This window comes from Salipiger sp. PrR007 (assembly GCF_010499845.1).
GTDB classification, from domain to species: domain Bacteria; phylum Pseudomonadota; class Alphaproteobacteria; order Rhodobacterales; family Rhodobacteraceae; genus Salipiger; species Salipiger pacificus_A.
This window is the reverse complement of record NZ_JAAGOZ010000104.1, coordinates 1-55478: the sequence shown is the minus strand read 5'-3', so window position 1 is coordinate 55478 and position 55478 is coordinate 1. Positions and strand designations below refer to the sequence as shown.

The 55478-nt window shown below is 66.6% G+C and carries 52 protein-coding genes and 1 tRNA gene (1 of these 53 running past the window's edge); 17 read left to right on the top strand and 36 right to left on the bottom strand.

The genetic code is table 11. The annotated features are described in order from the left end of the window. A protein-coding gene (gene mfd / locus G0Q01_RS25925; protein WP_164198333.1) for a transcription-repair coupling factor crosses the window boundary here: on the top strand, positions 1-1066 show its end. The gene continues 2429 nt to the left of window position 1, outside the view; the window shows 1066 of its 3495 coding nt (coding positions 2430-3495); the start codon falls outside the window, past its left edge; the stop codon is at positions 1064-1066. A gap of 36 nt (positions 1067-1102) precedes the next feature. On the opposite strand, the gene G0Q01_RS25920 is transcribed toward mfd, so the two are convergent. Both G0Q01_RS25920 and brnQ read right to left on the bottom strand, forming a co-directional pair. Continuing rightward, the gene (locus G0Q01_RS25920) at positions 1103-3064 is read right to left on the bottom strand and encodes an HWE histidine kinase domain-containing protein (RefSeq protein ID WP_164198335.1); all 1962 of its coding nucleotides are present in this window, start codon (positions 3062-3064) and stop codon (positions 1103-1105) included. Positions 3065-3279: 215 nt separating this feature from the next. After that, positions 3280-4647, bottom strand: a complete 1368-nt coding sequence (gene brnQ, locus G0Q01_RS25915) for a branched-chain amino acid transport system II carrier protein (protein WP_164198337.1) — start codon at positions 4645-4647, stop codon at positions 3280-3282. A gap of 353 nt (positions 4648-5000) precedes the next feature. Between brnQ and hutF the strand changes: the two genes are divergently transcribed. Both hutF and G0Q01_RS25905 read left to right on the top strand, forming a co-directional pair. Next, on the top strand, positions 5001-6365 hold the full coding sequence (hutF, locus tag G0Q01_RS25910; protein WP_164198339.1) for a formimidoylglutamate deiminase: 1365 nt from the start codon (positions 5001-5003) through the stop codon (positions 6363-6365). Next, positions 6362-6916 (top strand): HutD family protein, encoded by a 555-nt coding sequence (locus tag G0Q01_RS25905; protein WP_164198341.1) that lies wholly within the window; start codon positions 6362-6364, stop codon positions 6914-6916. Before hutF ends, G0Q01_RS25905 begins: the two co-directional genes overlap by 4 nt. A gap of 3 nt (positions 6917-6919) precedes the next feature. Here the strand turns inward: G0Q01_RS25905 and G0Q01_RS25900 are convergent, their stop codons facing one another. Next, positions 6920-7861, bottom strand: a complete 942-nt coding sequence (locus tag G0Q01_RS25900; protein ID WP_164198343.1) for a LysR family transcriptional regulator — start codon at positions 7859-7861, stop codon at positions 6920-6922. A 93-nt stretch (positions 7862-7954) separates the two neighbouring features. Continuing rightward, positions 7955-8179 carry a hypothetical protein gene (locus G0Q01_RS25895; protein WP_164198345.1) on the bottom strand — a complete coding sequence of 75 codons (225 nt, stop codon included), beginning with the start codon at positions 8177-8179 and terminating at the stop codon, positions 7955-7957. 317 nt (positions 8180-8496) lie between these two features. On the opposite strand from G0Q01_RS25895, the gene speB reads away from it, so the two are divergent. Continuing rightward, on the top strand, positions 8497-9444 hold the full coding sequence (speB, locus tag G0Q01_RS25890) for an agmatinase (RefSeq protein WP_164198347.1): 948 nt from the start codon (positions 8497-8499) through the stop codon (positions 9442-9444). Positions 9445-9683: 239 nt separating this feature from the next. Here the strand turns inward: speB and G0Q01_RS25885 are convergent, their stop codons facing one another. Continuing rightward, on the bottom strand, positions 9684-10055 hold the full coding sequence (locus G0Q01_RS25885; protein ID WP_164198349.1) for a DUF2237 family protein: 372 nt from the start codon (positions 10053-10055) through the stop codon (positions 9684-9686). 92 nt (positions 10056-10147) lie between these two features. Beyond that, positions 10148-10834 carry an aminoacyl-tRNA hydrolase gene (gene pth, locus G0Q01_RS25880; protein WP_164198351.1) on the bottom strand — a complete coding sequence of 229 codons (687 nt, stop codon included), beginning with the start codon at positions 10832-10834 and terminating at the stop codon, positions 10148-10150. Between the two features lie 76 nt (positions 10835-10910). On the opposite strand from pth, the gene G0Q01_RS25875 reads away from it, so the two are divergent. Next, complete coding sequence (locus G0Q01_RS25875) at positions 10911-11222, top strand: antibiotic biosynthesis monooxygenase (protein WP_164198353.1); 312 nt, start codon at positions 10911-10913, stop codon at positions 11220-11222. Positions 11223-11298: 76 nt separating this feature from the next. Here the strand turns inward: G0Q01_RS25875 and G0Q01_RS25870 are convergent, their stop codons facing one another. Then, positions 11299-11919: a 50S ribosomal protein L25/general stress protein Ctc gene (locus G0Q01_RS25870; RefSeq protein WP_108969397.1), complete on the bottom strand. Its 621-nt coding sequence runs from the start codon at positions 11917-11919 to the stop codon at positions 11299-11301. Positions 11920-12105: 186 nt separating this feature from the next. On the opposite strand from G0Q01_RS25870, the gene G0Q01_RS25865 reads away from it, so the two are divergent. Continuing rightward, a complete protein-coding gene (locus G0Q01_RS25865; RefSeq protein ID WP_164198355.1) occupies positions 12106-13248 on the top strand; it encodes an MFS transporter in 1143 nt (380 codons plus the stop codon). A 3-nt stretch (positions 13249-13251) separates the two neighbouring features. On the opposite strand, the gene G0Q01_RS25860 is transcribed toward G0Q01_RS25865, so the two are convergent. From G0Q01_RS25860 to cyoA, 5 genes are read right to left on the bottom strand one after another with little or no spacing between them, the layout of a single operon-like run. Next, positions 13252-14004 (bottom strand): SURF1 family protein, encoded by a 753-nt coding sequence (locus G0Q01_RS25860; RefSeq protein ID WP_164198357.1) that lies wholly within the window; start codon positions 14002-14004, stop codon positions 13252-13254. Next, positions 14001-14456 (bottom strand): cytochrome o ubiquinol oxidase subunit IV, encoded by a 456-nt coding sequence (gene cyoD, locus G0Q01_RS25855; RefSeq protein WP_164198359.1) that lies wholly within the window; start codon positions 14454-14456, stop codon positions 14001-14003. The genes G0Q01_RS25860 and cyoD overlap by 4 nt, the downstream gene beginning before the upstream one ends. Next, the gene (gene cyoC, locus G0Q01_RS25850) at positions 14456-15085 is read right to left on the bottom strand and encodes a cytochrome o ubiquinol oxidase subunit III (protein WP_370457356.1); all 630 of its coding nucleotides are present in this window, start codon (positions 15083-15085) and stop codon (positions 14456-14458) included. Before cyoC ends, cyoD begins: the two co-directional genes overlap by 1 nt. Beyond that, positions 15082-17079, bottom strand: a complete 1998-nt coding sequence (gene cyoB / locus G0Q01_RS25845; RefSeq protein WP_164198509.1) for a cytochrome o ubiquinol oxidase subunit I — start codon at positions 17077-17079, stop codon at positions 15082-15084. The genes cyoC and cyoB overlap by 4 nt, the downstream gene beginning before the upstream one ends. Then, positions 17069-18151, bottom strand: coding sequence for a ubiquinol oxidase subunit II (gene cyoA / locus G0Q01_RS25840; protein ID WP_235940425.1), 1083 nt, complete (start codon positions 18149-18151; stop codon positions 17069-17071). The genes cyoB and cyoA overlap by 11 nt, the downstream gene beginning before the upstream one ends. Positions 18152-18704: 553 nt before the next feature. Between cyoA and G0Q01_RS25835 the strand changes: the two genes are divergently transcribed. Continuing rightward, positions 18705-19451, top strand: coding sequence for a hydratase (locus G0Q01_RS25835; RefSeq protein WP_164198361.1), 747 nt, complete (start codon positions 18705-18707; stop codon positions 19449-19451). Between the two features lie 76 nt (positions 19452-19527). Here the strand turns inward: G0Q01_RS25835 and G0Q01_RS25830 are convergent, their stop codons facing one another. The 3 genes from G0Q01_RS25830 to surE all read right to left on the bottom strand — a co-directional run bounded on the left by G0Q01_RS25830 (position 19528) and on the right by surE (position 22226). Then, positions 19528-20736: a peptidoglycan DD-metalloendopeptidase family protein gene (locus G0Q01_RS25830; RefSeq protein ID WP_164198362.1), complete on the bottom strand. Its 1209-nt coding sequence runs from the start codon at positions 20734-20736 to the stop codon at positions 19528-19530. Between the two features lie 63 nt (positions 20737-20799). Further along, on the bottom strand, positions 20800-21444 hold the full coding sequence (locus G0Q01_RS25825; protein WP_108969382.1) for a protein-L-isoaspartate(D-aspartate) O-methyltransferase: 645 nt from the start codon (positions 21442-21444) through the stop codon (positions 20800-20802). Continuing rightward, positions 21441-22226, bottom strand: a complete 786-nt coding sequence (gene surE, locus G0Q01_RS25820) for a 5'/3'-nucleotidase SurE (protein ID WP_164198363.1) — start codon at positions 22224-22226, stop codon at positions 21441-21443. Before surE ends, G0Q01_RS25825 begins: the two co-directional genes overlap by 4 nt. 230 nt (positions 22227-22456) lie before the next feature. Between surE and G0Q01_RS25815 the strand changes: the two genes are divergently transcribed. After that, complete coding sequence (locus G0Q01_RS25815; RefSeq protein ID WP_164198364.1) at positions 22457-23152, top strand: substrate-binding domain-containing protein; 696 nt, start codon at positions 22457-22459, stop codon at positions 23150-23152. 21 nt (positions 23153-23173) lie between these two features. Here G0Q01_RS25815 and G0Q01_RS25810 read toward each other — a convergent pair whose 3' ends face one another. From G0Q01_RS25810 to alr, 11 genes are all read right to left on the bottom strand, one after another. Further along, positions 23174-23821, bottom strand: a complete 648-nt coding sequence (locus G0Q01_RS25810) for an SDR family oxidoreductase (RefSeq protein WP_164198365.1) — start codon at positions 23819-23821, stop codon at positions 23174-23176. A gap of 88 nt (positions 23822-23909) precedes the next feature. Continuing rightward, the gene (locus tag G0Q01_RS25805) at positions 23910-24158 is read right to left on the bottom strand and encodes a pilus assembly protein PilP (protein WP_164198366.1); all 249 of its coding nucleotides are present in this window, start codon (positions 24156-24158) and stop codon (positions 23910-23912) included. Positions 24159-24323: 165 nt separating this feature from the next. After that, positions 24324-25799, bottom strand: a complete 1476-nt coding sequence (purF, locus tag G0Q01_RS25800; protein WP_164198510.1) for an amidophosphoribosyltransferase — start codon at positions 25797-25799, stop codon at positions 24324-24326. A 238-nt stretch (positions 25800-26037) separates the two neighbouring features. Further along, positions 26038-26610, bottom strand: coding sequence for a CvpA family protein (locus tag G0Q01_RS25795; protein ID WP_164198367.1), 573 nt, complete (start codon positions 26608-26610; stop codon positions 26038-26040). 44 nt (positions 26611-26654) lie between these two features. Next, positions 26655-28022, bottom strand: a complete 1368-nt coding sequence (radA, locus tag G0Q01_RS25790) for a DNA repair protein RadA (RefSeq protein ID WP_164198369.1) — start codon at positions 28020-28022, stop codon at positions 26655-26657. 131 nt (positions 28023-28153) lie between these two features. Further along, a complete protein-coding gene (locus G0Q01_RS25785) occupies positions 28154-28951 on the bottom strand; it encodes a DNA repair protein (RefSeq protein ID WP_108969371.1) in 798 nt (265 codons plus the stop codon). Positions 28952-29107: 156 nt separating this feature from the next. Continuing rightward, positions 29108-29545 carry a paraquat-inducible protein A gene (locus G0Q01_RS25780; protein WP_164198371.1) on the bottom strand — a complete coding sequence of 146 codons (438 nt, stop codon included), beginning with the start codon at positions 29543-29545 and terminating at the stop codon, positions 29108-29110. A gap of 91 nt (positions 29546-29636) precedes the next feature. Continuing rightward, positions 29637-30038, bottom strand: coding sequence for a hypothetical protein (locus tag G0Q01_RS25775; RefSeq protein ID WP_164198373.1), 402 nt, complete (start codon positions 30036-30038; stop codon positions 29637-29639). Further along, positions 30035-30781 (bottom strand): ABC transporter ATP-binding protein, encoded by a 747-nt coding sequence (locus G0Q01_RS25770; RefSeq protein ID WP_164198375.1) that lies wholly within the window; start codon positions 30779-30781, stop codon positions 30035-30037. Before G0Q01_RS25770 ends, G0Q01_RS25775 begins: the two co-directional genes overlap by 4 nt. Further along, positions 30778-31584, bottom strand: coding sequence for an ABC transporter permease (locus tag G0Q01_RS25765; RefSeq protein ID WP_164198377.1), 807 nt, complete (start codon positions 31582-31584; stop codon positions 30778-30780). Before G0Q01_RS25765 ends, G0Q01_RS25770 begins: the two co-directional genes overlap by 4 nt. Further along, positions 31581-32618 (bottom strand): alanine racemase, encoded by a 1038-nt coding sequence (gene alr / locus G0Q01_RS25760; RefSeq protein WP_164198379.1) that lies wholly within the window; start codon positions 32616-32618, stop codon positions 31581-31583. The genes G0Q01_RS25765 and alr overlap by 4 nt, the downstream gene beginning before the upstream one ends. 116 nt (positions 32619-32734) lie before the next feature. On the opposite strand from alr, the gene G0Q01_RS25755 reads away from it, so the two are divergent. Further along, the gene (locus tag G0Q01_RS25755; RefSeq protein ID WP_164198382.1) at positions 32735-33373 is read left to right on the top strand and encodes a hypothetical protein; all 639 of its coding nucleotides are present in this window, start codon (positions 32735-32737) and stop codon (positions 33371-33373) included. Between the two features lie 200 nt (positions 33374-33573). Here the strand turns inward: G0Q01_RS25755 and G0Q01_RS25750 are convergent, their stop codons facing one another. From G0Q01_RS25750 to pyrC, 3 genes are all read right to left on the bottom strand, one after another. Further along, positions 33574-35061, bottom strand: a complete 1488-nt coding sequence (locus tag G0Q01_RS25750) for a replicative DNA helicase (protein WP_092428583.1) — start codon at positions 35059-35061, stop codon at positions 33574-33576. 303 nt (positions 35062-35364) lie between these two features. Then, the gene (locus tag G0Q01_RS25745; protein ID WP_095883243.1) at positions 35365-36042 is read right to left on the bottom strand and encodes an orotate phosphoribosyltransferase; all 678 of its coding nucleotides are present in this window, start codon (positions 36040-36042) and stop codon (positions 35365-35367) included. A gap of 139 nt (positions 36043-36181) precedes the next feature. Next, positions 36182-37219, bottom strand: a complete 1038-nt coding sequence (gene pyrC / locus G0Q01_RS25740) for a dihydroorotase (RefSeq protein ID WP_108969359.1) — start codon at positions 37217-37219, stop codon at positions 36182-36184. Positions 37220-37432: 213 nt separating this feature from the next. On the opposite strand from pyrC, the gene G0Q01_RS25735 reads away from it, so the two are divergent. Next, on the top strand, positions 37433-38512 hold the full coding sequence (locus tag G0Q01_RS25735; RefSeq protein WP_164198387.1) for a PLP-dependent cysteine synthase family protein: 1080 nt from the start codon (positions 37433-37435) through the stop codon (positions 38510-38512). A 99-nt stretch (positions 38513-38611) separates the two neighbouring features. Here the strand turns inward: G0Q01_RS25735 and G0Q01_RS25730 are convergent, their stop codons facing one another. The 4 genes from G0Q01_RS25730 to G0Q01_RS25715 all read right to left on the bottom strand — a co-directional run bounded on the left by G0Q01_RS25730 (position 38612) and on the right by G0Q01_RS25715 (position 42948). After that, the gene (locus tag G0Q01_RS25730; RefSeq protein WP_164198390.1) at positions 38612-39802 is read right to left on the bottom strand and encodes a cytochrome b/b6 domain-containing protein; all 1191 of its coding nucleotides are present in this window, start codon (positions 39800-39802) and stop codon (positions 38612-38614) included. 109 nt (positions 39803-39911) lie between these two features. Beyond that, positions 39912-40196 carry a hypothetical protein gene (locus G0Q01_RS26990; protein WP_235940424.1) on the bottom strand — a complete coding sequence of 95 codons (285 nt, stop codon included), beginning with the start codon at positions 40194-40196 and terminating at the stop codon, positions 39912-39914. 499 nt (positions 40197-40695) lie between these two features. Then, a complete protein-coding gene (locus tag G0Q01_RS25720) occupies positions 40696-41235 on the bottom strand; it encodes a hypothetical protein (RefSeq protein WP_164198393.1) in 540 nt (179 codons plus the stop codon). 315 nt (positions 41236-41550) lie between these two features. Further along, positions 41551-42948: a M20/M25/M40 family metallo-hydrolase gene (locus G0Q01_RS25715; protein WP_164198395.1), complete on the bottom strand. Its 1398-nt coding sequence runs from the start codon at positions 42946-42948 to the stop codon at positions 41551-41553. Between the two features lie 403 nt (positions 42949-43351). Between G0Q01_RS25715 and hemA the strand changes: the two genes are divergently transcribed. From hemA to G0Q01_RS27465, 4 genes are all read left to right on the top strand, one after another. Then, a complete protein-coding gene (hemA, locus tag G0Q01_RS25710; protein WP_164213976.1) occupies positions 43352-44575 on the top strand; it encodes a 5-aminolevulinate synthase in 1224 nt (407 codons plus the stop codon). Positions 44576-44886: 311 nt separating this feature from the next. Continuing rightward, a complete protein-coding gene (locus G0Q01_RS25705) occupies positions 44887-46500 on the top strand; it encodes a helix-turn-helix domain-containing protein (protein ID WP_235940422.1) in 1614 nt (537 codons plus the stop codon). Between the two features lie 125 nt (positions 46501-46625). Continuing rightward, positions 46626-47759, top strand: a complete 1134-nt coding sequence (ispG, locus tag G0Q01_RS25700; RefSeq protein WP_164198404.1) for a flavodoxin-dependent (E)-4-hydroxy-3-methylbut-2-enyl-diphosphate synthase — start codon at positions 46626-46628, stop codon at positions 47757-47759. 5 nt (positions 47760-47764) lie between these two features. After that, positions 47765-49138, top strand: coding sequence for an ATP-binding protein (locus G0Q01_RS27465; RefSeq protein ID WP_164198406.1), 1374 nt, complete (start codon positions 47765-47767; stop codon positions 49136-49138). Between the two features lie 2 nt (positions 49139-49140). On the opposite strand, the gene G0Q01_RS25690 is transcribed toward G0Q01_RS27465, so the two are convergent. Further along, positions 49141-49929, bottom strand: a complete 789-nt coding sequence (locus tag G0Q01_RS25690) for a DsbA family protein (protein WP_164198409.1) — start codon at positions 49927-49929, stop codon at positions 49141-49143. A gap of 39 nt (positions 49930-49968) precedes the next feature. Then, positions 49969-51309, bottom strand: a complete 1341-nt coding sequence (locus G0Q01_RS25685) for a M48 family metalloprotease (RefSeq protein ID WP_235940420.1) — start codon at positions 51307-51309, stop codon at positions 49969-49971. Positions 51310-51376: 67 nt separating this feature from the next. Between G0Q01_RS25685 and G0Q01_RS25680 the strand changes: the two genes are divergently transcribed. The 3 genes from G0Q01_RS25680 (at position 51377) to G0Q01_RS25670 (ending at position 54276) form a co-directional block, all read left to right on the top strand. Then, a complete protein-coding gene (locus G0Q01_RS25680) occupies positions 51377-52522 on the top strand; it encodes a pyridoxal phosphate-dependent aminotransferase (protein ID WP_164198414.1) in 1146 nt (381 codons plus the stop codon). A gap of 149 nt (positions 52523-52671) precedes the next feature. Next, the gene (locus G0Q01_RS25675) at positions 52672-53898 is read left to right on the top strand and encodes an N-acetylmuramoyl-L-alanine amidase (protein ID WP_164198416.1); all 1227 of its coding nucleotides are present in this window, start codon (positions 52672-52674) and stop codon (positions 53896-53898) included. 301 nt (positions 53899-54199) lie between these two features. Next, positions 54200-54276 (top strand) — tRNA-Arg (locus tag G0Q01_RS25670). A 17-nt stretch (positions 54277-54293) separates the two neighbouring features. On the opposite strand, the gene G0Q01_RS25665 is transcribed toward G0Q01_RS25670, so the two are convergent. Next, a partial coding sequence (locus tag G0Q01_RS25665) for a tyrosine-type recombinase/integrase (RefSeq protein WP_203595185.1) occupies positions 54294-55478 on the bottom strand: 1185 nt, incomplete at its 5' end.

Sequence of the window (55478 nt, the reverse complement as noted above, 5' to 3'; positions counted from 1 at the left end):
GCTGCGCGAGCACTATCGCGGCGGGCAGAGTTTCTACGTCGTGCCACGCCTTTCGGACCTTCCCGAAATAGAGCAGTTCCTGCGCGAACAGGTGCCCGAGGTCTCGTTCGTGGTGGCGCATGGCCAGATGGCAGCGGGGGAACTCGACGACCGGATGAATGCGTTCTACGACGGCAAGTACGATGTGTTGCTGGCAACGACCATCGTCGAGTCCGGCCTCGACATCCCCACCGCCAACACCATGATCGTGCACCGCGCCGACATGTTCGGCCTTGCCCAACTCTACCAGATCCGCGGCCGGGTCGGGCGCTCGAAGACCCGCGCCTATGCCTACCTGACGACCAAGCCGCGCACCAAGCTCACCGACACTGCAGAGAAGCGGCTGCGGGTGCTCGGCTCACTCGACACTTTGGGGGCGGGCTTCACGCTGGCCTCTCAGGATCTCGACATTCGCGGCGCCGGAAACCTGCTCGGCGAGGAGCAGTCCGGCCAGATGCGCGACGTGGGCTACGAGCTTTACCAATCGATGCTCGAGGAGGCGATCGCCAAGATCAAGTCGGGCGAGCTCGAAGGGCTCACTGACGACGATGGCCAATGGGCGCCGCAGATCAACCTCGGCGTTCCGGTGCTGATCCCCGAAGACTACGTGCCCGATCTCGACGTCCGTCTCGGGCTCTACCGGCGTCTGTCGGAGCTGACCACCAAGGTCGAGCTCGAGGGCTTTGCGGCGGAGCTCATCGACCGTTTCGGCAAGTTGCCGAAGGAGGTCAACACGCTGATGCTCGTGGTGCGGATCAAGGCGATGTGCAAGCACGCCGGGATTTCCAAGCTCGACGGCGGGCCCAAGGGCGCGACGGTGCAATTCCACAATGACAAATTCGCCAAGCCCGAGGGGCTGGTGGAGTTCATCCAGGCGCAGAACGGGCTGGCAAAGATCAAGGACAACAAGATTGTCGTGCGCCGCGACTGGAAGAGCGACGCCGACAAGATCAAGGGCGCCTTCGCCATCGCCCGCGACCTCGCCGAGAAGGCCGGGGCGATCAAGGTCCGCAAGGACAAGGGCTGACACCGGTCGGACAGAGGGGCGCCCCTCTGTCCCGGCTCAGAGATTCTCGATGGTCGACAGAAGCTCGGATTCCGAGATGGGCTTCGAGAGCCGCGGCACACCTGTGCGTACTTCGCCGTCGTAGCCCGAGATGATCACCACCGGCACGCCCCTGGCGAGCAGGTGGTCAAGAAGCGGCGTGGATTTCTGGCCACCGAGGTTCTCGTCGAGCAGCACGAGATCGGGCAGGCTCTCGGCGGTTCCGGCGAGCCCGGCGGCTACCGACGCGAACTGGCCAAAGATCGCGTAGCCCGCATGTTCCATCATGCCCACCAGGTCCATCGCGATGATCGGCTCGTCCTCGACGATCATCACCGCGCGGCGTGGAGAGCTGGCGGGGCCGGCATCGCCTACCTCCGTCTGCGGTGCGTCGGCCTGCGCGGACCAGGCGCCTCTGGGCAGGGTGATCTCGTAGCGCAGGTGGCCGGAGCCGATCGTCCTCGCGATGCGCCCGCCGAAATGGTCCTGCGCGATGCGGGTTAGCAACTGCGTGCCGAAACCGCCGCCCTGAGAGGCCACCTCGGGGGCGCCATCCCCCGGGAAGTTCTCGTCCCAATGCAGCGACAGGACCCCGTCGGTCGCGAGGGTCCAGCGCAGGCGCAATGTCCCTTCGGTCGTGCGAAGCGCCCCGTGTTTCACCGCGTTGGTGGTCAGCTCGTGAATGAGCATGGCGACCATCTGTGCGTCGTTGGGATCGAGCGGCACGCAGGGGCCCTCGAGGGTGACCCGCTGGTGGATCTCGGAGCCATAGGGAGAGAACTCTTCCTCGACCACCTCGCGCAGCCGCACATCCTCCCATTTCTTGCGCGACAACAGCCCGTGGGTGCGGGACAGAGAGGTGATCCGCTCGTCCAGCTTCTCGCGGAACTCGGCGACCGTCCCGGCCTTGATCAGCCGGGCGGTGGACCGCAGGATTGCCAGCATATTCCTGGCGCGGTGGTCGATCTCCTGCGCCATGACCGCTTCGCGCGCGAGGGTCTTCTCGCGGGCGACCCAGCCCATGACAAGATCCATCACCCGCTCGACCAGCGATACGTCGAGCACGCTGTAGGCCCGGAGCCGGGTCCAGTGCAGGACCATCGCCTGCTCCAGCCGGCCGCCGACGATCCAGGGCACGAAGATCGCGTTGGAGATCCGCCGGGCATCCAGGTAGGCGCGGCCTTGCGGGTCGAGGTCCGGGTCTCGTCGGGTCAGGAACAGCGTCCTGCCGCCGCGCAGCTCCGCTTCTGCGGCAGAGCTGATCCATGGCAGGTTCGTGTCGGCGTGCAGGCCAGCCTGCGGGGCGGTCCAGGATTGGGCAATCTCGAAGCTCTCGCCCGCGCCGCCGGGAACGGTAAGCCGGACTCCCACAGCCGAGAGATGCAGGCCAAGTCGCTCGATCGCTATCCGCAGACCTTCCTGCGCCGAGTTTGCGCCGCGCAGCGCCTCGTTGAGCTTGACCAGAAATTCGGCGTTGCGCCGCTGGATGACATTGTCGGTCGTCTCGCTGCCGGTGTTCCACACCCCGACGATATTGCCCTGTTCACCGCGCAGCGGGGTGAAGCTGTAGCTCCAGTAGGTCTCCTCCTCGAAGCCGTAGCGCTGCATCGGAAGCATGTTGTCCTGGAGAAAGACCCCCTTGCCGGAGCGGATCACCTCGGAGAACTGCGGCTCGATGATCGGCCAGATGTCGCTCCAGACCTCCTTGGCCGGAGCGCCGAGCGCCGCCGGGTGGCGCGGGCCGGGGATGGGCGCCCAGGCATCGTTGTAGAGCAGGCGCAGGTCGGAGCCCCAGTAGATTGCCGTCGGGAAAGCGGAGTTCAGGCAGATCGCCAAGGCCGAGCGCAGCGATTGGGGCCACTCCTCTGAGGGGCCGAAAGGATGCTCGCTCCAATCCGTCTCGCGGATCAGGCTGGCCATCTCGCCGTCCCCGGCAAGAAAATCCATGGGCCCGAAAGCCGGGCTCTGTTGACGAAGCATGCGCGCCTTCCAGATAAGGATGAAGCACAAGGATAGCATCTAATGTCGCCGTGGCGACTAGGCGAAAGTGTAGTTTTAAAAATATCTTAGGTTGTTTGCACTTTTGCCTTCGGGCGGCTGCGCCCATGGCGAGGCCGGGTTCCGTAGGGGTGCCTTGACGCGAAGAGATCCCGCAGCACCGCCGGGGGGAAAATTCGGCGGTCGAAGGAGCGGACTTACTCGGCAGGCAGCCGCTCCGCGTCGGCAGCACCCGCATCGGACCGCCCCGAGAGCTTCCAAAGCCCCCCACCGACAAGCCCGCCCACCAGGGCCGGCAGCAGCCAGGCGAAGCCCGAGGTGGAGAGCGGGATCACCTCGTGCATGTGTTGAAGCGCGGCCGGCATCGCGCCGCCCATCTTCTGGGCGAGGCTGGCGACAAGGTCATAGACCCCCATCAGGATCGCCAGGATCGTCGCGCCCTTCCAGACGCCGTCGTTGAGCCAGGCACGCGGCAGCAGCCCGAGGATCACGATCGCGATGCCCACCGGGTAGAGCAGAAGGAAGATCGGCTCGGCCAGCGCGACGATGTAGTCGACACCGCCAAAGGCCTGCACCAGCGAGGTGAGCGAGACCGCGAGCACCCCGGCCTTGTAGCCGACCCGGCCGCGCGTCCACTTCTGGATGTACTCTCCCAGCACCGCCGTCGCCCCGACTGCCGTGGTCAGACAGGCAAGCAGCACGGCGACGGCCAGCATGTTGGCGCCGATCTTGCCGGCCAGCTGCCCGACCAGCGCGGTCAGCAGCCCCGCCTGCGGCACGTCCGGGGCAAGCACGCCACTGCCGGTGGCGCCGAGGTATTCCAGCCCACCGTAAACGAAGAAAAGCCCGAGGAAGGTCACCAGCGCCATACCCCAGAGCGCCGCGGTGTAGCGCGGGCCGGGGGTATAGCCACGATCCCGGAAGGCCTCGATGAAGATGATGCCGAACATGATGCCGCCGAAGACGTCGCCGGTCTGGTAGCCGGTCAGCAAGCCGAGCCGGAAGGGCGCGGCCTCGCCGGTCTCGGCGGGCAGGCCGAGCGGCGAGAGCACCGACCAGACCACGATGAGCCCCAGAAGCCCCAGCAGCAGCGGAGTCAGCACCCGGCCGATACGGTCGATCACCCGCGAGCGGTCGAGGGCGAAATAGGTCGAGACCAGGAAGAAGAGCGGCACGAAAGCCCAGATGCCGATCTTGGGGTCGAGCGCCGGGGCGAGCGTGCGGAAGCCGGTCTCGAAGGCGACGCTTGCGGTGCGTGGTACGGCGATCAGCCAGGCGAGCCCGAGCATGGTGACAAAGAGCAGCGCGGCGCCGAACCAGGGCGCGATCGGGGCGCAGAGCCGCTCCACAGTGCCGCCCCGCAATCCGAGCGCCACCACCGAAAGCACCGGCAGCACCATGCCGGTGATCAACAGGCCGACCAGCGCCGCGCTCCAGCCGTCGCCTGCGAGAAAGCCGATCTGAGGTGGGAAGATCAGGTTCCCCGCACCGAAGAAGACGGCGAACATCGCCAGCCCCACGATCACGGAATCCCGTATCACCCGCTGTTGTCCGGTCTGCGCCATTCGACTTCTTCCATTGAGCTTGCGTTCTGAAGGGGCACCCGGCGCGGCCCGAACGGCGGCACCTGAACTGGAAAAGACTGCGCCCCGCGATCTGGCTGTCCTAGACGCTCGGCCGGTCGGCGGGTCCTCGGCACTGCCGGGAACGCGCTGCGTGGGCGCCGCTATAGAGATGGGGGCGGCGGAAGGGAACCCCGGCGGCGCGCCCACATGTGCGACCTAACGTCCCCTGTGCCAGAGGGCAGGCTGCGGTTCGCCAGCGGTCGAGGCCGTTGCAACGCGGGCGCGCCAAGCAGGCTTGCCAGAGGGGGCCGGATGACGGTATTATTAAGTCTATACAAATAGCGCGAGGGATCATGGCTACACAGGTTTTCGCCGGGCAGGCGCTGCTGCCGGAGGGTTGGGTGCAGGATGTTGTGATCGGCTACGATGCGGCGGGCACGATCACGCGGGTTGAGGCCGGTGCCGAGCATGCGCCCGGCATGGAGCGCGCCGAGATCCTGGTTCCGGCGCTGAGCAATCTGCACTCGCATGCGTTCCAGCGCGCCATGGCGGGTCTTGCCGAGGTTGCCGGCCCCAGCGCCGACAGCTTCTGGACCTGGCGCGACCGCATGTACCGCTGCGTGGCCAGCATGACCCCGGACGATATCGAGACGGTTGCGCTCTACCTGCAGATCGAGCTTCTGAAGGGCGGCTTCGGGCATCTCGTCGAGTTTCACTATCAGCACCACGATGGCACCGGCGCGCCCTATGCCACCCCTGCCGAGACCTCGCTGCGCCAGTTCGAGGCGGCGCGGCAGAGCGGCATCGGCCTCACCCTGCTGCCGGTGTTCTATGCGCAATCCGACTTCGGCGGCGTGCCGCCGGTCGAAGGGCAGCGCCCCTTCTTGCACGACGTCGACGGCTACCTGCGGCTGATGGAAACCGTCCGCGCCCGCGCTGCCGAGGATGGCCAACTTGCCGGCTGCGCCATCCACTCGCTGCGCGCAGCGACGCCCGAGCAGATGCGCACGATCCTCGCCGCGCTGCCCCAAGAGGCGCCCATCCACATCCATGTCGCCGAGCAACTGCGCGAGGTCGAGGCCTCCATTGGCTGGTCCGGTCGTCGCCCGGTCGAATGGCTGCTGGACGAGATGCCGGTCGATGCGCGCTGGTGCCTGATCCACGCGACCCATCTGACCGAGACCGAGGTCACCCGGATGGCCCAAAGCGGCGCCGTGGCGGGCCTTTGCCCCGCGACCGAAGCCAACCTCGGCGACGGCATCTTCGAGGCGCGTGATTTCCTCGCGCAGGGTGGGCGCTTCGGCGTCGGCACCGACAGCCACGTGGCGACCTCAGTCGCCGAGGAACTGCGGCTGCTGGAATACAGCCAGCGCCTGCGCGACCGTGCCCGCAACTGCCTCGCGGCGGGGGAGGGCAGCTCGACCGGGCGCCGCCTGTTCGATGGCGCGCTGGCCGGGGGCCACCAGGCGGCGGGGATCGCCAAGTCGGGTCTGCAGGTCGGGGCCCCGGCAAGCTGGCTGGCGCTGGATCACGCGCATCCGTTCCTTGCCACCGCGGGCGGCGATGCGCTGATCGATCGCTGGATCTTCGCCCTGGGCGATCAGGCGATCCGCGATGTCACCGTGCGCGGCAAGAAGGTCATCGACAACCGGCGCCATGCGCTCGACGACGAGATCGCGCCGCGCTTCGCCGAGGTGCTTCGGAAGATTCAGGCATGAGCCTCTTTGCTCGGATTTACCGCGGCGCCGGGCGCGCCTTCGCCCCCTGGAAGAACGGCGGCGGCGAAACGGCAGAGATCCTTTGCGTGCCGCAGGGCGCCGGTTTTGATGCATTTCACTGGCGCATCAGCACGGCCAAGGTCGCGCAGTCCGGGCCATTCTCGAGCTTTCCCGGCGTGCATCGGAACCTGACAGTGATCGACGGCGGGCCGATGCGCCTGAGCTTCCCGGATGGCACTGTTCAGGAGCTGGGGGCGCAAGCCGAGCCCTTTGCCTTCAGCGGTGAGATCGGCTGCGGCTGCGATCTGCTGGGGCCGGAGCTTCTGGACCTCAACGTCATGGTGCGCGTGCCCTATCGGGCTGAAGTCTTCCGGGGGGCGCCGCGCAGGCCGAGCACTGGCGCGCTGACCTGCCTCGTTTTCGCCCTCTCGGAGCTGCCCGGCATCGGCCTCGATCGCCATGACCTCGCGGTGCTGTCCGAGGCGGAGGAGGTTGCCGCGCTGGCTCCCCATGCCGCGCAGCTCATCACCGTCGAGATCAGCGCGGCTTGAAGGTCAGGAGAGCCTGCGTCGCAGGCTCTCCACCATCAGCTTGGTCGCCGGGTGGCGCTCCCAGTTTGGGCGCAGGGCAATCTGGAACCGGGCGTTGTAGGAAAAGAGGTCGGGCCGGATCGCGCGCAAGCGCACCATGTGCGACAGGGTCTGCGCCATGTGGTCGGGCAAATAGCCGAGGTAGCGCGCCGAGAGGATCAGATGCCCCTCGGCCTCCATGTCGACCACTGTGGCATGCGGCGCGCTGATCGCGAAGATGCGGGTGTCGCGCGAGCCCCAGTAGCCGCGTGCGATGATGCGGTGATCGCGGATGGTCTCGATGCCGATCTCGGCGTCGGGCACGTCGAAAAGCGGATGCCCTTCGGCGCAGTAGAAGTTGTGCTGCTCGTCGAAGAGGTCGATGTAATCGAGCCCCAGCGCCACCTTCGGGAAGCTGCCCACCACCATGTCGACGCGGCGCGCGAGCACCTCGCTCAGCAGCTCCGAGGGGTTGAGCGTGACCAGCTTGAGGTGCACCCCGGGCGCGCAGTCGGCGAAATCGGCGATGGCGCCCGAGACGCCGTTGTTCGGGTAAGAGATCATGTTGTCCACCAGCCCGAGCGTGAAATTGCGCGGCATGCGCGAGCCGAGCGCCATGGTGCGTTGCCCGAACTGGTCGAGCGCCGCGACCAGTTTCTCGCATTCCTGGTAGAACTGCTCGCCCGCCTCCGTGAGCGCAAAGCCGCTACGGCCCCGGCGGCAGAGACGCACCCCGAAACGCTTTTCCAGCGAGGAGATTTTCTCGGAGACGGTTGAGAGCGCCAGGTTCAGCTCGCCCTGCGCCGCGGTCACGCCGCCGGCCTCGACCACGGTCATGAAGATCCGGATCAGCCGGATGTCGATGCTCTCGACGGAGAAGTTGACGCGCCGCCCGAGCGCGGCATTCGGGGTCTCGCGTTTCACCATGGCTCCGGCCTTGGACTGTGTGGGGAGATTGTGACGCTTTCACCGGGAAAGGCCAAGCGGTCAAGGGCTGGCGGCGGCGGTCCACGACCTTGATCAGAGCGCCCTGTCCAGCGTCTGGCTCTTGTCGGGCTGCAGGGTTTTCGGGGCAGCGCCGCATGGATCCACGACCATGGAATGACAGACGAGACCGGCCAGTCGTGCGAGTGGATCAGCGCAATTCCATTGATGCGCATTCGCCGTCCCGCATAGGCGCGCCGGCACCCGGCCGCGTCCTTCGTGCTCGGACCCGGCCAGCATCTCGATGTCCTTGAAGAACACCTGCGCGGCGTTCTTCGCAACAGAGCGCTAAAAAAACGCAAGTCACTTCAGGCCATGCCGAATGGTGCAGCGAGCGAGGATCGGACCTCGCTTGGAAGGGCGAAAACAACGTTAGAATAAGTGCTTATCTTGACCTCTTGAAGATATGCTAGAAGGGATGTGGCATTGTCGGCGCAAACGGTCGCTACTGCACGGAATGTCTTGCGAGGCCGAGGTGCAAAACTTCGGGAGAATCCGAAGTGATTTTCGGAATTTGCTTATTTCTTCGAAGCGCGCGAGCGCGGAAGACTGGCGGGGATAGGAACTTCGAGGCTCTGATGTCAGAATTCAATCAACCACTTGGTGGAAACGTCATGCCGCGCACCGGCGGCCCGGGGACGATGATGCGGCTGCCGACACAGCCAACGGCAGAAGGGCTTGATGCCTGCTTCGTCGGAATCCCGATGGATATCGGCACCTCGAACCGTCCGGGGACCCGTCTCGGTCCGCGGCAGATTCGCGACGAAAGCCGGATGATCCGCCCCTACAACATGGCGACCCGCGCGGCGCCCTTCGACAGCCTGCAGGTGGCGGACATCGGCGATGTGCCGATCAATCTCTATGACCTGAAGAAATCGGTCGACATCATCACCGAGCACTACACTGGGATCTTGTCGCATGACGTTGTGCCGCTGACCTTGGGCGGCGATCACACGCTGACCTGGCCGGTGCTGCGCGCCATCGCCGCAAAGCATGGGCCGGTGGCGCTGATCCACGTGGACGCGCATTCCGACACCAACGAAGAGATGTTCGGCGAGACCATCGCCCACGGCTGCCCTTTTCGGCGCGCCCATGAGGACGGGCTGCTGCTCAATGACAAGGTGTTCCAGATTGGCCTGCGCGGCTCGGGCTACGCGCCCGAGGATTTCGACTGGGGCCGCGAAAAGGGGTGGACGGTCATTCCCGCCGAAGAGTGCTGGCACAAGTCGCTGGCGCCCTTGATGGACGAAATCCGCGCCCAGATCGGCGATGCGCCGGTCTACCTCAGCTATGACATCGACAGCCTCGACCCGGCCTTTGCGCCGGGCACTGGAACCGTCGAGGTGGGCGGTCTGACGACCATCCAGGGCCTCGAGATCATCCGCGGCTGCGCCGGGCTGAACCTCGTCGGCTGCGATCTCGTGGAAGTCTCGCCGCCCTATGATCCCGCCGGCAACACGGCTGTCATCGCGGCGAACTACCTCTTCGAGATGCTCTGCGCTTTGCCGGGCGTGGCGCGCGGCTGAGGTCGGGCGGGGGCCAGAAGTGGTCCTTCTCAAAGTTTCCCGAAAAGAAGGCAGGGGGCCTCCTGGCCCCCTTTTGGGTTGCTCCCAACCCGGCTCAGCTCGGGCGGGACGCTGCGCGCGATCCTCGGGCCAGGGGATGCCGATTGCCTCGACAGCCGCGTGCCGCATCGTTTCCGGCAGGTGGGAGCGGAGCGCTGCGTACTCTTCTCCGTCCGTGCGCCGCCGACCTGCTGAAGTCTCTACTCGGCCCTGTGCTGCTCGAGGATGTCCCGCGCGACCACCTCGAGCGCCCGGGCGTGGGTCGACTCAAGCTGCACCTTCGGCGCGCAGCCCTCGTCATGCGCCTGAAGGAAGCGCAGCGCGCAAAGGCACCATTGATCGCCCGGCTTCAGTCCCGGAAAGCGCAGCCCGGGGCGCGGGGTCGAAAGGTCGTTGCCGACGTATTTGGAATAGGCAAGGAACTCGGCGGTCATCACCGCGCAGACCGTGTGTCTGCCCGCATCCTCGGCGCAGGTGTTGCAATGGCCGTCGCGGAAATAGCCCGTCACTGGGTCGACCGAACAGGGGTGAAGCTGACCGCCCAATACGTTGACCGCCCGATCCTTCTGCATCGCGTCCTCCGCTGTCTGTGGTTTCGCCCCAGGACCAGCCTAGAGAGACGCCGCGCCTCGGGCAAGGTGCCGAGCTGCGAGGGCGGGCTCCGTCAGCGGAACTTGTCGGCGAGCTTCTGCAGCGGGCTGCGGTTGTCCTCGGTCTCGGCTTCGTCGGCGGGTTTCGCATCGCCCTTCGCCTCGGCCTTGGGAGGTGATTTCGACGAGCGTGGCGGTGCCACGCGCAGGGCGACGGCGTTCTGGAAGCCGGGCTTGTCGCCCTCGGCCAGAGCCTTGGCGCCGTCGGAGATGCCGCGCATCAGATCGTCCAACCAGCCTTCCTCGGCCTTGGCGAAGTCATGCAGCACGTAGCCCGACACCGCCTCCTTGCGCCCGGGGTGGCCGATGCCGAGGCGGATGCGGTGGTAGGCCTCGCCGATGTGCTGGTGGATCGAACGCAGACCGTTGTGCCCGGCATGGCCGCCGCCGGTCTTCACCCGGCACTTGCCCGGCGCGAGATCGAGCTCATCGTGAAAGACCGTCACGTCGCCCGGCTCGAGCTTGAAGAAGCGCATCGCCTCGCCGACCGACTGGCCCGAGAGGTTCATGAAGGTCTGCGGTTTCAGCAGCAGCACTTTCTCGCTGCCCAGACGGCCCTCGGCGACCTCGCCCTGGAAGCGCGCGCGCCAGGGGGTGAAGCCGTGATCCTCGGCGATCCGGTCGACCGCCATGAAGCCGATATTGTGCCGCGTCTTCGCGTATTTGCCGCCGGGATTGCCCAGACCCACGAAAATCTGCACCGCGTCTCTCCGAATTGCTTCCTTTCGGCCCTAGATAGGGCGGGGACGGCGATAGCACAGACAGGAAGGAGAGACCATGTATCTCACGATGAACCGCTTCAAGGTGATGCCGGAAAAGGCGGCGGAGTTCGAGGAGGTCTGGGCGCAGCGCGACAGCCAGCTGAAGTCCGTACCGGGCTTCCGCAGCTTTGCCCTGCTGAAGGGTCCGGAGCGCGAGGATCACATCCTCTACGCCTCGCACACCATCTGGGAGGACGAGGAGAGCTTCATCGGCTGGACCAAGAGCGAGGCCTTCCGCATCGCCCACAAGGGCGCAAAAGGTCGGGCCGAGATGTACCGCGGCGGGCCGGAGCTGGAGATCTTCGAGTCGGTGATCGAGCTGGACTGAAGGGCGCGCGCGGCACTGAAACGCAAACGGCCCCGCCGATCTGGCGGGGCCGTCAATCCGTCGGAGGGCGCGAGGATCACTCCTCTGCGGCGGCCTCTTCAGCTTCTTCGGCATCGTCGGCAACCAGACCGCGCGGCGCCGAGATGTTGGCGATCACAAAGTTGCGGTCGATGGTCGGCTTCACGCCTTCCGGCAGGACAACGTCGCTGATGTGGATCACGTCGCCGATCTGCTTGCCGGCCAGGTCCACGGTGATGTGGTCCGGGATGTCGCCGGCCAGAACGTTCAGCTCGACTTCCTGACGCACGATGGTCAGAACGCCGCCGCGCTTGAGGCCCGGTGCCTGCTCGTCGTTGATGAAATCAACGTGGATGAACAGGTTGATCCGCGAGGTGCGGCGCAGGCGCATCAGGTCGAAGTGCGTCGGAAGGTCCTTCACGACGTCGCGCTGGACGTCACGGCAGATCACGCGCACATCCTCGTGGCCATCGACCTTGAGGTTGAAGAGGGTCGACTTGAAGCGACCGGCCTTCAGGGTCTTCAGCAGCGAGTTGAACGGGATCTGGATCGGAAGCGGCTCTGCTTCACCACCAAAGACGATCCCCGGAACCATGCCGTCGCGACGAGCTTGCCGAGCGGCGCCCTTGCCCGTCCCCGACCGTTCCAGGGCTACGAGATCAGGAATCTCACCAGCCATAATGTATCTCCAATGTATCTAGGGCAGGGTGCCTCCAAGGCTGTCACCCCGCGATGAACGCAGCCCCATAGACCGGATCGCGCTTTTCGGCAAGGGCTGAATCGCCACACGCCCGGGGCAGGCGCGCCGCGGGCGCGGTTTTTACCTATCTGGACGTTCCGCGCGGCCCGTGTCACGGCTTGCGGCATGAGCATCCTGTCCGATATCCGCCTGATCCGCCGCCCGCTCGCGGGCTTTGCTGCCATCGGCATTTGCTGGGGCGTTTTCGCAGGCTGCGTGCCGGCGATCAAGGCGCAGGTGGGGCTCTCGGACGGGGCCTTCGGTGCGGCCATGCTGGTCTCGACCTGCGGCGCGATCCTCGCCATGTGGCTGGCGCCCTGGGCCGAAGAGCGTTTGCGGGCGCTGGCCATGCCGCTCTTCACCGCGCTGCTCGGCTTGGGTTTCCTGTTGCCCGGTCTCGCGGGGGACTGGGGTCAATTCGCCGGGGCGATGCTGCTCTGCGCCGCGGCTGCGGGCACGGTGGATGTGGCGATGAATGCGCAGCTGTCGCAACTCGAGGCGCGCTCGGGGCGGCCGCTGATGAACCTCGCGCACGGCGGCTACTCGCTGGTCTACGCCTGTGCCGCGCTGGCGGCGGGCATCGCGCGGGGCGCCGACGTGCCGATCTGGGGCATTTTCCTCGGTGCCACCGGCGTGACGTTGGTCGCGGCACTTGTGGCGCGCGGCGGCGAGGTCGTGGTGCCCCAAGAGGAGGCAAGGAGCGGAAGCCGCGCGCCGCTGCCTTGGGGGATCATCGCTCTGGCGGGGGTGGTCATCTGCATCGGCTTCATGGCCGAGCAGGCGACAGAGGCGTGGTCGGCGCTGCATCTCGAGCGCAACCTCGGCGCGGGGGCCGTGGGCGGCGCGCTTGCGCCGACGCTGCTCGGCCTCACCATGGGCGCGGGGCGCCTTTCGGGGCAGGGGCTGATCCGGCGCATCAACGGCGCGGGCGTGCTCGGCGCGGGCGCCGGGCTCGCGGCGTTGGGATCGGTGATCGCGGCGCTGGCGCCAACGGCGCTGATCGGCTGGATCGGCTTCGCGGTGCTTGGGTTCGGCGTGTCGGTCCTGGCACCCATGGCCTATGCCTGGCTTGGCGCGCGGCTGACACCGCAGGCGCGGGCACGGGCGATCAGCCGGGCGACGGTGATTGGCTATACCGGCTTTTTCATGGGACCGCCGATGATGGGCGGGCTGTCGGAGCTGTTCGGGCTGCGCGCCTCTTTCGGGGCGGTGGCGCTGCTGCTGCTGCTCGTTCCGCTGGTGCTGCTGCCGCTCATGGCGCGGCGCTGAGGCTCAGCGGCCCCGGCGCAGTTCCGTCCAGAGGAACAGGCCCCAGGCGGCCACCACCATCAGCGCGAGGCCGGCCCAGGTGAGCGCGTAGCTTAGGTGGGCGTTGCGGAAACTGACCACGGTCTGACCGCCACGCGGCCAGGCCCTGGGATCAGTGCCCATCTCCTGATCAACGAAATACGGCGCGGCATTTTCGAGTCCCTTGGCGGCGGTGATCGAGCCGATGTCGCGGCGGTACCATTGCCCGTTCTCTGGATCGTTGTCGCGCGAGAAGAGCCAGCCGCGGTCCTCCGACAGGCGCAGCAGGCCGGTCACGGTCTGCGGTCCCTCGGGTGCCGAGCGGGTGGCGGGATCCCTGAGGTTTTCCGGAACCAGCCCGCGGTTGACGAACACCACCGTGCCGTCGTTGCGGCGCAACGGGGTCAGGACCCAGTAGGCAGGGCCGAAATCGGCGGGGGTGTAAATCTGCACTTCCTCGTCGTTGAGGAAGGTGCCGCGGAGAGTGACATGCCGGTACTCGGCGCTCTCGGCGGTGATCCCGGCCCAGTCATCCGGGCCGGGAGCGGGGACGGGCGCGGCATGGACACGCGCCTCGACCCTTTCGATCAGGGCCACTTTCCAGTGCAACCGGTTCACCTGCCAGATCGCCAGCGAGGTGAAGCCGATCAGACCGGCAAGGGCGATGAGCGTGACCACCACGATGAGTGGCCAGCGGCGGCGCTGCTCGCCGGTCTTACGCGCCGCCGCGCCGCTCATTTGCCGTGGTCCATCTGGCTATGGTCCATTTCGCCATGGCCGGCGTGGCTGCCTTCGGCACCACCGTGGGTCATGCCCTGCATGGAGGCTCCGGGCGTGGCCTCGGAATCCATGGTCATGTTGCCCTCGCTCATCGGCATCATGTTGGTGTTCATGTTGTACATGACCCAGAGCGAGCCTGCGAGGACGATCGCCACGATGACCACCGCGAGGATGGTCGCCGCGAGGGTCCAGCCCTCTTCGGTGCTGCTCTTGAGGTGCAGGAAGTACACGAGGTGCACCACGATCTGGACGGCGCCCAGACCCATGATGATCGCGACGATGGTTCCGGGCGCGAGCCCGGTGTCCATCATGACCAACGCGAAGGGGATGATGCTCAGGATCGCCGCGAGGGCGAAACCGATCATCAGCTGGCCCATGGTGCCGTGCGACGTGTCGGAATGTGCGCTCATCAGATCAGCCTCACGAGGTAGACGAAGGAGAACACCCCGATCCAGACCAGATCGAGGAAGTGCCAGAACATGCTCAGCGTCGCGAGACGCTGCATGTTCGCCGGGATCATGCCCTTCATGCGGATCTGCGCGATCATCACGCAGAGCCAGATCAGGCCAGCGGTCACGTGCAGACCGTGGGTGCCAACCAGCAGGAAGAAGGCCGACAGGAAGGCCGAACGGTCAGGACCCGCGCCGATGTGGATCAGGTGGTTGAACTCGTAGAGTTCCATCCCGATGAAGCCCGCGCCGAAGAGACCGGTGACGACCAGCCACAGCGTGGTGCCGTCCATGTCGTGCTTGTCGGCTTTCAGCATGGCGATGCCGAAGGTGACCGAGGAGATCAGCAGCAGGGCGGTCTCGATGAGCACGAAGCCCGGTTCGAAGAGGTCCTTCGGACCCGGCCCGCCGGCGAAGTTGTTGCCGAGCACGGCGTAGGCGGCGAAGAGCGATGCAAAGATGATGCAGTCGCTCATCAGGTAGATCCAGAACCCGATGGGGGTGGGGCTCTCGTGGTGATGATCGGGGTGGTGGTCGGGGCCGTCAGGCCCCGCCACGCGTCCGGTCAGCGGAGTGTCGAGCATGGTCATGCGACGTCTCCCTTCGCTTCCATTTCAGCGACCTTTGCCGCCGGGATCCAGTGATCCTGGTTGTAGTTGAAGGTATGCGCGATCACCGTCGCGATCATCGCGATGAACGAGACCGCGGCGAGCCACCAGATGTACCAGATCATCGCGAAGCCGAAGACCAGGGCCATGGCAGCGACGATGACGCCGGTGGCCGTGTTGTTGGGCATGTGGATGTCCTGGTAGTTGGTCGACCACTTGAAGCCGTCCTGCTTCATCTTCCAGAAGTAGTCACGGCCGGAGACCACGATGTCCTGCGGGAAGTTGTAGTGGGCGGGCGGCGACTGGGTTGCCCAGTCGAGGGTCCGCGCATCCCAGGGGTCGTTGCCGACGGCGAGTTCCTTGCGGCGCAGGATCGAGACGGCGAAGTTGATGAAGCCGCAGGCAATGCCACAGGCGATCAGCACCGCGCCGAAGGCGGCGATGATGAAGTAGATCTGCCACGCCTGGTCCATGTAGCTCTGCAGGCGGCGCGTCACGCCCATCAGGCCGAGCGCGTAGAGCGGCATGAAGGCGAAGTAGAAACCGACGAACCAGAACCAGAAGGTGCGGCGCCCCCATTTGTCGTCCAGCTTGAAGCCGAAGGCCTTGGGCCACCAGAAGGTGACGGCGGCATAGACCCCGAACACCACGCCGCCGATGATGACGTTGTGGAAGTGGGCGACCAGGAAGAGCGTGTTGTGCAGCTGGAAATCAACCGGCGGAACCGCCAGCAGAACGCCGGTCATGCCGCCGATGGCGAAGGTCACGATGAACCCGGTGGTCCAGAGCATCGGCACTTCGAAGCGCACGCGACCCCGGTACATGGTGAAGAGCCAGTTGAAGACCTTCACCCCGGTGGGGACTGCAATGATCATCGTGGTAATGCCGAAGAAGGCGTTCACGTCGGCGCCCGAGCCCATGGTGAAGAAGTGGTGCAGCCACACGATGAAGGACAGGACCATGATACAGGCGGTCGCCCAGACCATCGTCTTATAGCCAAAGAGCGGCTTGCCCGAGAAAGTCTGCACGATCTCCGAGAACACGCCGAAGATCGGCAGGATCAGGATGTAGACCTCGGGGTGACCCCAGATCCAGATCAGGTTCACGTACAGCATGGAATTGCCGCCGAGATCGTTGGTGAAGAAGTTGAAGCCGAGGTAACGATCAAGCGTCAGCATGGTCAGCGTTGCGGTCAGCACAGGGAAGGCCGCGACGATCAGCACGTTGGTGCAGAGCGTGGTCCAGGTGAAGACCGGCATGTCGAACATCTTCATGCCCTTGGCGCGCATCTTGAAGATCGTCGCGAGCAGGTTCACGCCGGACAGCGTTGTCCCCACACCGGCGATCTGCAGCGACCACAGGTAGTAGTCCACGCCGGGCCCATGCGAGAAGGACGATCCCGACAAGGGCGGGAAGGCCAACCAGCCGACACGGGCGAACTCGCCGACAAAGAGCGAGATGTTCACCAGCAGCGCGCCGGCCACCGTCATCCAGAACGAGAAGTTGTTCAGGAAGGGGAAGGCCACGTCGCGGGCACCGATCTGCGTCGGCATGACGAAGTTCATAATGCCGGTGACGAACGCCATCGCGACGAAGAAGATCATGATCACGCCGTGGGCGGTGAAGACCTGGTCGTAGTGGTGCGGGGGCAGGTAGCCCTCGGCGCCGCCTGCGGCCAGGGCTTGCTGGGCACGCATCATCAGCGCGTCGGCAAAGCCGCGGATGAACATGATGAAGCCGAGGATCATGTACATGATCCCGATCTTCTTGTGGTCGACGCTGGTGATCCAGTCACGCCAGAGCGGACCCCAGAGCTTGAAATAGGTCATCAGGACCAGCGCGGCGATGCCGCCCAGCACGATGGCCGAGAAGGTGCCCACGAGGATCGGCTCGTGGTAGGGAATCCAATCGAGGGTCAGTCGGCCGAAAAGCGGCGACCAGGTCTCGGGGGCTTGGACATGGGCTTCAGAGGCCATCGTGCGCTGCTCCCTCATGCGAGTTCATGGAAAGGGTGTCGCCCTCCGCGTGGCCGCCATGGGCTGGAGCGGACGGGGTTGCCGGCACGCCGATCGGATTGCCGAAGCCGTCGATCGCGCGCTGTTCGTCGTATTGGTACTTGTGCTTGTCGGCGATCCCTTCGAGGCCGCCGCCGCCCATTTCGTCCTGCATCATCATCTGATCCATGCAGACCTTGCCTTCGTCGACGCAGAGGCCGCGGATGCGGTCGAAGAGGGTGGCGTCGACGCCGCTGTAGTACTGCACATCGTTGGCCATCGTCGGCACCTCAAGCTCGAGGTAGGCTTCGCGCGACAGCTCGTCGTTCGACGCGCGGGCCTTTTCGACCCATTGGTCGAAATCGGCGTCGTTCATCGCCAGCGTTTGGAAGTGCATCTCCGAGAATCCGGGGCCCGAGTAGTGCGCCGCCTGGCCGAAGTAGGTGCCTTCCTCATCGGCGATGAGGTGCAGCTTCGTCTCCATGCCCGCCATGGTGTAGATCATGCCGCCGAGCGCCGGGACCGAGAAGGTGGTCATCACGGTCGAGGAGGTCAGGCGCAGGTTGATCGGACGGTTCGCCGGCACTGCCAGCTCGTTGACCGAGGCCACGCCCTGCTCGGGGTAGATGAACAGCCATTTCCAGTCCAGCGAGACCACGTCCACCTCGATCGGCTCGCCGATCTCCCTGCCGATCTCTGCGGCATCCAGCTGCCGGTACGGGTCGAGCCGATAGGTGTAGATGTAGGTGTAGACGCCGAGGATCGCGACGATGACAATCGGCACACCCCAGAGCACGTATTCGAGCCGGGTCGAGTGCGCCCAGGTCGGGGCGTAATCGGAAAGGTCGGAGCGATCGGCGCGGTAGCGCAGCGGGAACCAGACGGCCATGAAGATGACCGGGATGATCACGATCAGCATGAGCAGGGTCGAGATGACCAGCAGGTCACGCTGCTCGGCGGCCACCCAGCCCGACGGCGCTAGCACGTCGTACTGGCACGCCGATAGGCTCGCGACCGCTCCCAGCAGGATCGGAATTTTGAACGATAGTCTCAAGTCAGCCTCGCAGGTCTTTCCGGATCGGCGGGTGAGAGGAGGAGGCCGCTCCGGGAGAACATTATCGGGCACGCTCAGCACGGGCGCGTCCGTTACAGGTGGTCCGCGCGTAAAATGCTGCGGGCGCGAACCGAATAGGTCATTCCGTCGCACATCTTTGCTGATCAGCTTTGCGTGACGGAACGTGCGGCGCTGCGACTCGCTCGCCGCGCGGGCCGGAAATAGACCGGGGACCTCTGGAGATTCTAGGGAAATCATGCGGAAACCCGCATCATTTTGCGCGGCCGCGCGCTCGAGGTCCGGCGCGGTTCAAGCGGGGACGAGGCTGCTCGCTGCGGGAGCTTGAACACTTCACACAAAAAGTTGAACATTTTCCTCCGAGGCTTGCGGTGCTTTGTTCAGAAGTCGTGCAGGCTGCCGTTGCGGGAAGCCGCAATTGCCGCCGCGCTCTTGTGTGCAGATTCGCCGCCGCTTGGCGGGCACCCGGCGATGGTCTAAGCCTTTGCGCGCCGCCGGCGGCTAGCCGGACCCAGTTCCCTGCCGGAGAGTTCCCATGTCCATCCCGACCCATCTGTCCGATTTTGTCGCTGCAGCGCAGCGCGCGCATGAGACCGGGGTACGTTTCGCGCCCACAGCACGCGGCATGACAGTGCCCGCAAACCGGGACGAGTGTCTTGCCGTGCAGGCGGCCATCGCCGGGGCACGCGGCGCCGTGGCCGGGTTCAAGGTGGCCGCGGGGGCGGGCCAGGTAGCGCCCGTGGTCGCGCCCATCGCCGCGGCCGATGTGGTGGCGAAGGGCGGCAGCATCGCGGTGACGGACCTCCTTGGCATCGAGCTGGAGATTGGCTTCGAGCTTCTCAAGCCGCTGCCCGGCCCGGGCCTGCCCGAGCCCGTGGCCGAGTATTTCAAGCCGCGCCCGGTGATCGAACTGGTCGACACGCGGCTCGAGGGCGAGGGCGCCGACACGCCGTTGCTGAAACTTGCCGACATGCAGATCAACGCGGGGCTGGTGTCCGGCACCGCGCTCGAGAGCTGGGATGGCAGCGATTTTGGTGCCGTCGAGGCTCGGCTTGTCGCCGGAGGGACGATGGTTCTGGATGGCGCGGCATGCGTGCCCGGTGGTTCTGCTCTGGCGAACCTCCGGCTTCTTTGCGAGGTGCTGGGGGATCATTGCGGCGGGCTGCAGCCGGGCCAGGTGGTGATCACCGGCTCGCTCTGCGGGCTGCCCTACTTCCCCGCCGGCACCGAGGTCTCGGGCGAGATCGCGGGGCTCGGCACCGTTGCGGTCTCGCTGATCTGACACGGCAACGCGCTGAACAAAAAGAAAAACCCCGCGCCGGTTGGCGCGGGGTTCATCATTTGGGGACCAGCCGCGCTCAGCGCAGGTAGCTCATCGGGTCAACGCTGTCGAAGCCCTTGCGGACCTCGAAGTGCAGGAAGGCCGGGTCGGCGGCGCGCACCGAGCCGATGGTCTGGCCGCGGCTCACTGCGTCGCCCTTCTTGACCTGCAGGCCGTCAAGATGAGTGTAGATCGACAACAGCTCGTCAGGGTGGCGGATGACCACGATCTGCACGTTGTCGGTGTTGCGGGTGATCGCCGCAACCGTGCCGCTGGCGGCGGCCTTCACGGCGCTGCCCGCAGGGGCCGAGATGTCGATCCCCTCGTTCTTGCCCTTGGAGTATTCGCGCACGATCGAGCCGTTCACCGGCATGGCCATGAGCGCGTTCGACGTGGCCTGACCGATGTCGGCCACCGGCTTGGTGGCGGCGGTGGTCTTGGCGGCGGAGGCCTGCGCGGTTCGTGACGGCTCATCCTGGGGCAGCGGTTGCGCCGCGGAGGGCGGCTGCGGGGTCGGCGAGCCGGTGCCGGGCGCCACGGTCACCGCCTCGGCGCGGGTGGCGCGCTGCTCGACCACGGGGATCAGCAGGTACTGGCCTTCACGCAGGGTGAAATTGGCATCGAGCCCGTTCCATTCGGCCAGCGACTTCGGCGTCACGCCGTAGAGCCGCGCCACGGTATAGGCGGTCTCGCCGCGCTGCACCTTGTGGCGGATCGGCTCGACGCCGCCGGTCTGCGCGGCGGCACTGGGCGCGCGGCTCTGACCGCTGGTCTGGGCCGGGGCGAGCGTGGTGGTGGTCACTTCCGAGGGGCGCGCGGTGGCCGGGGCGTTGTTGATCGCATTGCCGGCGAGCGTGGTGATGTCCACGGCGCCGGTCGGCACTGCCACGCCGACGCGGCTCGGCAGCGCGATGATCTCGTCCGGCCGAAGCGGATCGTTTGGCTGCATGCCGTTGTAGCGAGCGACCTCTCCGGCGGGCAGGCCGACGCGGTTCGCCACGTCCGCCACGGTGTCGCCGGTTCGGGCGACGGCCACTTGGTAAGTTGGGTAGGACAGCACGCCGCGCGCATCGGGCACGGGCCGGTCGGCGGTGCTGGCCGAGAGCGCGGCCTGAGATGTGTCGAGCGAGCCGCCCATGCGGCCGCGCATGTCGTAGTCGATCGGGCCGGCACAGGCCGCCAGCAGGGCGGCCGCGGCCAGCGGCCCGGCGATGCGGGTGGCGGATGTGCGGAATGCGTCGTCCATCTGTCTCGATCCTCACCTGCGCCCCTTGTCCCGGGACGTCATGTCAATTGCCGCCTGCGGGGGTCAGCTTTCCTTGGCCAGACCTTCCACAAGCGGCACGAAGCGCACGGGGCGCAGCTCGTCATAGTCGAAGCCCTGTTCCGTGCGGGTCACCCGGATGAGGTGCTGCACGGTGTCGGACTGCCCCACGGGCAGAACCATGATACCGCCAATCCGCAGCTGGGCCAAGAGCGGGCCGGGCGGGTCTTCTGCCGCGGCGGTCACCAGAATGCGATCAAAGGGCGCCTGGTCGGGAAGGCCAAAGCTGCCATCGGCAGTGAAGGCGGTGATATTCGAAAGATCGAGGGTGTCAAACACCTTGCGGGCCTCGACCACGAGACGGCGGTGACGGTCCACCGTATAGACCCGCCGTGCCAGCTGGCTGAGGATCGCCGCCTGATAGCCCGAGCCCGTGCCCACCTCGAGCACCTTGTCGCGGTTCGACACGTTCAGCGCCTGGGTCATCAGCCCGACCACCGAGGGCTGCGAGATGGTCTGCCCGCAGGGGATCGGCAGGGGCATGTCCTCGTAGGCGCGGTCGGTGAAATAGCCTTTCACGAAGAGCCCGCGGTCGATCTTCTCCATCGCCTCGAGCACGAGGCTGTCGGTCACCCCGCGCGAGCGCAAGGCGAAAAGGAGCTGCATCTTGGCGTCGGCGTCGAAACTCATGTGAAGGCCTTTTCGAGGGCGGCCAGCGCGGCATGGTCGGTCAGGTCGGCGCGCATCGGGGTAACCGAGATGTAGCTCTCGAGGTTCGCCGCCGCATCGGTGCCCGCGGGCGCGGGCCGTCGCTGGTCGCCGCCCCGGATCCACAGGAAGCGCCGGCCCGAGGGCGAGAGGTGCGGCTCGACCGAGTAGTTGGTCTCGGCCCGGCGGCCCTGCGGCACGACGCGGGTGCCCTTGACCTCCTTTGCGGGGCAGGGCGGGAAGTTCACGTTCCAGAACAGCCGATAGTCGCCATCGCTCTCGGTGCCCGCTGCGAGGATGCGACGGATCACCTCGGCGCCATGGGCGGCGGCGGTCTCGAAGGGGTTCGTCAGGTCGCGGGTGCGCGGCCCGAGGTACTGCGACAGGGCAATCGACGGCAGCCCCTGCAGCGCGCCTTCCATGGCGCCGCCGAGTGTGCCGGAATAGAGCGCGTTCTCGGCCGAGTTGTTGCCCCGGTTCACGCCGGAGAGCACGAGGTCGGGCGGGCAGTCCTTCATCACGTCATGCAGGCCGGCCAGAACGCAGTCGGCGGGGCTGCCCTCGGCGGCCCAGCGGCGTGGTCCCATCTCGGCGATCATCATTGGGTGGGTGTAGCTGATGCAATGGGCCACCCCCGATTGCTCGAAGGCGGGCGCCACTGTCCAGACCTCGCCCTCGGGTCCGGCGAGCTCTTCGGCGATGGCCTGCAGCACCGCCAGCCCCGGGGCGTTGATGCCGTCGTCATTGGTGATGAGAATGCGCATGATGGGATCCCTGTTATGGACCTTCCATAGGCAATGGCCCGCTGTGGAGCAAGGCGCAGCAGGGCAGCAGGGCGCCTCCGGTGCGTTCAGGGGTCGAGGTGTGACTCAGAAGTTGCGGAGGGTGTCGCAGCTGCCGCGACACAGCCGTGTGATCACGATCCGCGGCAGAGGCTTCGCAGGGGGCCGGAACATGCTATCGTCCGCCGACATCGCATTATGAGGCGAACCCGATGCCGTCGCAGGAACTTGTCATACTCGTGCCGCTGGCGATCAAGTCGGTGATCGGCTCGCTGCGCGGGTGCATCGAACAGGCGGCGGGCGTCTCGCTGCGCCCGGTACATGATCTCAATCCGGCGATTGCCGAGCGTGTCTTCTCGGGCCGCCGTGGCGACATCGGGCTGAGCAATCCGCAATACGTCCGGCAGCTCACCGACGCGGGCTATGTGGATCGTGCCGCGCATCGGGCCTTCGGCAGGGTGCGGCTCGCGGTGGCGCGCCAGCACGGAGCCGGCGGGCCGGTGGTGACCGGAACCAAAGAGATCGTCGATCTGCTCACGTCGGCGCAGAGCATCGGCTACACCGGAGCGGGCACCAGCGGGCGGACCTTCCTGGGCGTCTTGGGGCGGCTCGGGCTCGTGGCGACCGTGGGGCCGCGCTGCCGGCCCATGGGGGGCGGCGCGCCGGTCCTCGCCGTGGCCGCAGGAGAGATCGAGTTCGCGGTGGCGCCGCTGACGACGATCCTCGGCAGTCCGGGTGTCGAGCCCGCAGCGATCTTTCCCGACGAGCTCGAGACGCATATCGACATGTCTGTCTTTGTCACGCGGACAGCGGCGCCCGAGGCGATGGCTGTGCTTGACTTCCTGACCTCGCCGGAGCTCGACGCGCAGCTGGCGGCCAACGGGGTGTCCCGCTTCGAGCTGGGCTGAGGCCAGTCCGACGCCGAGCGGTCAGATAAGGTCGAGATCAGCCAGAAGCCGCGACGCCTCGGCGTAGGGCGAGGCGAGCACGGTCTTGTCCTCGCCGGGGTGGAAGACCACGCGGGTGGTGGTGTGCATCGGCCTGGGGCTGACGATGTCGACCTTCGGACCGGTCTTGCCTGTCTCTGCCTGCCAGCTCCGCGCGAGCGCAATCTGCGCGCCCTTGGTGGTGCCGTAATGGCCGTAGAACTTCTGACCCGAGTGGTCATCCTCGAAGAAGACGGCACGGCCCTCAGCGCCGAGCAGCGGGGTGATGTAGGGGATCAGCACGCCTGTCGCGGTCAGGTTGGTCGCGATCGACTTCGCCCAGTCCTTCTGGTCCAGGTGGTTGGCCGGGGCCAGCGGCGCCGCATGTACAGCGGTGTGCAGCCAGAGCGCAATTCCGCCCCAGCGGTCCCAGACCGAGCGGCACAGCTGCGCCATGGCCTCGGGCTTGGTGATGTCCATGGGGGCGAGCGTCGCCGCCCCGCCCTTGGCCTTGATGCGGTCGTCGAGATCCTCGAGCCCGCCGACGGTGCGGCCGACGGCAACGATGTGGTATTCCGGTGCGAGCGCTTCGGCGAGGGCAAAGCCCAGCCCGCGCGAGGCTCCGGTGACAAGGGCGATCTTTTCACTCATGGCACGCCCTCTCGCCCGGACACGGACGAATGTCAATTCGCCCGAAATGCCGCAGGCCGCGCCTGCCGCCCGCCGTGTCCTGCGGGTGTCAGGGCAGCTTGATCCACTCGGCGGAGCCACCCTTGGACAGGGCAACGCGGTCCTCGTCGATGGCAACGATCTTCTGGCGGCCGATCTGCGTGCCGACGCCGACGGTCATCACCCGGCCATCGGGAAGCCGCACCAGAGCGCGGGGATCGCGGTTCGAGCCGCGCACGCCCAGCAAGGCGATGCCGCGCGGCAAAGGCGCCTGCGTGGTGGCGCTGGCGGCAACCTTCGGGGGGGTGGAATTTGCCATGGCCTGCTCTCCTTGGTCTGGTTGCGGCGGATTGCAGCCAGATAAAGAAGGGGCGTGGGCATAAAAAGGGGGACGCGTGGTCACGTCCCCGTGCGCGCCGCAACGGAACATTGGAAGCGGCGGAAAGCGGCGCGCGCCTCGGCGAGGAGGCGCGCAGCCGATGCGTTACTCTGCCGCAGTCTTGAGCTTGAAGCCCTTCTCGATCATGTCCGCCGGCTCGACCGGGTACTCGCCCGAGAAGCAGGCGTCGCAATACTGCGGGCACTTGTTGTTGCGGCCCTCTTCGCTCGCCCCGACGGCGCGGTAAAGACCGTCGAGGGAGATGAACTTGAGGCTGTCGACACCGAGGTGCTCGCGCATCTCGTCCTCGGACATCGTCGCGGCCAGCAGCTTTTCGCGCTGCGGCGTGTCGACTCCGTAGAAGCACGGCCAGGCGGTGGGCGGCGAGGCGATGCGGAAGTGCACCTCGGCGGCGCCGGCATCAAGGATCATCTCCTTGATCTTGCGCGAGGTGGTGCCGCGTACCACCGAGTCGTCCACCAAGATAACCCGCTTGCCACGGATCAGCGCGCGGTTGACGTTGAGCTTGAGGCGCACGCCCATGTTGCGGATCTGCTCGGTCGGCTCGATGAAGGTCCGGCCCATGTATTGGTTGCGGATGATCCCCATGCCATAGGGAATGCCGCTTTCATGGGCATAACCGATCGCCGCGGGGGTGCCGCTGTCGGGCACCGGGCAGACGAGGTCGGCCTCGACCGGCGCCTCTCGGGCCAGCTCGACGCCGATCTGCCGGCGGGTCTCGTAGACCGAGCGGCCGCCGATGATCGAGTCGGGACGCGAGAAGTAGACGTGCTCGAAGATGCAGAACTTCGAGGCCTGGGCGCGGAACGGACGGCGGCTCTCGACCTTGCCCCCCGAGATGACGACCATCTCGCCGGGCTCGATCTCGCGCACGAACTCTGCGCCGATGATGTCGAGCGCGCAGGTTTCCGAGCTCAGCACGTAGCCGTCGTCGGCCAGCTTGCCGAGCACCAGCGGGCGCACGCCCAGCGGGTCGCGCACGCCGATCAGCTTGGTGCGGGTCATGGCGACCACCGAGAAGGCACCCTCGACCCGGCGCAGCGCATCTTCCATGCGGGCCGGGATGTCCCGCTGCAGCGAGCGGGCCATCAGGTGGATGATGCACTCGCTGTCCGAGGAGCTCTGGAAGATCGATCCGCGCTCGATCAACTCGCGGCGCAGCGCGTCGGCATTGGTGATGTTGCCGTTGTGTGCGATGGCGGCACCGCCCATCGAGAACTCGCCAAAGAACGGCTGCACGTCGCGGATCGCCGCGCCTTTCGAGCCGGCGGTCGAGTAGCGCACATGGCCGATGGCAAGCTCGCCGGGCAGGGTTTCCATGAGCGAGGCGCGGGTGAAGTTGTCGCGCACGTAGCCGAAGCGGCGGGCCGAGTTGAACCCGTACTCGGGGTGGTAGGAGACGATCCCGCCGGCTTCCTGTCCCCGGTGCTGCAGCGCGTGCAGGCCGAGGGCGACGAAATTCGCCGCGTCGGTCACCCCGTTGACCCCGAACACGCCGCACTCTTCGTGCAGCTTGTCGGCATCGACGGAGTCGAAATCAAAGGGATGGGCGGGGGGCATCTGGCGATCGGACAAGGGCGGCTCCGAATCCATAGGGCTGGGGACAGCCCCCTCATACTGGCATGAGGGGCGCGTGTCACGGAAGCTTCGCATATGGACGCCGCGGCGCGGCGTGGCAAGGCATGCGCTAACACGTCTGCGGGATTTCGTGATCTTTGTGCGGGTGCCTGCGGCAGGCTGGCAACTAAAGAGCCGCGCCCGAAAGCGCGGCTCGATGTCCGGTCGATGGTCCTGCGGCTCAGGCGTCGCTGGCGCCCGGCGCTTCGCAGACGCCCACCAGCTGCTCGTATTGCGCGGTGATCCAGCCGAGCGCGGCCTCTGGATTCTGCGCCTCGATTTTGCTGGTGAACTGGGCGAAGACCGCCGCCGAGCGCGAATCGTTGACCATGGGGATATCCTGCGCGGTGATCACCGTCTCGTAGACGAAGAAGGCGATCGCCACGAGCAGCACGCCGCGCGCCACGCCGAAGAGGAAGCCGAGCCCCTGGTCGAGCCCACCGAGCGCCGAGCGCTGCACCAGGCTGGAAAAGACCGGGGTGAAGAGCGAGACGACGACCAGCGCCAGCGCAAAGACCGCGGCGAAGGCGGCGATGATCGACAGCTCGCAGCTGTCGGCGAGGAAGTCGCCGAGCACCGGGATTTCCTTGACCAGCGGCTGCACCTGCGGCGCGAAGATAAAGGCAAGGATCGCCGCGACGATCCAGCCCAGGATGGCCAGCGATTCGCGCACCAGCCCGCGCGAATAGGCGAGCAGTGCCGACAGCACGATGACGAGCGCGACGACCCCGTCGATGATAGTGAATCCGTCCATGCGCTTCGCGCCCCTCGTCTGATCCGATTGATCGATGCCGGGCCTTAGCCGGCGCCGAACATCTCTCCCACCAGAGTGACCAGGTCGGGCATCTGGCTGAGCGACATGCCGCTTTTGCCCGTGGCCTTTCCGCCCCTTGGCAGGATCGCGTTGGAAAAACCAAGTTTTTGCGCCTCTTTCAACCTGTTTTCGGTCTGGCCGACCGGTCTGAGGGCGCCGGAGAGGCTGATTTCGCCGAAAACAACTGTTTCCGGGGGTACGGCAATATCCTCGCGGGCGGAAAGCAGCGCAGCCGCCACGGCCAGATCCGCCGCGGGTTCGTTGATTTTCATGCCGCCCGCGACGTTGAGGTAGACATCGAGTCCCGCAAAGGGGATGCCGCATCGCGCCTCGAGTACGGCGAGGATCATCGCAAGGCGTCCGCCGTCCCAGCCAACGACCGAGCGCCGCGGTTGCGACTGCGGCGTGGGGGCGACGAGCGCCTGGAACTCGACCAGCACCGGGCGGGTGCCCTCGATTCCGGAAAAGACCACCGACCCGGGCGCGGGGGTGCCCCGCTCCGACAGGAACAGCGCCGAGGGGTTGAGCACCTCGGCAAGCCCGCCGCCGGTCATCTCGAAAACGCCGATCTCGTCGGCCGGGCCGAAACGGTTCTTGACCGAGCGCAGGATGCGGAACTGGTGGCCGCGCTCGCCCTCGAAATAGAGCACCGTGTCGACCATGTGCTCGACCACCCGCGGCCCGGCGATCTGCCCGTCCTTGGTGACATGGCCGACCATGATCACCGAGGTGCCGTGGCGCTTGGCAAAGGTGGTCAGCTCATGCGCCGCGGCGCGCACTTGCGCCACCGACCCCGGGGCGCTTGCGACGTTGTCGACCCACATGGTCTGGATCGAGTCGACGATCACCAGCCCCGGCTTCTCGGCCTCGAGCGTGGTGAGGATGTCGCGCAGGTTGGTCTCGGCGGCGAGCTGCACCGCGGCCTCGCCGAGCCCCAGACGCTGGGCGCGCATGCGCACCTGCGCGCGTGCCTCCTCGCCCGAGGCGTAGATCACCTTTTGCCCGGCGCGGGCAAAGGCCGCAGCCGCCTGCAGCAGCAGAGTCGACTTGCCGATGCCGGGATCGCCGCCCACCAGGATGGCCGACCCGGGCACCAGCCCGCCGCCAAGCACGCGATCGAGTTCCTCGATCTTCGAGGCGGTGCGCGGCGGCGCGGCTTCGGTCGTGGCGAGATCCGACAGCGCCACTTTGCGCCCGCGCGTGGCGCCAAGCGTCTTGCCGCCAGGCCCCTGCGAGAGCGGCACCTCTTCGGTGATGGAGTTCCATTCCCCGCAGGCATCGCAGCGCCCCGACCATTTCGAGGTGGCGTTGCCGCAAGACTGACAGACGAAATTCGCGGAAGCTTTGGCCATGCGCGGGTTCTGCCTGCTCGCGGAGCGCTGTGCAAGCTGGCCAGTTCTGCCACGCGCAAATATCCCGAGGGGGACGGCGGCAAAGCCGCAGAGGAGGCAGTGCCCCCTCCGCCGCGATCAGCCCACGGCGCTCATTCGGCCGCGCGCGGCAGAGGCACGACGCGTTCCTGACGCGGCGCCTCGGTGAACTCGGGGGCGGGTGCGTCCAGGGTGACCGTGGTCTCGGGCAGGATCTCGGGCAGGATATCCTCGAGTTCATCCACCAGCCGGGCAAGCTGCGCCTGCGCGATCGCCTCGTCGAGCTCGAGCCGTTCGTGCCAGCGCCGGATCTCCACCGCGGCCGCCTTGGCCTTTTCGATGCGAATGTTGAAATCCTCGACCTCTTGCTGTCGGGCGACCAGGAAATCCTGCGCTCGCTGCACGTTGCGATCGGAATAGGTGCGGGCGAGATCGCGGGACACGTGGCTCATCTGCGCCGCCACCTCGAGCACCGAGGGCTCGAGTTCGGCGAGGTCGGGATGGTCACGCAGGTAGGCGAGCCTCTCACGCACCGAATCGAACTCGGATTGCAGCTTGAAAACCCCCTCGCGGTCGGCGCGGTGCGACATCGTATAGGCGCGGGCAATATCGCGCATTCCGATGTGGAACGACCGGTGCGACCGTTCCAACGCCATCACATGCACGGCGTTCGGCAGGAAAGACACAAGTATCAGGGCAAGTCCGGCCAAGGTGCATTGCACCCAAAGACCGGCATTCTCAATCGGTTGCCCACCAAGGCTGAGGTCAAGTTCGAGCCAGGGCGCAAGCCCGGCAGCCGCAGCGGCGGTCCAGATCAACAGCGCCACCCCGACGGTGGCCACGACAATGAATGCCAGCTTCTGGAGGATATAGTGCAGGGCCAGACCTGCGTCACGAAGTTGGGACACCATGGGGGACTCCCAAGAAAAAGCCAAAGAAAGAACAGTAAAGAAATAGAATAGGGCGAGTGTACCGAAAGGAGAGGGAAATGTTAACTTTAATGACCGGCGCTCAGTTCGTGTGAACAATCGCAGTGGCAGAATTGCAATTGTTGCGGGAAACCCGAGTTATTTAGTCGCCTCTTTTTGGCTTTCGAGCAAACCTATGGCCAGCGACGCCAGGACGCAAAAGGTGAAGAGGTAGAGCCCCCAGCCGATCTCTATCCGGCCGACGCCCATGCCCTTGATCAGGGTGACGTAAACCGCAACAAGAAAGATGTCGGCCATCGCGAGTTTGCCCAGGGTGTTGACCAGCGGTAGCGCGCGGCGGGGCATCCGCCCGAACTGGACTAGCGCCAGCCCCCCGATCTTCGCCAGCGGCGCCACCAGCGCAAAGAGAGCCACCACCAGCGCAAGGAAGATGTCGCTGTGCCAGAGCGTGGCGATCCCCGAAAGGACGCTGATGTCCGACAGGCCGAAGAGCGGCAGCAGCCCCGCATGCATCAACGGTGCCCCCCAAGCGAGCGGGTAGAGCAGCAAGAGCGCGAGGTTGACGTATTTCAGCATGGGCAGCCTCGTGCCGGGGAAGGGGCGTCGCCCCTCGTCACCAGGCGGCGCCTTCACCCCGGCGTGTTTGGAAAGAGTAAAAGGGCCGAGTTCAGACGAAGCGTGCCGCCAGCCCCAAGCCGACGAGCGCCGCGCTGAGCAACATATGCAGGATGTCGATCGCGCGGAAGCGTCTGCCGGGCAGCCCCGCGCTGAGCGCCAATGGGACGGAGGCGAGCAGCAGGGCCGGCAGGCCTTGCTGCCAGGTGAGCAGACGGGAGATCGTGGGCAGCAGCGGCAGGGCGGGTAGCCCCTGACTGGCGGCCAGCGTCGGCGCGAAGCTCGCGTAGATGCCGACGCCCGCAAGGCCCAGCGACAGCAGCGCGGCATGACGCGATGGGCCGCGGGCGAAAAGACCTCGGACAAGCGCCAGCAGAGCCAATACCTCAAGGTAGACGAAGCTCTTGAAGAGGATGAACGCCACGAGCAGCGGGCTCGGCTCGAAGAAACTCATCTCAGCGCCTCGATCGGGCCAGTCGCGTGCCCATGGATGAACTGTTGGACGTAAGGGTCTGCTGTGGCGTCCATTTCTCCGACTGGACCTTCCCAGCGAATCTTGCCCGCATGCAGCATCGCGACGCGATCGGCGATGGCGCGGACCGAGCTCATGTCGTGGGTGATGGTCAGCGCGGTGGCGCCCATCTCGGTGACGATCTCGCGGATCAGTGCGTTGATCACCCCGGCCATGATCGGGTCGAGCCCGGTGGTCGGCTCGTCGAAAAAGATGATCTCGGGCTCGGCGGCGATGGCGCGCGCAAGCCCCACGCGCTTTTGCATGCCGCCCGAAAGCTCGGCGGGCAGGCGGTCAGCAACCTCGGGGCCGAGGCCAACGCGGCGCAGCTTCTCGATGGCGATCTCGCGGGCCTCGCCGCGGGGACGCTTGAGTGGGCCGCGCAGCAGGCGGAAGGCGACGTTCTGCCAGACCGGGAGCGAGTCAAAGAGGGCCGCTCCCTGAAACAGCATGCCGAAGCGCGAGAGCAGCGCCTCGCGCTCGCCGCGCGTCGCGTCGTGCCCGTCGATGGTGATGCTGCCGCTGTCGGGGGTGACGAGCCCGAGGATGCACTTCAGCAGCACCGACTTGCCCGTGCCCGAGCCGCCGATGATCACCATCGAGCTGCCCTTGGGCACATGCAGGCTGGCACCGCGCAGCACGGGGGCGCCGTCAAAACTCTTGTGCACCTCGCTAAGAGTGATCATGCCGAAAAGAACACCCCCGTGAGCAGGAAGTTGGCGGCAAGGATGAGGATTGCGGCTGCCTCGACCGAGGACTTGGTGGCGCGGCCAACGCCCTGCGCTCCGCGGCCCGAGTGCATGCCGTAATAGCAGCCCATGAGTGCGGCGATGCCGCCGAAGGCGCAGCCCTTGGCGAGCGAGGAAAGCACGTCGAGCGGCTCGAGGAAGTTCAGCGTGTTTGCAAGATAGCTCACCGGGTTGAAGCCGAGCGCGCTGGTGGCCACGGCGTAGCCGCCGGCGATGCCGATCACGTCGCCCACCGCCACCAGCAGCGGCACGGTGATGAGCGCGGCCAGCAGGCGCGGCGCGACGAGGTATTTCATCGGGTCGGTCGAGAGGGTGACCAGTGCGTCGATCTGCTCGGTGACCTTCATCGTGGCGATCTCGGCGGCGATCGAGGACGTGACCCGCGCGGCGATCATCAACCCGACCAGCACCGGCCCCAACTCGCGCACCATGCCGATGGCGACGATCTGCGGCACCACCGCCTCGGCATTGAACCGCGCGCCGCCGGAGTAGATCTGCAGAGCCAGCGCGCCGCCCGTGAAAATCGCCGTCATGCCCACCACAGGCAGCGACAGCCAGCCAACGTGCAGCAGCGCCATGCCGAATTCACGCGGGTAAAGCGGCGCGCGGACGATGTGGCTCAGCGCGGCGAGGGCGAAGAGCGTCAGCCGCCCGGCCGCCCCCAGCGCACGGATCACCGCGGCGCCGAGCGTTCCCAGCGCCGCTGCGGGCGCCGCGACGAGGGTTCGCGTCAGGCTCATTCGCCTGCGTAGCTCCGCGCGTAGCGGCCCCCGAGCGAGGTGAGGATCTCGTAGCCGATCGTATCGATGTGGTTGGCCAGCTGGTCGACGCTCTGGTGCGGGCCGAGCAACTCGAGCGCATCGGGAACGTTGTCGACCGCGGTGACGTCGACGGTGATGAGGTCCATCGAGATGCGGCCAAGCAGCTTGCAGCGGGTCTCGCCGGCCCAGAGATAGGTCTTGGGGGCGAGCGCGCGCTGCAGCCCGTCGGCGTAGCCCGCCGAGACCGTCGCGACCTTCATCGGCGAGCGGGCAACGAAGTTGTTGCCGTAGCCCACCGACTCGCCGGTCTTGACCTCGCGGGTCTGGATCACCGGAAGATGCAGAGAGACCACGCGCCGGGCGTCGCGGAAGGGCATCGCGCCGTAAAGACCGATGCCGGGGCGGGTAACATCGAAATGGTAGTTTTTGCCCAGCAGGATGCCGCCCGTGGCCGCAAGCGAGCGCGGCGCGTCGAGCCCGTCGGTCATCTCGCGGAAATTGCGCAGCTGGTGGGCGTTCATCCCATGGTTCGGCTCGTCGGCGCAGGCAAGGTGCGACATGATCAGCCGCGGCTTTTGCTTCATCGCCAGCTCGCGCAGGGCGGACCATTCTTCGGCCTCCATGCCGAGCCGGTTCATGCCGCTGTCGAGCTGGATGCCGAAGGGATGGCCGGGCAGCGCCTCGACGTGGCGCAACATCTGGTCGATGGAGTTCAACATCGGCGTCAGCCCGGCTGACTTGATCAACGCGGCGTCCCCGGCCATGTGGCCGCCGAAGACGTTGATCTCGGCGCCGTCCCCCAGCGCCTTGCGCACCGCCGCGCCTTCTTCCACCGTGGCGGTGAAGAAGCGGCGCGCGCCCTCGCGCGCCAGCATCGGCGCGACGCGATCGGCGCCGAGACCGTAGGAGTTTGCCTTGACGACGGCGCCGGTCTCGCAGTCGGAGAGGGCGTCGAGGGCGCGCCAGTTGGCGCGGATCGCGTCGAGATCGACGGTAAGCTGTGCCTGTGCCATGGCGCGTTGATTGCCGGGCCCGGGCGGGGCGTCAAGAGGGAAAGCGTTGGATCTCGGAGGCGAAGTTCTTCATCCTGCGGCTTCGACAATCGGCGGGCAGGGCGGGGTTTTCCAGTATGGACGATGTGGATATCAGGTTTTTCCTGGCCTTTCTCGCGCCGACCCTCGGCTTCCTCGTCTGGTTCGTGAAGCGGCTCATCGACGACGAGCGCGAAGAGCGGCGGCGCAAGAAGCAGCAGGACAGCCTCGTGCGGGCGCTGTTTGCCGAGATCGACTTCAACACCCGGGACATGGAACGCTTTCTGAAACGCTCACCCTCGGAAGCGGACCTGCTGAAGCGCTTCCGAGAGGATCGGGCGCTGATCCCCCATATCACCGACGCGCGGCACACGGAGATCTATCGCACCCGGATCAGCGAGGTGCATAACATCGCGGATGGTGCGCTCCACCAGACGGTGAATTTCTATGGGCTGCTCGAGAAGATCCGGGTGCAGATCGAGGGGGTTCAACAGGCCAGCTACCTGACGCTGTCGCCGGAATCGCGGGTCAAGGTGATCGCGCTCATCATCGAGAGCGCCAGCGATGCGGCGGCCTGCGGCCAGGAGCTGCTCGGCAGCCTCGCGCATGACCATCGGTCGCTCGGTCTCGAAAGGTTCCGCTTTGACGACAGCCGGTCTCTGGCGGAGCTTTCGGCGCAGAGGATCGCGCTTGAAGGCAAGATAGACGCGCTAAAGCGCGGAAGGCAGCCGAGCTAGGCGATTTTCCAGCAGAGACGCGAAAACGGCAGCGCCGCGCTGATGATGGTTGCGCGCGCCGCCGAGTGAAGGTCAGATAATGATGGGATCCGGTCCGGTCATGAGACTTTCCTTCTTCGTTGCCTAAGAAATCTAGGGGGGGCAGCGGCGAAAATCAAGGATCTCCCGTGCCGCGCGCCCTCGGTGCGTTTGTTCACGGCTCAGAAGTTGTCGCCTTCGCCGTTCTGCCAGGGGCGCACCAGGTTGCCGAAGCGGGTGAAGCGGCCCTCGAAACTGAGCTCCACGGTGCCGATCGGGCCGTGACGCTGCTTGCCGATGATCACTTCGGCCTTGCCGTGCAGGCGCTCCATGCGTTCCTGCCAGGCGGCCATCTCGTCGAGCCGGTCGTCCGAGGGCTTCTCGCGCTCCACGTAATATTCCTCGCGGAACACGAACATCACCACGTCGGCGTCCTGTTCGATCGAGCCCGATTCCCGCAGGTCCGAAAGCTGCGGGCGCTTGTCCTCGCGGCTTTCCACCTGGCGCGAGAGCTGCGACAGGGCGATCACCGGGATGTTGAGCTCCTTGGCGATGGCCTTAAGGCCCATGGAGATCTCGGCGATCTCGTTCACCCGGTTTTCGGCGGTGCCGCGCACCAGCTGCAGGTAGTCGACCATCAGCACATCGAGCCCATGCGTCCGCTTCAGGCGTCTCGCCCGGGCGGCGAGCTGGGCGATCGGGATGGCCGGTGTGTCATCGATGAAGAGCGGGCAGGCCTCGAGGCTCTTGGCGGCGTCGACGAAGCGACGGAACTCGGCCTCGGTCATGTCACCGCGGCGGATCTGCTCCGAAGGCACCTCGGCGGCTTCCGACAGGATACGTGCGGCCAGCTGCTCGGCACTCATTTCGAGCGAGTAGAAGCCCACGACGCCGCCTTCGATCGCACCCTCGGTGCCATCGTGGCGGGTGCCCTTCTTGTAGGCCTTGGCGATATTGAAGGCGATGTTGGTGGCGAGCGAGGTTTTCCCCATCGACGGGCGCCCGGCGAGGATCAGAAGGTCCGAGGGGTGCAGCCCGCCCAGCTTCTTGTCCATGTCGATGAGCCCGGTGGAGACCCCGGCCAGGCCGCCTTCGCGCTGGTAGGCGGCGTTGGCCACGTTCACCGCATCGGTCACGGCGCGCAGGAAGGACTGGAAGCCGCCCTCGGTCTGGCCCTGCTCGGCCAGCTTGTAGAGCGCCTGCTCGGCCTGCACGATCTGCTCGCGCGGCTCGGATTTCACGTCGACCTTGGTGGCCCGGTCCGAGATGTCGCGGCCGAGCCGGATGAGGTCGCGGCGCACGGCCAGATCGTAGATCATCTGCGCGTAGTCGCGCACGGCGAAGCTCGAGACCGCGGCGCCCGCAAGGCGGGCGAGATAGGCTGGCCCGCCCAGCTCCTTGAGGCCCTCGTCATCCTCCATGAACGCCTTCAGCGTCACCGGCGACGCAAGGTTGTTCTTGGCGATGCGCGCGGCAGCGATCTCGAAGATACGGCGGTGGACGGGGTCGTAGAAATGCTGCGGCCCGAGAATGGCCGCGACCCTGTCGTAGACGTCGTTGTTGGTCAGGATCGCACCAAGCAGCTGCTGCTCGGCCTCGATCGAATGCGGCATCGTGTCGGCCTGCTCGACCTCGACACCGGTCGCGTTGAATACGCTCTGATCGTTCATGCCTGTCCCCTTGGCCCTGACCCTACGGCCCCGTCGTTGCGGCCGTTTGCCATGGGCCCGACGTTGTTTTCTGTCCCTGTGATCTCCCCACCGGCTCCCCCGAGTCCCGCAGGTGCGAGCGTCTTAACGCGCCGCGGGAGGCGGACCAATCTGGAAATCTCTGTGGACTATTTCGGGATAACCGGAAATGCGTCCGGCGCCCCGTGCTGCTCTTGAAGATATCGTAGCAGAGCCGGGAATTTTCGCAACATTTGGTGGAAGCGCGCGAGCGGAGCGCCAAGGCCCCGCCCGGGCGAAATCTGCTTATGCGCCGTTTTCCGCCTGCCATTTGCGCGGGTCTTCGAGGAAGGCCTCGACCGCTGCCAACGTCGCCGGCTCGAAGCCGCCGCGCGCCTTGGCCTCGGCCAGAACGTCGTGCCACGTGCACAGATAGTGCAGCTCTACGCCATGATCGCCGAGGGTCTTCGTCGTCTCGGGGAAGATGCCATAGTAGAAGATCACCGCGGTATGCGCGCAGGTGGCGCCGGTCTCGCGGATGGCGTCGACGAAGCTAAGCTTGGAGCCGCCGTCGGTGGTCAGATCCTCGACCAGAAGCACCCGCTGGCCCTCGGTCATCTTGCCCTCGATGCGGGCATTGCGGCCGTAGCCCTTGGGCTTCTTGCGCACATAGGTCATCGGCAGCGCCATGCGCTCGGCCACCAGTGCCGCAAAGGGGATGCCCGCGGTCTCGCCGCCGGCGATGTTGTCGAAGGCCTCGAAGCCGGCATTGCGCATGACAGTGACGGTCAGGAAATCCATCAGCGTCGAGCGGATGCGCGGATGCGAGATCGGCGTGCGGCAGTCGATGTAGACCGGCGAGGGCAGGCCGGAGGCGAGCTTGAAGGGCTCGTCGCCCATGAAATGCACCGCGCCGATTTCCCAGAGCATCCGGGCCGTCAGCCGGGCCATTTCTTCTTGCGAGGGATAGGACGAGGGGATCATGGGGCAGCTCCTTTGAAAAACCGCGCCCGCCTTAGCGCGAAAGCGCGGGTTCGGGAAGGGCGCATGGCACGGCACCGCGCTCTTTCGGCCTTTCCCGAAACGGATGGGGGCAGGGGGCAGAGCGCCCCCTGCGGAAAGCTCAGGCCTCGACCCGCCAGTGCAGCGGCATGCCGGGGTCAAAGACGGTCACCGGTCCGGCGCCGGTGTCGATCTTGGCGGGATAGGCGACGGGCTCACCCTTGGTCAGTGTCACCGTCTCCTCGCTCACGGGCAGGCGGTAGAAGGCCGGCCCGTTGCGCGACGCGAAGGCCTCGAGCCGGTCCAGTGCGCCGTCCTGCTCGAAGACCTCGGCAAGGATCGACAGCGTGTTGGTCGCAGTGAAGCAGCCGGCACAGCCGCAGGCGCTTTCCTTGGCCGGATCTGCGTGTGGCGCGCTGTCGGTGCCGAGGAAGAAGCTGGCATCGCCCGAGGTCGCGGCCTCGCGCAGCGCCAGCCGGTGCTCCTCCCGCTTGGCAACGGGCAGGCAGTAATAGTGCGGCTTGATGCCGCCGACGAGGATGTGGTTGCGGTTGATCACCAGGTGGTGCGTGGTGATCGTCGCACCGAGATCGTCGCCGCCGGACCGGGCATAGTCGACGCCCTGCTTGGTGGTGATGTGCTCCATGACCACGCGCAGGCCCGGGGTGGCGCGGCGGATCGGGTCGAGCACGCGATCAATGAACACGGCCTCGCGGTCGAAGATGTCGACGTCGCTGTCCACCACTTCGCCGTGTACGCAGAGCGGGATGCCCTTCTCGGCCATCAGCTCGAGCACCGGGCGCACCTTGTCGAAGTCGCGCACGCCCGAGGCGGAGTTGGTCGTCGCACCCGCCGGGTAGAGCTTCAGCGCGGTGATGATCCCCGCGTCATAGGCCGCGGCGACATCCGCGGGATCGGTTGTCTCGGTCAGGTAGAGGGTCATCAGCGGGGTGAAGCGGCTGCCCTCGGGCAGGGCCTTGAGGATGCGGCCCCTGTAGGCGGCGGCCTGATCGCCGGTCACCACGGGGGGCACGAGGTTGGGCATGATGATCGCCCGGCCGAAGTGGCGGGCGGATTCGGGGGCGATGCCGGCCAGCATCTCGCCATCGCGGAGGTGCAGGTGCCAGTCGTCGGGGCGGCGGAGCGTGATCTGGGTCATGCCCCGCGCGTTAGCACGCGCGCGCGCGCCGGGCCAGATGGCATGCGCAAGGCTGGGTGCGAAAGCCGGTGTCCAGGCTCCTGCCGCGCCCGTGGGGCATGCCGCCGAGACTTTGCGGAAACCAACCGCGTCGCCGCTGAAACCTTTGCAATCCGACTCTGGGCGCTTTGGGGTAAGATGACCCGAGGGGAACGCCACAGGGAGGGAGAGACCATGGACGCATCGACACCCGCAGAAACCATCGGCCGCGGCCGGCTCTACGACAGTATCGTCGACACCGTGGGCAACACGCCCGCCGTGCGGATCAGCCACCTCGCGCCCGAGGGGGTCGAGATCTACGTGAAGGCCGAGTTCTTCAACCCTGCCGCCTCGGTCAAGGACCGGCTGGCAATGAGCATCATCGAGACCGCCGAGAAAAACGGCACGCTGAAGCCTGGCCAGACCGTGGTCGAGGCGACCTCCGGCAACACCGGCATCGGGCTTGCCATGGTCTGCGCCGCCAAGGGCTACCCGCTGGTGGTGACCATGGCCGACAGCTTCTCGATCGAACGGCGCAAGCTGATGCGGATGCTGGGCGCCAAGGTGGTTCTGACGCCGCGCGCCGAGAAGGGCTTCGGCATGTACCGAAAGGCGGCGGAACTGGCGGAGGCGAACGGCTGGTTCCTCGCCCGCCAGTTCGAGACCGAGGCCAATGCGGCGGTGCATGAGGCGACCACCGGGCGCGAGATCGTCAATGACTTCGCCGGCACGCGGCTCGACTATTTTGTCACCGGCTATGGCACCGGCGGCACGGTCACCGGCGTTGCGCGCGTGCTGCGCAAGGAGCGGCCCGAGACCAGGATCGTGCTGTCGGAGCCCGCAAACGCGCAGCTCGTCGGCAGCGGCATCGCGCAGGGCCGGACCGCCGACGGGGCACCCTCGGAAAGCCACAGCGCCTTCGAGCCGCATCCGATCCAGGGCTGGACGCCCGACTTCATACCTGCCGTGCTGCAGGAGGGGCTCGACGCGGGCTGCTACGACGAGCTGATCCCGGTCGCGGGGACCGACGGCATCGCATGGGCAAAGAAGCTGGCGATGAAGGAGGGCATTTTCACGGGTGTCTCCGGCGGCTCGACCTTCGCCATCGCCATGCAACTGGCCGAGAAGGCCGAGCCCGGTACTGTGATCCTCGCCATGCTGCCAGACACCGGCGAGCGCTACATGTCCACGCCGCTCTTCGAGGGCATCGTCGAGGACATGGACGAGGAGGAAAAGGCGCTGTCCCTCTCCACCCCGTCAAGCCAGATGGCTTGAGTTGGACAGAAAGGCGCGAGACACCCGCGCCCTTCTCCTCTTTTCAAATCCGCGCCTCCGACCGCTACTTGCAGTAGCGGCCCGCGGACGCGCCGCCCGTCAGTGCCGCGTGGCGGTCAGCGCCACGTTCACCTGCACGTCGAAGCTGAGCTGCTCCGGATCGGCCATGCTCTCGCCAATGGCGTAGTTGCGACGGTCGAGCGTGGTGCTGCCCTGCATGGTGGCCGTCTCGCCCTCGAGGGTCAGCTCGAAGGGCAGGGTGACCGGCACCTCGGCGCCCTTCAGCGTGAGCGCGCCCTGTGCTTCGTAGCCGGTTTCGCCGCGCAGGATCTCGGCCTGGAAAGTGGCGGTGGGGTAGTCCTCGGCGGCAAAGAAATCCGCGCCCAGGGCCTGCTTGCTCACCGAGCCGAGGGTCAGCGTCGGGATGGCGATCTGCACGGTGACGTCGCCGGCCTTGCCGGGGGTCTCGCGCGGCTCGAAGGCGATCTCGGCGGTCCAGTCGGCGAAGCTGCCCTCGATCTCTTTGCCCATCTGCACGAGGCTGATGCCGAGTGTGCCCTCGGTCACCTGCCAGTCGGATTGTGCGGCCTCGAGCTTCGGGGTCTCCGGGGCGTCCTCGCTGGCGAAGAGACCCGCGGCAGCCCCGCCACCGAGGAGGGCGGCCCAGGCGGCGACGGCCAGAAGCAGCGGGCGGACGACGCGGTGCCCGGCAGAGGGCATGCCGGCGGAGGCGCCCTTCAGCATGCGCGCCAGCGTGCCGTCGCGGTCGATGATGACGTGTTTCAGGGCCCCGGCGACGTGCAGCGCCAGCGCGGCGACCAGCAACCATTGCGACAGGAAGTGCACCGAGGCAGCGGTCTCTGCCAGTCGGTCGGAATTCGGCACGAAGGGCAGGTCCTGCCCGAAGGGCCAGAGGATCGGCGCGAAGCCCTCGGTGGCAGCGTGCTCGATCCAGCCCGAGAGCGGCACGATCACCAGCGTCGAGTAGAGCAGCCAATGCACCGTTTCGGCGGCAAAGTTCTCGGCCCTGCGCTCTGGGTGCAGCGGCGCGGGTTTCGGCTGGCTCAGCGCCCAGAGAATGCGGACCAAGGCGAGGAAGAAAAGCGTCACGCCGATGGTCTTGTGCACCGAGAAGAGCTGCGCCTTGGTGGCGAGCTCGGCCTCGGTGGCCCAGGGCGAAAGATGGGCGATCCAACCGAGCGGGATCATGATCAAAATGCCGAGCGCGGTCAGCCAGTGCAAGCTGCGGGTGACGGCACCATAGGCGGTCTTGGTGTTGGCGAGGGACATCGGAGGTCTCCGGGCTCGGGATAAGGTTTTGCCGAAGATCGGCGATGCCGCGCCGCAGCGCAATTTGCGCGGATGCACAGACCCCGTGCGCGCGGCAGCCCGCCGAGGCTCAGTAATCGTACCCGAGCGACGCTTCGAGGCCGGACTCGAGACGGCTGCGCAGGAAACCCATGTCCTCAGCGGAGAGTTGCCCGGGCGGCTCGGGGCGCGGCGCGTTCACCGCGGGTTCGAACCGGCTGCCGAGGCGCTTATGCACCGGGCGATAGGGGCCAGATTCGGGCAGGTTGAAACCGGCGCGGAGGTCGGCGAGGAAGTCCTTCGGGCGCGCCTGCACCGCCTCGAGCGGGCAGAAAAGCAGGGCGCAGCCGCGGTGGAAGAAGCTGGTGAGCCCCATGAGCTGCACGCTCCGCCGGGTAAAGAGATCGGGAAAAGGCCCGCCGCTGCATCTCGGGCAGGCAATGCCAAGGCTTGGCATGCATGGACCGCGCCCAGTCAACGGCGTTGCGGGTGACGCAGACGACCAGCGTGTCCGGCGGCACCGCGGTCATCTGCGGAAAGCCGTGTTTCCAGCCGAGCTCCTCGGTCGGCAAGAGCGGCATGTTGCGCCCGATCAGCCGCTTGACGAAATTGGTGCCCGAGCCGCGCTCGCCGAACACTTGGTAGCGGATGATGCCGGGGGCGGGGCGTTCGATTTCACGCGGCCGCGTCGGAGGATGCACCGCAGCTGGTCGCCGCGCGGTGAAACCGGATATTGGCAGTTCGAGCGGTCCGAGCCGGATCGGCAATACGTCTTGCCGGAAAGAGTCCACGGGCTCTTCTGAGCCAAGGCCTCATGCGGTGGGCCGTGATCCGGCTGGGTCCCTCATCCTGTGGCCCGGGGCAAGCCCCTAGGCTCAGTTGCCGAGTGAGGAGACGAAAGTGGTGGCGCGGATGTCGAGGCCGGCAGTGGCGCGCACCGAGGTGCCGGCCGAGGCGATCACGTTGCGCGAATTCTCGTCGAGCAGGCCGAGGCCAGCCACATAGGTCTGCGAGGGGATCATGCTCATCACCGTGGCGGCGCCGATGCCGACAAGGATGCCGGCCGAATTGCTGCGGGCCGAGCCGCGGCGGCTGACCATGCGCAGCAGGTGCATCATCACCATGACGCCGGAGACCGCGAGCAGCGCGGCGAGGGCGCCGAAGACATAGACGTGGTATTCGCGCGGGAGGCTGCCTTGGAGCAGGCTTGCCTCTATGGTTTGCTGGTTGCGGGCCACCGCGATGACCACGCCAGCCCAGAGGAAGCCGACGATGCCCGAGACGATCGGGCGCTTGGAGGTGCGTGCGACCTTGCTTGCGTCGCTTGCGCCATACCGGGCGAACTCAGGATCGATGCGCCGGATGCGGGCTTCGAAATCTGCGTGCGTCATTTTCCGGACTGCGTAGGCTCTCATGATCCTAGCTCCTTCTGCCAGATGCCGCCGGCCTTCTGCCAGCAGAGGGCTGTGCAAGCTCTCGTTGGAATCGACGCTAGGAATGGATTGTGGCGAAATGTGGCGGCGAATGTGGCTTGGACCGGATATCTTCTTGGCGAAGTCTGGCATCCGTTCGGGCCGCCCACCTATCCGTTCGGATTGGTGGGCCGCGAAGCCCTAAAAAAAAGGGGTTTGAGAAATGTCGTCCATTTGACAGGCATTTATGAATTTATCGTAAACGCAGATGGTTGGCGGGGCGAAAAATAGCCGCCCCGCCAGAGAACGGCTCAGGAATCAGGCAGCGCTGGCCATGGCGTCGAGGATTCGCGCCCAGCTGCGAATCCCCTTGTGGAAGGATTCGAGGTCGTACTTCTCGTTCGGCGAATGCAGCTGGTCGTCATCTTTGCCCCAGCCCACCAGCATGGCATCCATGCCGAGGATGTTCTGGAAGTAGCCGGCAATGGGGATCGAGCCGCCGCAACCTGCATAGGCCGCCGGATCGTCCCATTCGTCGCCGAGCGCCTTGCGGGCCGCCTCGAAGCCGGGGTGGGTGGTCTGCATCTCGGAGGCCGGCGAACAGCTGTGGTCCTTCCATTCGACCGAGCAGTCCGAGGGCACCTGCGCCTCGACCCAGGCGCGGAAGTTCTTTCGGATGGCCGCCGGGTCCTGCGTGCCGACAAGGCGGAAGCTGATCTTGGCAGAGGCCTCGGCGGGCAGCACGGTCTTGAAGCCCGCGCCGGTGTAGCCGCCCCAGATGCCGTTGATCTCGGCGGTGGGGCGCGACCAGATCATCTCGATCGGAAGGTGGTCCTTCTCGCCTGCAGGCTGCGACAGGCCGACGCTGCCAAGGAAGGCCGCGTCGTCGAAGTTCAATGCCTTCCACTGCTCGAGGATTTCCGGGGGCAGCTCGGGCACGCCTTCGTAGATCTCGGGCACCTGAATAACGCCGTTCTCGTCGAAGAGCCCGCCGAGGATCTTGGTGAGTACGCGGATCGGGTTCATCGCGACGCCGCCGTACATGCCGGAATGCAAATCCTTGTCAGCCGCCTTGATGGTCAGCTCCTCGCCCAGGAGCCCGCGCAGTCGGGTGATGATCGCCGGGGTCTTCGACTGGAAGAGGCCGGTGTCGCAGATCAGCGCGATCTCGGCCTGTTTCAGCTCCTCGGCGTTCTCTTTCATGAAGGGGATGAGGGACGGCGAGCCGCTTTCCTCTTCGCCCTCGAAGAAGAAGGTGATCTTGCAGGGCAGGGTGCCATGCACGGCCTTCCAGGCGCGGCAGGCCTCGATGAAGGTCATCAGCTGACCCTTGTCGTCCGAGGAGCCGCGGCCGCGGATCACCTTGCCCTTGGCCGTGTCCTCGATCGCCGGATCGAACGGGTCGCGGTTCCACAGGTTGAGCGGGTCTACTGGCTGCACATCATAGTGCCCGTAGAACAGCACGTGCGGGCCCGGCCCGTCGACGTGCCCGACGACCATCGGATGGCCCGGAGTGGGGCGCTTGCTGGCCTCGACGCCGATGCTGGCGAGATCCGCCACGAGCCAGTCCGCGGCCTTGTCGCAGGCCTCCTTGTAGGCGGGATCGGTCGAGATCGAAGGGATTCGCAGAAGCTCGAGCAGTCGGTCGAGCGCGACTGGAAGATCGGCATCGATCTTTGTGAGGACGGTGTCGAGGGACACGTTTTCTTGAGCCATTTGGGTGTTCCTTCTTGCGAGTTGCGCGGAGCGTATCACCGGGCCCGCCGCTGTCCAGACCGCAAGAGCTCGGAGGACAGCCCGGCAGCAAGCCGCCTCAGCGCCCCTGAAAATCAGGGGTTGGGGCGCGAAATGTCTGCGCCGGAGGCCAGTTGCGTGCCTTGCCTGGCGGTGCAGCGACCTGGCGCCTATTGGGCGCAGCTGGGCACTATTGGAAACCTGACCTTGAAACCTTAGTCCAAAAGTCTTGATTTAAATCAAGGGCGCGACCGTTAGTCTCATTCTAAAGCGTGGACATGGGGCGGCCCGGACGGTATCCATTCACGACCATGAATGCGGCCCCTTAGACCGTATAAGTGCTGCGCAGAACGCGGCCTCTGCAAGATGAAGGAAGGAGATACCGGTGGACTACACCGCGAAGCTCGACGAAGCCCTGGACCGTCTCCACGCCGAGGGGCGCTATCGCACCTTCATCGACATCGAGCGCAAGAACGGCCGTTTTCCGCACGCCACCTGGCGCAAGCCGGACGGCAGCGAGATGCCGATCACTGTCTGGTGCGGAAACGACTACCTGGGGATGGGCCAGCACCCTGTAGTGCTCGCGGCCATGCACGAAGCCATCGACGCCACCGGTGCCGGCTCGGGTGGCACGCGCAACATCTCGGGCACGACCGTCTATCACAAGCGGCTCGAGGCCGAACTGGCCGATCTGCACCAGAAAGAGGCGGCTCTGGTCTTCTCCTCGGCCTATATCGCCAACGATGCCACGCTCTCGACTCTGCCGAAGCTCTTTCCCGGGCTGATCATCTATTCGGACGAGCTGAACCACGCCTCGATGATCGAAGGGATCAAGCGCAACGGCGGTGCCAAGCGCATCTTCCGCCACAACGACGTGCAGCACCTGCGCGAATTGATGGAGGCTGACGATCCCGCCGCGCCGAAGCTCATCGCGTTTGAGTCGGTCTACTCGATGGACGGCGACTTCGGCCCGATCGAGGCGCTCTGCGATTTGGCCGATGAGTTCGGCGCGCTGACCTATCTTGACGAGGTGCATGCGGTGGGCATGTACGGCCCGCGCGGCGGCGGTGTTGCCGAGCGCGACAACCTGCTGCACCGGCTCGACATTATTAACGGCACGCTCGGCAAGGCCTTCGGCGTGTTCGGCGGCTATATCGCAGCGTCCGAGAAGATGTGTGACGCGGTGCGCTCCTATGCACCGGGCTTCATCTTCACGACCTCGATCCCGCCGGCGGTTGCGGCAGGGGCGGCGGCCTCGATTGCTCATCTCAAGCAGGACCAGGCGCTGCGCGAGCGGCACCAGACCCAGGCGAAGATCCTCAAGCTGCGGCTCAAGGGGCTGGGCATGCCGATCATCGACCACGGCTCGCACATCGTGCCGGTGATCGTCGGCAACCCGGTGCACACCAAGAAGCTGTCGGACATGCTGCTCGAGGGCTACGGCATCTACGTGCAGCCGATCAACTTCCCCACCGTGCCGCGTGGCACCGAGCGGCTGCGCTTCACCCCCTCGCCGGTGCATGGTCCGAACGAGATGGACAAGCTGATCCAGGCGATGGACGCGCTCTGGTCGCATTGTGCGCTCAACCGGCAGGACATGAGCGCCTGAACCGCGCGGTCCATCGCGATCTTCGGCGCTAACGCTGCGCTTTCTCGGCCCCGCGGTTTCCAAAATCGCGGGGTCTCGCTTTGTTCCGGAACCGGCCGCCGCGGAATGGGGAAAAGCCACGCATCCTGCGCAGAAGGGCGCCGATGACCCCCTGATTTTGTGTAATTTCAGTTGTTCTGTGCTAACGTAGCCTCAATAAAGGCCGCGACCCGAATCGCGAGCCCGTGATTTGGCAGGCGCAGTCTGAGACGGTGGAGCACAAGGCGGAACGCATGATTGGGCGTAATTCCCCTCGCATGTCCGAAGACGAAATGAACGCGGATGAAGGTCCGCGCGGCTTCGACGACTTCACGCTCGAGCTTGGCGATGTCATGCGCGGCGAGCGTGCCACCATGGGCAAATCGCTCCTCGACGTGCAGCGCGAGCTGCGCATCAAGGCCAGCTACATCGCGGCGATCGAGAACTGCGATCCCTCGGCCTTTGACACGCCCGGCTTCATCGCTGGCTACGTGCGCTCCTATGCTCGCTACCTCGGTATGGACCCCGACGAGTGCTACCGGCTCTTCTGCGAGGAAAGCGGCTTTGCCGTCGCCCATGGCATGTCCGAGAAGGCCTCGACGATCCGCAAGGGGCAGGGCAACTTCCCGGCCCCGGCGGCGCGCGACATCTTCGAACAGCCCCGCATGCCCTTCGTGCCGGCGGGCGACTCCTTCTTCTCGCGTATCGAGCCCGGCGCCATCGGCTCGTTGCTGGTGCTGATCGCCCTGCTCGGGGGCATCGGGTATGGCGGCTTCGCCGTGCTGCGCGAGGTGCAGCGGGTGCAGATTGCGCCGGTTGACCAGACGCCGCTGGTGCTGAGCGATCTCGACCCGGTGCAGGCCACCGTCACGCCGCCCGCAGAGGGCGACGAGCAGGTGGCGAGCGCCGACGGCGCGGGTCCCTTCTCGCCTCCGTCGAACGAGGCGCTGGATCGGCTCTACCGGCCCAAGGCGCTGGACGTCCCGGTTCTTGTGGCGCGCGACGCGCCGATCTCGTCGCTGGACCCCGCGACCGTGGGCGCCTTTGCCGAGGCCGCGCGCAACCAGTTGCCGCAGGTGGACACCGCCACAGCCGAGGCCGCGCTGCAGGTGGCCAGCCTTCCCGCGCCGCTGCCGGCGCAGACCGCGCTCAACGCGAGCACCGTCACGCTGGTCGCCGTGCGCCCGGCCTGGGTGCGCGTGCGCGGCGCGAACGGCTCCGTGCTCTATGAGCGGGTTATGGAGCCGGGCGACACCTGGACCGTGCCCGAGGGCCAGACCGAGGCCAGCCTCACCGTCGGCGAGTCGGGCGCGCTCTATCTCGCCACCAACGGGCAGACCCTTGGCCCGCTCGGTCCAAAGGGCCAAGTGACCCGCGATGTGGCGCTGCTGCCCGAGGTGGTGACCGCCGCCTACAAGCCCGCCGAGCCTGCAAAGGACGGCGATCTTCAGCGCGTTCTGGCCAAGCTGAACGAAACGCTGGTGCCCGCGCCCGCACAGACCCAACTCGCACAGGCCGCCCCCTCGGTGAGCCAGCCCGGCGCGCCCAAGGTTCTGCAGGACAGCGCCCCCGGGGTGACGATGATCGCGGTGCGCCCGGCTTGGGTGCGCGTCCGGTCGGCGGACGGCTCGGTGATCTTCGAGAAGACCATGCGCGCGGGCGACACCTGGACAGCCCCCGCCATGCAGGACCCGGCCAACGTGCGGGTCGGAGAGTCCGGTGCAGTCTACTTCGCGGTGAATGGGCAGACCTACGGTCCGGTCGGTGCCGCGGGTACGGTGACCAAGAACCTGCCGCTGTCGGTCGAGCATCTGACCTCGGCCTTCAAGGTCGCCGATCTCAGCCGGGATGCCGATCTGTCGCGGGTCGTGGCCGAGCTGAGCAGCGATCTGGTCCAGACAGACTGAGCCCATCCTCACGCCTTTGCGCTTTTCCATCTGCACTCTGCCGCCGCTGACCTCTGGTTTCGCCCGGCCGCGGACGCTATGTTGAGGCCGAATACCAACGTTTGCCCTCAGGAGGCGTCCAGCTCATGAGCCACAACCCGATCCGCCCTTGGCGCAGCATCGAGCGCCGCAAGTCTCGGCAGATCATGGTGGGCAACGTGCCGGTGGGCGGGGATGCACCGATTTCGGTGCAGACCATGACCAACACCGTCACCACCGATATCCGCGGCACCATCGAACAGGTGCAGCGCGCCGCGGAGGCCGGGGCCGATATCGTTCGCGTCTCTGTGCCCGACGAGGCCAGCTCGAAGGCGCTGAAAGAGATCGTTCGCGAAAGCCCGGTGCCGATCGTCGCCGACATCCATTTCCATTACAAGCGCGGCATCGAGAGCGCCTTGGCCGGCGCCGCCTGCCTGCGCATCAACCCCGGCAACATCGGCAGCCCCGAGCGGGTGCGCGAGGTGATCGCGGCTGCCCGCGACAACGGCTGCTCGATGCGCATCGGGGTGAACGGCGGTTCGCTGGAAAAGCACCTGCTCGAGAAATATGGCGAGCCATGCCCCGAGGCGATGGTCGAGTCCGCGCTCGATCACATCCGCATTCTCGAGGACAACGACTTCCACGAGTTCAAGATCTCGGTGAAGGCTTCGGACGTGTTCCTCTCGGCTGCCGCCTACATGGGTTTGGCCGAGGCGACCGACAAACCGATCCATCTCGGCATCACCGAGGCGGGCGGGCTGACTTCTGGTACGATCAAGAGCGCCATTGGCCTTGGCCAGCTTCTCTGGATGGGCATCGGCGACACGCTGCGCGTCTCGCTCTCGGCCGACCCGGTCGAAGAGGTGAAGGTGGGCTACGAGATCCTCAAGTCTCTCGGGCTGCGCCACCGCGGCGTCAACATCATCTCCTGCCCGTCCTGCGCGCGGCAGGGCTTCGACGTGATCAAGACCGTCGAGGCGCTGGAGCAGCGGCTCGAGCACATCAAGACGCCGATGTCGCTGTCGATCATCGGCTGCGTGGTGAACGGACCGGGCGAGGCGCTGATGACCGACGTCGGTTTCACCGGCGGCGGCGCGGGCTCGGGCATGGTCTACCTGGCGGGCAAGGCCAGCCACAAGATGTCCAACGACCAGATGATCGACCACATCGTCGAGGAGGTCGAGAAGAAGGCGGCGCAGATCGACGCTGCGGAGGTCGCCAAAGCACAGGCCGCGGAGTAGGCCCGGTGCACAAGTCCGGCGCATCGGGCGGGATGATCCCGCCTTTCGGAAAGTTGCTGGACTTCACCGAAGTGCGGGCGCTCGAGGGGCTGCGCTCGCAGGGGCTTCTCAGCATCGCCATGGTCGCGGGAGCGACGCTGGCCATATGGGCCTTTATGGATGTGCCGCTGCTGCTGCCCTGGCTCGGGGCGATGCTGCTCACCCTCGGCCTGCATTTCTACACCGTCAGCGCGCTCCCGGATCAAGGGTACCGGGGCCAGCTCCTGCTGCCGATCGCGACGCTGCTGCTGTCGGGGGCCGTCTATATTGCGGGCGGGATGATCCTCTGGGTGCAGGACACGCCGAGTCTGCGAATCCTGTCGCTGCTCTTCGTCTTCTTGGCGCTGCTCAACACGCTGACCTGCCGGGTGCGGATGCGGCTCTTGCTGGTGCTGGACTTGGCGCTCAGGGGGGTCGGGGTGCTGGCGCGCGCCGCCTGGCTCTGGATCACCGATCCGGGCAGCCCGGACACCCTTCTGGTGAGCGCCGCGCTGGTGATTTGCTACCTTTATTTCGTCCGCGTGGCCTGGTCCGTGATGCGCACGCGCGAGGCGCTGGACGTGGCAAGCGACCAAGCTCTCGTGGCGGAGCGCGGCCGCGCCATGGAGCAGCTGACCGGCGGTGTCGCGCATGACTTCAACAATCTCCTGACCGTGGTGCTTGGCAACATGGAGCTGGCGCGCCTGTCACCCATTCCCGCCGAGCGCGACGCGCTGATGGCCGAGGCCGAGCGCGCGGCCCGCCGCGGCGCCGCGCGGACGGCGCAGCTCTTGGCCATGGCGAGCTGCGCGCGGCTCAAACCGGTCTCGATGTCTCCCGAAGAGGCGCTTCGCAACCTTCCCGAACGCGCGGCCGAGCTGCTCGGGTCAAGGCATGAGCTGACGGTGGACGTGGGGCCCGCGCTGCCGGAAATCCGCGTCGACGGGCCGAACCTGCAGACCTGCCTGCTCGAGCTGATCTCGAATGCCCGCGACGCGATGCCGGATGGCGGACAGATTGCGCTGCGGGCCGGAGCAGCGCCGCGCGCAGGACGTCCCGGCGTCTGCTTCGAGCTCAGCGACACCGGCCCCGGTATCCCCGCCGATCTCATGCCGCTGGTCTGCGAGCCCTATTTCACCACCAAGCCGGTCGGGCAGGGGTCGGGGCTGGGGCTGGCGATGCTGCGGGGCTTTGCCGAGCAGTCGGGCGGCGATTTCGAGCTGAGCACGCCGCGCTCCGGGACGGGCACTTGCGCACGCCTCTGGTTTCCCGCTGCCATGGATCCGGCCAAGACCGCACCGGGACCGACAAACGCCGGTCCGCGGGCGAAGGCGGCAAAGGCCGCCTCTCCTGCCGAGTAGACTCAGCTCTCTTCGCGCACCTGTTTGACGATCTGCCGCATGCCGTCGATCGGGACGTAGCCGCGCAGCATCTGGTCGCCGAACACGAAGGTCGGCGTGCCGCTGATCTGCAGCCGCTGCGCCAGCTCGTGGGTCTCGCCGATGCGGCGATCGACCTCGGGATCGCTCATCTTGGCAAGGATCGCGTCCGCATCGAGCCCCAGCGTGGTCGCAAGCTTCGACAGCACGGGTTCCGACGGCTCTTGCTTGAGCGAGATCAGCGCGTCGTGCATCTGCTTGTAGGCGTCCGGACCCGCCACCAGCATGGTCGCCAGCGCGAAGCGCGACGAGGTCATGCTGTCCTGACCAAGGATGGGGAACTCCTTGATGATGATGCGGATGTTGCCATCGTTCTTCACCAGTTCCTCGACCTCGGGGAAGGCCTTGCGGCAGTAGCCGCACCGGTAGTCCGAGAACTCCACGATGGTCACGTCGCCGTCGGGGTTGCCGCCGACCCAGCTGTAGCCGTCGTCAAAGAGCATGTCCGCGTTTGAGGAGACCAACTGGTCGTCGGCCGCGGCCTGCTGCTCGGCCTGCTTGGTCTCGAGCGCGTTGACGGCCTCCATGATCACCTCGGGGTTGTCGAGCAGGTACTCGCGCACCTCTGCCCGGAAAGCCTCGCGCTGCTCGGGGGTCAGCTTCTGGAGGTCGAGGTCCTGTGCCAGCGCCGGGGGCGCCATGAGGCCGGTGGCCACGGCCAGCGAAGCGGCGGCGCGGCGAAAGGCGGTGCGTCGGGTCGTAGGGGTCTGCATCTTGTCTCCGTCGGTCAGGGCGCCCGCTCGGGCGGTATCTCAGCGTTTCCTTGCGGCGCGCTCCGATGCGTCTAGCACATCCTGCGCGCGGTTCCACGGGGCGGATCCACGCGGCAGCAGATCCACCGCGCGTTTGGCATGAATTCCGGCGTCCTGCATGCGCCCTTCCAGCGCGTAGCGCTGCGCCGTCGCCTCGGACGCCATGCCGTTGTTCCCGGCCCGGGCATAGGCGACCGAGAGATCACGCAGGATGCGCGGATCGGCCCAATCCCGGCCGCGTGCCTCCTCCAGCGTCGCCAGCGCCGCCGCGAATTGTCCGGAGGCAAGCTGCGCCCGGCCAAGCCCGCCGAGCACCTGCGCGTTGCGCGGGGCAAGGTCGCGCGCCTGCGCGTAGACCCGGGCGGAGTCGGCGGGGCGGCGGCCCTCGAGCAGGATCTGGCCCTTGAGGTCGTGGTAGTAGGGATCCTTGGGGCGCAGGGCGAGGGCGCCATCGATGGCCTTGAGCGCACCGGGCAGGTCGGTCTGCCGGTGCCGCGCCACCGCTTCGCGCATGAGCGCGATGTCTCGGCTGCCGCTGTCGCCAAGACGCCCCAGCGTCCAGCCCGGCGCGCGCAAGAAGGCCGAGAGCTTGCCCCGGGCGCGGAGGAACCAGTAATCGGCGTTGGGGTCGTTGCGCTCGGGCACCTTCGCCGCCGCCACCAGCCCCTGCGCCGCGCGGTAGCGGTCGCGGGTCAGCGGGTGGCTCTGCATGTAGGGATCCTGCCGGCCGACGTTCAGCGCCTCCTGCCCGAGGAATATCTCCTGCACCTGCAAAGCCCCGCGCGGGTCGATCCCGGCCTGCACCAGGGTCCGGATCGAGGCGATGTCCGCCGAGCTTTCCTCGGCGCGGCTGTGGCCGAGGAAACTGCGCATGGCCGTGCTCTGCGCGCCGATCGCAAGCCCCGCCGCGGCATCGGCCCTGCCGGTGGCGGCGCCCGCCGCCGCGGCCAGCACGAGACCGAGCCCCGCCGCGTTGCGCGCCGCGCGCATGTTGTCCATGCGCCGGGTGATATGTCCGCCGGTGATATGCGCCGCCTCATGGGCGATCACCGCCTGCAGGGACTTGGCATTGGGGAGCTTCAAGATCAGCCCGGAATTTATGAAGATGCGCGTCGTGTCGGCGACGAAGGCGTTCATCCGGTCGTCCTTGATCACCAGCACATCGACTTGCCCGGGGCTCAGCCCGGCGGCGCGCAGCACCGGGGCGGCGATCTCGGTCAGGGCGTGCTCTAGGTCGGCGTCGCGCAAGAGCGTCGCAGCACGCGCGGCGGGTGCCGCAAGCAGAAGCGCAAGCGCGCAGAGCGTGGCGATGAGGCGCAGCGCGGCGCGCGGTCCCGGCATTGACCCTCCTCCGGAAGCTTCGTACTCCGCCCGAAGACGATGTGCCGAGCCACCATGGGAGAGAGACATGCGAAACTCAAGTCGGGGGGCGGTCGATCCCTTCATCGTGATGGACGTGATGGAGCAGGCCCGGGCCGCCGAGGCCGCAGGCCGCCACATCATCCACATGGAAGTCGGCCAGCCCAGCTCTCCTGCGCCCGAGGCAGCCCGCAAGGCGCTGGCCGCCGCGATGGAGAGCGATGCGCTCGGCTACACGGTGGCGCTTGGCATTCCCGAGCTGCGGGCGCGCATCGCCCGGCTCTACGGCGAATGGTACGATGTCGATCTCGACCCGAACCGCGTCGTGGTGACACCCGGGTCCTCGGGCGGTTTCATCCTCGCGTTCTCGGCGCTTTTCGACGCCGGGGACCGCGTGGCGCTCGGCGCGCCCGGCTACCCGTCCTACCGGCAGATCCTCAAGGCGCTCGATCTGCGCCCGGTCGAAGTGCAGACCGCCCCCGAGAACCGCTACCAGCTCACCCCCGGGGACCTGGCGGGTGTGGCGTACGAGGGGGCCATGGTTGCCTCGCCGAGCAATCCCACCGGCACGATGCTGGGCAAGCCCGAGCTGGCGGCGCTGATCGAAGCGGTGCAGGCGCGCGGTGCGTCTTTCCTGTCTGACGAGATCTACCACGGCATCGATTACGACAAGAAGCCCGTCACGGCCCTGCAGGTCTCGGACGATGTCTGCGTGATCAACTCCTTCTCGAAGTATTTCTCGATGACCGGCTGGCGGGTCGGCTGGCTGGTGGTGCCCGAGGCCCAGGTGCGGCAGGTCGAACGGCTGGCGCAGAACCTCTTCATCTGCGCGCCCAACGCCTCGCAGGTGGCGGCGCTCGCGGCAATGGATGCCACCGAGGAGCTGCAGGCCAACCTCGCGGTCTACGCGAAGAACCGCGCGCTGATGATGGAGGGGCTGCCAAGGGCCGGCTTCGACCGCATCGCGCCGCCTGACGGGGCCTTCTACGTCTACGCCGACGTCAGCCACCTGACTGACGACAGCCGCGCCTTTGCCGCAGAGATTCTCGACAAGGCCGGGGTGGCGGTGACGCCCGGGCTCGATTTCGACCCGGCGCGCGGGGCGGGGACCCTGCGTTTCTCCTACGCCCGCGGCACCGCGGAGATCGAGGAAGGGCTGGCTCGGCTCAAGACCTTCATGGAGGCGCGGGTCTGACGTTTTCATGATGCCCGCGGGCCGTGCGACTTCCTGCATGGGGCGGGGCGCGCGCCTGTCGGCATGTGCCCATGTGCCCTCCATGCCACGTGCGAATCCGCTGCCGCGCTGCTAGTGTGCCTGCCAACAACAAGAAGACAGACAGGCAGATGGGCAGTTTATTCCGGATCATCACGGCAGCGGCGCTCTGCGCCCTGCTTGGCACCGGCGCGCAAGCGCAGAACCTCGCGCTTGGCGGGCAGGCGCGCTTCATCGAAGGCGCCGCAGTCGATGCCGGCTGGGGCAGGGGCGCGGAGCTGACGCTTTCGATCAGCCAGGGAGTCCCCTGGCGTGCCTTCACCCTGATCGATCCGCCGCGGCTGGTGCTCGACTTCCGCGAGGTGGACTGGACCGGCGCCGACCCCGAGGCCATGAACCGCTCTGCGGCGGTCAAGTCCCTGCACATGGGCCCGTTCCGCTCTGGCTGGTCGCGGCTTGTGGCCGAGCTTGCCGGGCCGATGCGCCTTGATCGCGCCGAGATGAAGGTCTCCGAGGAGACCGGCGGGGCCGCTCTCGCCCTGCGTCTCTCCCCCACCAGCGCGGAGGCGATGGCCTCCCGCTCCGGCCTGCCCCGCGATCCGCGTTGGGACCTGCCCGAGCCGCGTGCCAAGGCCGCCCCGCGCCGCGCAGAGGGCGCGCCGCTGCGCATCGTTCTCGACCCGGGGCACGGGGGCATCGATCCGGGCGCGCAGCGCGACGGGCACAACGAGGCCGACCTCATGCTGGTCTTCGCGCGCGACCTGCGCGACGTGCTGCGTCGCGCCGGCTACGAGGTGCTGATGACCCGCGACGCGGATGTCTTCGTCTCGCTCGAGGGGCGGGTGGCCCTGGCGCATGACGCCAGCGCCGATCTTTTCCTGTCGTTGCATGCCGATGCGATCGAGCAGGGCGTGGCCCATGGTGCCACGGTCTACACGCTTGCCGACGCCGCCTCGGACGCCGCGTCGGCGGCGCTCGCCGAGCGCCACGACCGGGACGACATCCTCGCGGGGCTCGACCTTTCGGGCTCGGACGACCGGGTGGCGAACGTTCTGATGGACCTTGCCAGGCTCGAGAACGCCCCACGCGGCAAGGCGCTGGCGGCGCACCTGGTCGCCGGGATCCGCAACGCGGTGGGACAGGTGCACAAGCGCCCGCAGCGGCAGGCGGGATTCTCGGTGCTCAAGGCCGCCGACATTCCCTCGGCCCTGATCGAGGTCGGTTTCCTGTCGACCGAGGAGGACCTGCGGCACCTTCAGGACCGCGCCTGGCGCGCCTCGATGGCAGCGGGCATCCGTGACGGCATTGCCGCCTGGGAAATCGAGGATGAGGCGCTGTCACGACTGCGCCGGAAGTAGGGGCCAGTCGCGGGCGAGGCAGATTCGCACGGCGACGGGGTTTTTTGTACGCCAAGGTCCGATCGCGCGAGCCACGGCTCGGCGACGGAGGAACTGCGGAAATGAGACAGCACAGGCCACGGCGCGCGCATGCGCAAAGCCAAGGACCCTGCGCGCGGCCGCGCGTGACCCGTCCTCACAAGGCTCGGAAAACACGTGCGTCCTTGGGGCAGGCGCCGAGGAAACTTCGTCGCAAAGAACGCCGCGGCACGCCGGATTTGCGATTGCGGAGCGTTTCGCTTTGCCGTAAGACCCGCCCTAGGCACCCGTAGCTCAGCTGGATAGAGCGCTGCCCTCCGAAGGCAGAGGCCATAGGTTCGAATCCTATCGGGTGCGCCACTACTCTCCAAAATGGATTATTTGTCAGTGCGTTGGGCGCTGATGTTGGAAACTTTTCCTGTGGGGTTTCCCGTGTTCTGTTCTTGTTCTGGTCCCGCGAGGAGGGCCTTTCGGTCGGCTGCCTTCGTATAGTGCGAGATTTCAGACAGGCTTTCGTGCCCAGTCCAGGCACCAATCTGGTGTGTCGACGCCCCCGACTCTGCGAGCGCCGCTGCTCGAGCTTTTCTCAGTCCGTGGGCGGTGCAGTCGTGAGGCAGGCCCGCGGCCGAGGCATTGGCCGACATCCACTGCGACAGTCCTTTCACCGACCGTGGCTTGCCGGTTTGCGTCACGATCCATAGCAGGCGATTGCGCGGCATGGCGTCGAGGAAGTGCTGGTGATCCTCGATCATGGCGAGCGCCCAAGTCGGAAGCCGGCAGGTCGCGGGGGCAACCGCTGGTCCGCCGGTTTTTACCTGCGTGAAGCGAAGCCATCCGTCATTCCCTACCGCTTGGAAGCCCAGGTTGACCGCATCGACGCACCGAGCGCCGGTCCAGTAGATCACCTCAAAGGCGACGCGCTGCGGTGTCCCGGCCTGCCAGTGCTGTCGGTACTTCTCGATTTCGTCGCGCGTCCATTGGCGGTGAGGTGTCACCACACCCTTCACTGGCTTGAGGCCAATCGATGGATCGGCGGTGATCCAGCCTTCGTCGACGGCAAAGCGCATCAGCGAGCGCCATGCCTTGAGCCGCATGGATGAGGCGCCGGGTGAAAAGGCACGGATGTCCTTCCGCAGGTGGTGCGATCGGAGGTCCTTCACTAAGCCTTTGCCGCGATCTTCGCGAATGCGATCCATCAACCGTCGCCAGACGGCGCGCGTGCTGGCCGCGAGGCTGCGATACTCATTGGAGTCGAGGTATGCGCCGCAGAGTGCGGCAATCGTCCCTGATCCTGCTCTCTGGGGCGCTGACGCATTCCCCGCCTCCTGGTAGGCCTTGAGAAAATCTGGGTGGTTCTCGGGCAAATTTGGCAACGGTATCAGGCGACTGCCGACGCGGCGGTAGATGTAACGCCGCCCATTAGCCTTGGTGACAACCTTGATGCCGGTCAGCCGAACGCTTCGTCGCATGTATTCCTGCCTCCGTTGTGGCGCGACATCGCAGTTGAGTGCTGAGCGACATCGCAGGTGGATGACGGTGACGTTTTTTGACGGTGCCGGTTT

Coding starts and splice junctions, on each gene's coding strand:
- G0Q01_RS25720 (WP_164198393.1), bottom strand. CDS start 41,235: ATGAGAGCCTACGCAGTCCGGAAAATGACGCACGCAGATTTCGAAGCC.
- G0Q01_RS25765 (WP_164198377.1), bottom strand. CDS start 31,584: ATGAGCCTGACGCGAACCCTCGTCGCGGCGCCCGCAGCGGCGCTGGGA.
- hutF (WP_164198339.1), top strand. CDS start 5,001: ATGGCTACACAGGTTTTCGCCGGGCAGGCGCTGCTGCCGGAGGGTTGG.
- G0Q01_RS25865 (WP_164198355.1), top strand. CDS start 12,106: ATGAGCATCCTGTCCGATATCCGCCTGATCCGCCGCCCGCTCGCGGGC.
- G0Q01_RS25750 (WP_092428583.1), bottom strand. CDS start 35,061: ATGAACGATCAGAGCGTATTCAACGCGACCGGTGTCGAGGTCGAGCAG.
- G0Q01_RS25745 (WP_095883243.1), bottom strand. CDS start 36,042: ATGATCCCCTCGTCCTATCCCTCGCAAGAAGAAATGGCCCGGCTGACG.
- pyrC (WP_108969359.1), bottom strand. CDS start 37,219: ATGACCCAGATCACGCTCCGCCGCCCCGACGACTGGCACCTGCACCTC.
- speB (WP_164198347.1), top strand. CDS start 8,497: ATGTCAGAATTCAATCAACCACTTGGTGGAAACGTCATGCCGCGCACC.
- G0Q01_RS25885 (WP_164198349.1), bottom strand. CDS start 10,055: ATGCAGAAGGATCGGGCGGTCAACGTATTGGGCGGTCAGCTTCACCCC.
- G0Q01_RS25730 (WP_164198390.1), bottom strand. CDS start 39,802: ATGTCCCTCGCCAACACCAAGACCGCCTATGGTGCCGTCACCCGCAGC.
- ispG (WP_164198404.1), top strand. CDS start 46,626: ATGAGCCACAACCCGATCCGCCCTTGGCGCAGCATCGAGCGCCGCAAG.
- G0Q01_RS25830 (WP_164198362.1), bottom strand. CDS start 20,736: ATGGACGACGCATTCCGCACATCCGCCACCCGCATCGCCGGGCCGCTG.
- G0Q01_RS25835 (WP_164198361.1), top strand. CDS start 18,705: ATGTCCATCCCGACCCATCTGTCCGATTTTGTCGCTGCAGCGCAGCGC.
- G0Q01_RS25805 (WP_164198366.1), bottom strand. CDS start 24,158: ATGGCAAATTCCACCCCCCCGAAGGTTGCCGCCAGCGCCACCACGCAG.
- cyoC (WP_370457356.1), bottom strand. CDS start 15,085: ATGACCATGCTCGACACTCCGCTGACCGGACGCGTGGCGGGGCCTGAC.
- G0Q01_RS25920 (WP_164198335.1), bottom strand. CDS start 3,064: ATGCTTCGTCAACAGAGCCCGGCTTTCGGGCCCATGGATTTTCTTGCC.
- G0Q01_RS25780 (WP_164198371.1), bottom strand. CDS start 29,545: ATGCTGAAATACGTCAACCTCGCGCTCTTGCTGCTCTACCCGCTCGCT.
- G0Q01_RS25810 (WP_164198365.1), bottom strand. CDS start 23,821: ATGAGTGAAAAGATCGCCCTTGTCACCGGAGCCTCGCGCGGGCTGGGC.
- G0Q01_RS25860 (WP_164198357.1), bottom strand. CDS start 14,004: ATGAGCGGCGCGGCGGCGCGTAAGACCGGCGAGCAGCGCCGCCGCTGG.
- cyoD (WP_164198359.1), bottom strand. CDS start 14,456: ATGAGCGCACATTCCGACACGTCGCACGGCACCATGGGCCAGCTGATG.
- G0Q01_RS25680 (WP_164198414.1), top strand. CDS start 51,377: ATGCGAAACTCAAGTCGGGGGGCGGTCGATCCCTTCATCGTGATGGAC.
- G0Q01_RS25905 (WP_164198341.1), top strand. CDS start 6,362: ATGAGCCTCTTTGCTCGGATTTACCGCGGCGCCGGGCGCGCCTTCGCC.
- G0Q01_RS25715 (WP_164198395.1), bottom strand. CDS start 42,948: ATGGCTCAAGAAAACGTGTCCCTCGACACCGTCCTCACAAAGATCGAT.
- G0Q01_RS25900 (WP_164198343.1), bottom strand. CDS start 7,861: ATGGTGAAACGCGAGACCCCGAATGCCGCGCTCGGGCGGCGCGTCAAC.
- G0Q01_RS25870 (WP_108969397.1), bottom strand. CDS start 11,919: ATGGCTGGTGAGATTCCTGATCTCGTAGCCCTGGAACGGTCGGGGACG.
- G0Q01_RS25675 (WP_164198416.1), top strand. CDS start 52,672: ATGGGCAGTTTATTCCGGATCATCACGGCAGCGGCGCTCTGCGCCCTG.
- alr (WP_164198379.1), bottom strand. CDS start 32,618: ATGGCACAGGCACAGCTTACCGTCGATCTCGACGCGATCCGCGCCAAC.
- G0Q01_RS25785 (WP_108969371.1), bottom strand. CDS start 28,951: ATGGTGTCCCAACTTCGTGACGCAGGTCTGGCCCTGCACTATATCCTC.
- G0Q01_RS25825 (WP_108969382.1), bottom strand. CDS start 21,444: ATGAGTTTCGACGCCGACGCCAAGATGCAGCTCCTTTTCGCCTTGCGC.
- G0Q01_RS25735 (WP_164198387.1), top strand. CDS start 37,433: ATGGACGCATCGACACCCGCAGAAACCATCGGCCGCGGCCGGCTCTAC.
- brnQ (WP_164198337.1), bottom strand. CDS start 4,647: ATGGCGCAGACCGGACAACAGCGGGTGATACGGGATTCCGTGATCGTG.
- G0Q01_RS25875 (WP_164198353.1), top strand. CDS start 10,911: ATGTATCTCACGATGAACCGCTTCAAGGTGATGCCGGAAAAGGCGGCG.
- G0Q01_RS25690 (WP_164198409.1), bottom strand. CDS start 49,929: ATGCAGACCCCTACGACCCGACGCACCGCCTTTCGCCGCGCCGCCGCT.
- G0Q01_RS25770 (WP_164198375.1), bottom strand. CDS start 30,781: ATGATCACTCTTAGCGAGGTGCACAAGAGTTTTGACGGCGCCCCCGTG.
- G0Q01_RS25685 (WP_235940420.1), bottom strand. CDS start 51,309: ATGCCGGGACCGCGCGCCGCGCTGCGCCTCATCGCCACGCTCTGCGCG.
- G0Q01_RS26990 (WP_235940424.1), bottom strand. CDS start 40,196: ATGGGGCTCACCAGCTTCTTCCACCGCGGCTGCGCCCTGCTTTTCTGC.
- G0Q01_RS25795 (WP_164198367.1), bottom strand. CDS start 26,610: ATGGACGGATTCACTATCATCGACGGGGTCGTCGCGCTCGTCATCGTG.
- surE (WP_164198363.1), bottom strand. CDS start 22,226: ATGCGCATTCTCATCACCAATGACGACGGCATCAACGCCCCGGGGCTG.
- G0Q01_RS25815 (WP_164198364.1), top strand. CDS start 22,457: ATGCCGTCGCAGGAACTTGTCATACTCGTGCCGCTGGCGATCAAGTCG.
- G0Q01_RS25775 (WP_164198373.1), bottom strand. CDS start 30,038: ATGAGTTTCTTCGAGCCGAGCCCGCTGCTCGTGGCGTTCATCCTCTTC.
- purF (WP_164198510.1), bottom strand. CDS start 25,799: ATGCCCCCCGCCCATCCCTTTGATTTCGACTCCGTCGATGCCGACAAG.
- radA (WP_164198369.1), bottom strand. CDS start 28,022: ATGGCCAAAGCTTCCGCGAATTTCGTCTGTCAGTCTTGCGGCAACGCC.
- G0Q01_RS25755 (WP_164198382.1), top strand. CDS start 32,735: ATGGACGATGTGGATATCAGGTTTTTCCTGGCCTTTCTCGCGCCGACC.
- cyoB (WP_164198509.1), bottom strand. CDS start 17,079: ATGGCCTCTGAAGCCCATGTCCAAGCCCCCGAGACCTGGTCGCCGCTT.
- G0Q01_RS25705 (WP_235940422.1), top strand. CDS start 44,887: ATGAACGCGGATGAAGGTCCGCGCGGCTTCGACGACTTCACGCTCGAG.